This is a genomic window from Bradyrhizobium sp. 192, from assembly GCF_023100965.1.
In the GTDB taxonomy this organism is placed as follows: Bacteria; Pseudomonadota; Alphaproteobacteria; order Rhizobiales; family Xanthobacteraceae; genus Bradyrhizobium; species Bradyrhizobium symbiodeficiens.
In genome coordinates, this window is the sequence record NZ_CP064690.1 from 8,114,997 (window position 1) to 8,171,689 (window position 56,693).

The following is a 56,693-nucleotide window of genomic DNA, read 5'->3' on the forward strand; positions in this document are numbered from 1 at the left end:
CAATCTTTCTTCCAAGGAGTCTAAAATGGATCCGGCAGCAGCAAAACTTATCGGCGCGGGCATCGCATGCATCGGCATGGGCGGCGCAGGCGTCGGCGTGGGCGTGATCTTCGGCAACTACCTCGCCGCAGCCGTTCGCAACCCCTCGGCCGCTCAGGGCCAATTCGGCAATTTGATCTTCGGCTTCGCCGTGACCGAAGCGCTCGGCATTTTCTCGCTGCTGATCGCGCTGCTGCTGCTGTTCGTTCCGCTCTGAGGACGAAGTTTCGCGCCGCTTCAACCGAAGCGGCGCGCATGACGGCAACAGGAGTAATCCATGGCTGAAAGTCATGGCGGGGCGAAAAGTCCGGCGGCGGGCGCCCACACCGGGGCCGAAGGCGGTCACGGTGGTGGTTTTCCGCCGTTCGAGAGCAGCACCTACGCTTCACAGCTGGTGTGGCTCGCGATCTTCTTCGTCGCGCTTTATGTGATCGTGTCCAAGCTTGCTCTGCCGAAGGTCGGCGGTGCGATCGAGGCGCGCCAAAACAAGATCGAGGGTGACCTCGCCGAAGCGCAGAAGCTGAAGGACCAGTCCGACGCGGCGCTGAAGGCCTATGAAACCGAGCTCGCTTCGGCGCGCACACGGGCACAGGCGATCGGCAACGAATCCCGCGACAAGGCGAATGCGCAGGCGGAAGCCGAGCGCAAGACGCTGGAAGAACAATTGGCGGCCAAGCTCGCCGGGGCGGAGAAGACCATCGCCTCGACCCGCGCCACCGCCATGAGCAACGTCCGCGGCATCGCGGCCGATGCGGCAGGTCAGATCGTGCAGCAGCTTACTGGCGTCGTTCCCGACGCTGCGTCGGTCAATGCCGCGGTCGATGCGTCCCTGAAAGGTTAGTCGAGATGTTCTTCGATCCTGAAACCTGGGTCGCCATTGCCTTCGTGATCCTGATGGTCCTGTTCGGCTATCTCGGGGTCTTCAAGAAAGCGATGACTGCGCTCGACCATCGCGCCGAGCGCATCAAGGCCGAGCTCGACGACGCGACGCGCCTCAAGCAGGAAGCGGCCAAGGTGCTCGCCGACTACAAGGCCCGCACCGCTTCGGCCGAACGCGAGGCCGCCGAGATCATCGCGAACGCCAGAAGCGAAGCCGAGCGCATCGCGACTGAGGCCAAGGCGAAGATGGAAGACTTCGTCGCCCGCCGCACCAAGACCGCGGAGAGCAAGATCGCGCTCGCCGAGGCCCAGGCGGTCGCCGACGTCCGCGCCGCAGCCGCGGAAGCCGCCGTCCAGGCCGCCTCCACGATCCTGTCGCAGTCGGTCAAGGGTTCGGTCGCCGACGATCTGCTCGCCAAGGGCATCACCGAGGTCCGGCAAAAGCTGAACTGAGGGTTTGGCCTTCACCAATCAAAAAGCCGGCGCGATGAGCGCCGGCTTTTTTGTTAGTCCAAGTCGATCGTGGACGAACCGACCGTTTGGCTGTCTAATCGAGGGATCCGAGCCATGATCTTTTGAGATCGCATGAAGACAGTCCAATGCAGCACGCACGGTCCGCAGCCGATGACGTTCGTGTGCCAGCACGTCGTCCATGGCCTCACGAGACGTGAACGCGTTGGCTTCTTCTGGGCGTCGAATCCAGATAATCCAAGATCTGACGCATGGTGCAGCGAGTGCAACGACCGAGTTGCCGCGACCGGCGGTGAATGGATCGGCGATGCACTGGAGCAGCTCGATCCAAAGGTGCTTTGCCGAGCTTGCTATGATCTTGCAAAGCTCTTCCACATGGGCGGAAATCCCTGGTCCTAGCGGCGCCCTGAGGAGCTGACCCAGCCAAGGATACGGCCTACTTCTTCTTCCGTCCCTTCGGTTCGGGCGAGAGTGCCTGCGGGTCGAAGCCGACGTAGAAGACATAAGAATCGGCGACCGCGGCCGACGGCACCGGATAGCTCACATCCTCGACGATGAAGGAGAAGGGCACGCTGCCGCCATCCGTCATCTCGACCGTGCTCCGGTAAGCCTTGGAGGCGATCACTTTCTCGCCGACACCGCCCTGCACCACCGCGACACGCAAGGGGACCTCGACGGTGGCGGGTGCACCGGCGGGGCCTGCGATCACGCGGCCCTGGATTCCGATCCGGGCCGTGATACCGGCGCTGCTGCGGGCACATTCGCGCGCCATCTTGGTGATCGAGGCCTGGAAGCGGATCTCGTTGCCGACGGCCGGCTTGCCGGTAACCCCAACCGCGTAGGTCGATGCGCCAGCGCGCACCGTCACCTGCGGGCAGTCGACGTCGTCGTCCGCCGGCTGACCCGGCGCGGGGGCGGGCTTGGGCGGGGCCGGCTCGTCCGACTTGCCGCCGAACAGGTTCTTGAAGCGGTCGGTCAAGGACTGGGCGGCCACCGGCGACGCCGCCGCGAACGACATCGCCAAGACAAGCATGATCGCCGGCATCCGCCGCAGCACATTCTCCGATGACCGAAGCTGCTTCACCATCAAAGCCCGTACTCCATGACAAAATCCCGGCCGATCACCGGCCGGGACATGCGGTTATATCGCCAAAATCGGCGAACCCAAGGCAGCAAAAAGGGGGATTTGGCCACATGAATCGAGCGGCTCAGCCGCGGAAGTCCTCATGCAGCAGGCCGAACAACAAATGGTCCTGCCAGACCCCGTTGATACAGAGATAGCGGCGCGCCAGGCCCTCGCGGGAGAAGCCGCACTTCTCCAGCACCCGGATCGACGGCGCATTGGTCGGGATGCAGGCGGCCTCCACCCGGTGCAGATTGAGCTCGCCGAACAGCGTCGGCAGCAGCACCCGCAGCGCAGCCGTCATGTAGCCGCGATGGGCATGGGGTTGCCCAACCCAATAGCCGATGGTGCCGGCCTGCACGATGCCGCGCCGGACATTGGCCAGCGTGATGCCGCCGACCATGGCGCCATCGAGCTCTCGGAAGACCAGGAACGGATAGGAACGGTCCGCTGCGATGTCCTCGGAATAGCGGCGCAGGCGGCGGCGAAAGCCGGAGCGGGTCAGGTCGTCCGAGGGCCAGATCGGCTCCCAGGGCGTCAGGTAATCGCGGCTGGTTTCGCGCAAATGCGCCCATTGCAGGAAGTCCGACATCTGCGGCGCGCGCAGCAACAGCCCGTTGCCGCGCGGCGCGAGGGCGGCGGGTCCACTGGACGGCAGGCGAAAGAGGGCCATGGTGATGCTTCCCGGGGCAGCTCGGCCCGCGCGCGGCTCCTAATGCAGACGCGCCTTGGCACGTGCCCGCGTCAATCCTTCCGCAAAAGACACCGCCGTGTCCAGACCCCTGCCACTGCCTAATGCGACAACCGCAGGCCGGCTCCGCGACAGCAGCGCACGCGCGGCATCCCGGGTCGATTCGACGCTGACGGCATCGATCCGGCCCACCAGCTCCTCGACCGTCTGCGGCCGGCCATAGGCCAGGACGTGGCGCGCCAGCTGCTCGGCGCGGGACGAGCAGCTCTCCAGCGCCATCAAGAGGCCGGCCTTCATCTGCGCCTTGGCCCGTGCGATCTCGGCCTCGGTCAGCGTCTCCACCGAATCATTCATGATGTCGACCACCACCTCCATCATCTCCGGCGCATCGGCCGGGTCGGTGCCGGTGTAGAGGCCGAAGAAGCCGGTGTCGGTATAGGGCGCGTGGAACGAATAGATGGAGTAGCAGAGGCCGCGCTTCTCGCGGACCTCCTGGAACAGGCGCGACGACATTCCGCCGCCGAGGATGTTGGTGAAGACCTGGAGCGAGAACAGCGACAGATCGCTCTGCGGCACGCCTTCCAGCGCCAGCGTCAGATGCGCCTGCTCCAGCTCGCGATGCACCACCTTGGTACCGCCCTTGCCGAACATGGCCGCCTGCGGCTTGGGACCCGGCGTCCCCTCAAAATTTGCAAAGCGCTTCTCGACTTCGGCGACCACCTGCTTGTGATCGACCGCGCCGGCCGCGGCCACCACCATGTCGGGCCCGCGATAATGCGTCGAGAGGTAGTCGCGCAGCGAATCGCGATTAAAGGCGCGCAGCGTCTTGGCGGTGCCGAGCAGCGAACGGCCCATCGGCTGGTCGGGATAGCAGAGCTCGTTGAGATGCTCGAACACGACGTCGTCGGGCGTGTCCTGCGCAGCACCGATCTCCTGCACGATGACGTTCTTCTCACGTTCGAGCTCATCGGGCTCGAAGGCGGGATTGGCGAGGATGTCGGCGAGCACGTCGAGCGCCAGCGGCACGTCGGCCCTCAGCACCCGTGCGTAATAGGACGTTGTCTCGGTCGAGGTGCCGGCATTGAGGTCGCCGCCGACCGCCTCGATCTCCTCGACGATCTCGCGCGAGGAGCGCTTGGTCGTGCCCTTGAACGCCATGTGCTCGAGCAGGTGCGAGATGCCGTGCTCGTTGGGTTTTTCGTCGCGTCCGCCGACGCCGGCCCAGACGCCGAGCGCCGCGGTCTCGAGATGGGGCATCTTGTCGGTGACGACGGTCAGGCCGGACGCAAGCTTGGAAATCTCGACGCTCATCCGGCAACTCCTTGCTTTGCGGCGCGGCTGACCGACAGCACGAACCGCTCGACCTCGGCCTGGTCGTTCTTCATCACCTTCATGTGTTCGGATTTGGTCATCAATCCGTCGAGCCAGGCCGGCAGTTGCGGCCGCTGGCCGCAGGCCGCTTCGACGGCATCGGGGAATTTGGCCGGATGGGCGGTGGAGAGCACGATGCTCGGCACCCGCGTATCGGTGGTGTCGCGGTCGGCCACGGCGAGCGCCACCGCCGTATGGGGATCGACCAGCTCGCCTGCCTCGCGCCAGGCCGCGCGGATCGCAGCCGCGGTCTCGGTCTCGTCGGCGCGGCCTGCGTCGAACTCCTCGCGGATCGCGGCCAGCGTCGCATCGGGCAGCACGAAACGTCCGGACTGCTTCAGTTGCTCCATCAGGCGGCGCACGCCGGGCGCGTCGCGCTTGCCGGCTTCGAACAGCAGCCGCTCGAAATTCGACGAGATCTGGATGTCCATCGAGGGCGATGCCGTCGCGTGCACCTCGCGCACCTCATAGATCCCCGTCTTCAGCGTGCGCGCCAGGATGTCGTTGAAATTGGCGGCGATGCGCAAGGTCCGCACCGGCAACCCCATCCGCTTGGCCACGTAGCCGGCGAAGATGTCACCGAAATTGCCGGTCGGCACGACGAAATCCACCGCGCGCGCCGGCGCACCGACGGCGACGGCAGCGGTGAAATAATAGACCACTTGGGCGACGATGCGCGCCCAGTTGATGGAATTGACGCCGGAGAGCGAGGTCGCATCGCGGAAGCGATGGTTGTTGAACATCCCCTTCACGAGGGCCTGGCAGTCGTCGAAATTGCCTTCGATGGCGAGCGCGTGGACATTGACCGCGCCCGTCGTCGTCATCATCCGCTGCTGCACCTGGGAGATACGGCCGTGCGGAAACAGCACGATGAGGTCGACATTCTCCAGTCCCGCAAACGCATCGACCGCGGCACCGCCGGTGTCGCCTGAGGTCGCGACCACGATGGTGGTACGCTGGCCACGCTTGGCAAGCACATGGTCCATCAGCCGCGAGATCAGCTGCATCGCCACGTCCTTGAAGGCGAGCGTCGGACCGTGGAACAGCTCCAGCACGAACTGGTGCGGCGACATCTGGCGCAGCGGCACCACCGCCGGATGGCGAAAGGTTGCATAGGCCTCGTTCGCCATGCGGCCGAGTTCGGCATCCGAAATCTCGCCACCGACGAAGGGACGGATCACGTCGACCGCAACCTCCCAATAGGGGCGGCCGAAGAAGCCGGCGATGGCTTCGGTGGAGAGTTGCGGCCAGATGGTCGGCACGTACAGGCCGCCGTCGCGGGCAAGCCCTGTCAGCATCACGTCGCAGAAGCCGAGTTCGGGGGCCTCGCCCCGGGTCGAGATATAACGAGTCAAACTGCCCTCCAAAGGCCGACCGGGCCTGAGCCCACTCGTTAAGCCTTTGATTTTACGAAATTACTTGTCAACAGCCAGAGGCTTTGGGCCACCATAAAGTGTTTTGCGGCATCAGGAAACCGCTTCCCGCGTCGACCCGGCACACACGAAAAAGGGCTGCGGCGATGCCGCAGCCCTCCTCTTGGAAGGTCTGTCGTTGATGTGTGCAGACCGGTTTGCCTCGTCCGGGTCGCCGACCCGTCAAAAACTGCTCCCGCAACCTTGCGTCGCCCGTCACGGAACCGTCAAGGGCAAAAACCACGAGCGGGCGAGAATGTTCCAGGTTTTCCCGATCAGATCGCGTTAGAGCGAGCGCAGACCGAAGAGGAAAACGTGAAGGATTTGCCGCGATTTCCCGAATCCTCGACATGCCGCGGAACGCATCTCCGCGCTCCCCGTTGGGCCGGCGGCGGGTGTCGGCTATGTCCATGCATTGCCCGGCTGTGAGCCGACATCAATCCGCGCCGAACCGGTTGCATCCTGGAGCAGCCGGTTCGGTGCGCGGGCGTCACCTTGGGGCACGCGCAGGCGAGCAAATGCAGCTTCAGTTCATCCCGATTTCGACCGCGATCCTGATCAGGTCGGAATGGTTCTTCGCCCCCAGCTTCTGCTTGAGCAGGGACGTGGTGTTGGCGACGGTCTTGTAGGAGATGCCGAGTGCCTCGGCGACTTCGACGATCTTGTCGCCGCGTCCGAGCAGACGGAGAATTTCGAGCTCCCGCGGCGTCATTTGCGAGGCCGGGTTGGCCTTGATGGCCGCACCGGAGAACGTCACGGCTTCCGCGAGCTGAGGGGAGATGAAATTGTCGCCCGCCACCACCTTGCGCACCGCTTTCAGCAGGATCCGGGGATCGTCACCCTTGGAGACGTAGCCCTGCGCCCCGAGTTCGACCGCCCGCACCACGAAGGCCGGATCGTCGTTCATGCTGAACATGATGATCTTGGCGTCGGGATCGTCCTTGCGGATGCGTCGCATCAGCTCGAAGCCGGAGACGTCGGGCAGGCTGATGTCGATCACGGTGACGTCGGGCCGCTTGCTGACATAGGCGCGATGGCCGGATTTGGCGTCGGTCGCCTCATCGATGCGGATCGAATGGTCCGAAGCGAACAGGGTGCGGCAACCGGACAGCACCACGGGATGGTCGTCGACAATCAGGACCCGGGTCCCCGGTTTGGCAGTATCTTGCATCGCGCACTCTCTTGTCCTTCGACTCATAGACCGACGGGAACAAATGGAAAGAGCAAATCCGGCCGATGCGCGTTAGAATTGACCTAATGTGGCAACGACTCTCGTTCAGGACGCAACTGTTTCTTCCGCTCGGCCTGAGCTTTCTGGCGGCGCTGGTTCTGGGCGGCATATTGCTGCAAATATTTGCAGCCGGTCAGCTGTCCGAGGAAAACGAGCCGGCGCGGCGTTCGACCCGAACGATCGCGACCGCGCTCAACAACACGCTGCGCAACTCGGACAATCCGCAGAAGACGCTGGATGCTTTTGTCCAAATGCTGGACACCTCCTCTGACATCCAATTCCGTCGTGTCGAAGAAGGTCCTTCGCCTCTCCCAAAGGATGATCAACGCAACCTGAAGGTAGCTCCGCAATGGTTCATCAACCTGATAGCCATGCCGGACATGAATGCCGCCTCGCCCGTGGTCATTGATGGCAAGCACGTCGGCGACATCATGTTCCTGCCGGACCTGTCAGCCGACCTGTTCGAGAAGTGGATCGGCTTCCTCGCGCTCACCAGTCTCGTTGCCGTGCTGACAGTGCTCACCGCGATCATCGCCTACGTCTTCGCGGGATCGGCACTGCGTCCCCTGCAGCATCTCGGCGAAGGCCTCACGCGGATGCGGCGCGGCGACTACGCAAAGCCGATCCCGGTCGGAGGGCCGCCGGAGATTCGGCAGAGTTGCGAGGAAGCAAATGCGCTGGCTGCAACGCTTGCGCAATTGAGCGAGGACAATCGCGATCTGATGCACCGCCTGGTATCGCTCCAGGACGACGAGCGGCGCGATCTCGCCCGCGAATTGCACGACGAACTCGGACCGCTGCTGTTCAGCATTCGCGCCGGCACGATTGCGCTGATCGACGCCGCACCGCAGGCAGGAAATCTCGGCAATTCGGCCGAGGAGGTGCTGCAATCGGTCGAGGCCCTCCAGCAGACCAACCGCCGTATCCTCGACCGGCTGCGGCCGCTCTACATCGAGGAACTCGGCCTTTCAACCAGCGCGCAAACGCTGCTCCAGAACTTTCGCAAGCAGGCACCGCATATCGTCCTGACGGACACGATCGGTTCCGACCTCAATGGGGTCGACGGGCCGCTCGCGCAGACCGTCTATCGCGTGATCCAGGAGGCGCTGACCAACGTGCTGCGTCATGCCAAGGCCGGCAGCGCCGACGTCCAGGCGACCATCACCGGTGAAGCGCTCGTCGTCGATATCTCCGACGACGGCGGCGGCTTCCCCGAAGGCAACGTTTTCGGCCGCGGCCTGACCGGCATGCATGAGCGCGTGCGCGCGCTCAGCGGATCGCTGTCACTGCTGCGCGTGGACGGGCGAACCTATGTGCGCTGCAGGCTGCCGGTCCAGCCGGCACGCGAGGCGCGGGTCTCGCCGAGCGTGATCTTGTCGGAGAACCGCCCCGCGCAAATCGAGCGCTAGCAAGCGCGGCCAATTTGCGCAGTCTGTCGCGCCGGCTCGCACAGCATGCTTCGGATCTTGCCTTCCGGGCAAAATCGAAACGAGGCGCGAATACGAAGCGCGCCGGCAACCGAATATTCGAGATCAACCCCGTCCGAGGCGGGATGAATCTCCTCGAGCCTGAAGCCCGCCGACGAGAAAGCGCTAATTCGCGGGCTCCAATAGCCTTCGATCTCGCTCCTGCCGCGGTGGCGCCGCGATCCGCTGCAGATGCATTCAAGCTCGGCGTCGTCCGCATAGAGGTCGAGCAATGTCGTGAGGTCGCCCTTCCGGCAGGCGTCCACCCAATCGACGACAATTCCCATCTGGTCGAAATCGCTCACGCCGCAATCCTGTCTGCCGCGGAAAAATCGATCGCGGCTTAGGACCACATTCGTGAATGTGTGCTGAATGGTAAACCCCGGGCGATCCCGGGTTCCCTCGGGGAACTACGGACGAGCTCAGCTCTGCCGCCGGCCTCTTGCCCACACGGCGAAGGCGATCAGCACGGCGCCTGCGAGCATGAACCAGGTGACGGCGTATTGCAGGTGATCGTCCTTCAGATGCACGTCGAGCGGCCCCGGGCGCGGAATGCCGTTCTCGGGAACGGGTTGCTCGAGGTCGACATAGAACGGTGCGACCGTGCCCCAGCCGAGCGCGCTTGCGATCGCCGGATGATCGCGCACGAACCAGAGCCGCTTGTCGCGGTTCTCCGCCGGCGTCAGCCAGCCGGGCGGCTCGGGAAAGCGCAAATATCCGGTGAGCGCGACCGGCTGCCCGGTGACGAGCTTCTTCACCGCGCGATCCTCGACGGCGCGGTCCTGCATCGTGTTCTCGACGAAGCCCGCATCGATCACGACCGTCTCGCCGCCGGGAAGCCGCGCCGGCAGGAACGCCCAGGTGCCGGGACCGGAGGCGTCCTTGCGCACCGCGGAGCCCGAGGAATAGACCATCGCATCCGGCAGGGCCGCGTAGGTCGCGGTGAAGCTGACGCGGCGGAATTCATCGCGCGCGGGATTGAGTGCGGCCCATTGCGAAGGCGGCGGCAGCGCGATGGGCGCCTCTGCAAGGCGCTCGGTGAGCGCTGCGACCAGCGCGTGCTTGGCGGTCCGGCGCTGCAATTGCCAGAGGCCGAGCGCGACGAAGACGGCCGCGAGGGACAGCGTGAACAGCGCGAAGCCGGCCACGCGGGGCTTGCGCGCAGGCGAGTTCATTTCGCGCGGTCGACCAACCGGCCCGGCGCCGCCTTGTGGTGGAATTGCAGCGCGATCAGCAGCGACTTCATCGCACGCAGCGGCAACAGCGTGGTGACCAGGATCAGCGGCAACCACAGCGCCGCATGCAGCCAGTAAGGCGGCTGGTATTTGACCTCGACGATGAGTGCGGCCGCCACCACGATCCCGCCGGCCAGCATGATGATGAAGATCGCCGGCCCATCGCCGGTATCGATGAAGGCGTAGTCGAGACCGCAGCGGTCGCAGGCGGGCGCGAGCGTCAGGAAGCCTGCATAAAGCTTGCCTTGGCCGCAGCGCGGGCATCTGCAGGCAAGCCCGCGCAGCGCGCTTTGCAGGACGGTGGTTTCAGGCTCGGGCTTGGCGGCAGTGTCGTTCATGATGACAGACTCTATCATAGTTTTCGCCGAAACTTTCCGGCCCGAAAAGCGAAAGGGCGGCCCGGCGGCCGCCCTTTCTGATCCAAGCGTCGCGGCTCAGTGCGCGCCGTGGGCCATGGTCTCGGCGCCGTGTCCCCAGACATAGATGCAGAGGAACAGGAACAGCCAGACCACGTCGACGAAGTGCCAGTACCAGGCGGCGAACTCGAAGCCGAGATGCTGCGTCGGCGTGAAATGGCCGGCATAGGCGCGGAACAGGCACACCAGCAGGAAGATGGTGCCGACCAGCACGTGGAAACCGTGGAAGCCGGTCGCCATGAAGAAGGTCGCGCCATAGACGTTGCCGCCGAACGAGAACGCCGCATGGCTGTACTCATAGGCCTGCACGCAGGTGAAGAGCGCCCCCAGCACGACGGTGAGGATCAGGCCGTATTTCAGGCCCTGGCGGTCGTTCTCCAGCAGCGCATGGTGAGCCCAGGTCACCGTGGTGCCTGAGGTGAGCAGGATCAGCGTGTTCAGCAGCGGCAGATGCCAGGGATCGAAGGTCTCGATGCCATGCGGCGGCCAGGTGCCGGGGACGGCGCAGGCACCGGCCGCAGTACCGAGGCCGCAACCGAACACCGCATCGCGCGTGGCGTGGACCGCGTCCGCCGGGAACAGCGCCGCGTTGAAATAGGCCCAGAACCAGGCGACGAAGAACATCACCTCGGAGGCGATGAACAGGATCATGCCGTAGCGGTGGTGCAGCTGCACGACGCGGGTGTGGTCGCCCTTGTACTGGGCTTCCTTGATCACGTCGCCCCACCAGCTCGCCATGGTGTAGAGCACGCCCACCGTGCCGACGCCGAACACGATCGGCGCAGCCGAGAACATGTGATGCATCCAGGTGATCGCACCCACCGCCATGATGAAGGCCGAGACCGAACCGACGGCCGGCCAGGGCGACGGATCGACCAGGTGATAGTCGTGATGCTTGGTGTGCGCCGTTGCCATTTGCGGTCTCTCTCCTCAATCCCGTGCCTTTCGGGCACTTATCCCCTTGTTTCCAACCTTCCGGGCGTCAGCCCGGCGGTCAGAGATTTCCCTTGCGCCTGTCGCCTTCGCCCGATGCCAGCGGCTTCACCACGGGATCCTTCACCGGATAGAACGTGTAGGACAGCGTGATGGTGTTCAGGCCGTCGTTGTCGTGATCGTCGGCGATCGACGGATCGACGTAGAACACGACAGGCATTTCGCGCTTCTCGCCGGGCGCCATGGTCTGCTCGGTGAAGCAGAAGCAGTTGATCTTCTGGAAATAGGAGCCGACCGTCAGCGGCGCGACATTGTAGGCGGCCTGCGCGGACGTGGTGCGCGCGGCCTGGTTGGTCACGGTGTAGAAGACGGTCACGACCTGGCCGATATTGACCTCGATCTCGCTCTGCTCCGGCTCGAACTTCCAGGGCAGGCCGGGCGCGACGTTGGAATCGAAGCGCACCGAGATTTTCCGCGCGATCGGGCCGGTGGCCGGCGCGGAAGTCGCCACTTGCGTGGTGCCGTTGAAACCGGTGGCGCGGCAGAACCAATTGTAGAACGGCACCGCCGCGTAGGAGGCGCCGACCATCAGCGCGACCACACCGCCGCAGATCGAAGCAACGACCACGTCGCGGCCGAGCCCGCGGCGCCTAGCCGGCCCACGATTGGCCGGCTTGACGCCGACATCCTGCGATATGGTGGGCTCGTGATCCATTGTTTCCTACATCGGCCGCACGAGAACGGCCGGCCCTTTGACCATGGTGACGGCGAAGAACAGCACCACCAGCACGCCGAGCGCGAGCGCTATCGCGATCGAGCGCTGACGACGGCTCTTCTTCTGCGCCTCGGTGAGGACGATTCCATCTGGCTCGGGTTTGTCGGCCATCGCGGTGATCATACGCCCCAGACCATAGGAGCCAGCGCGCGGAATACGACCTCGAGCAAGAGGGTCGCAAACAGCACGAACAGATAGAGGATCGAGAAGGCGAACAGCTTGCGGGTGGCGCGCAGCGACGCTGCTCGCTCGCGGCGCATGTAGACGTTGATCGCGAGCACCAGCATGCCGGCGCCGAGGATCAGCGAGACGATGCCGTAGACGGCGTCGAAATAGCCGAGCGCCCAGGGCGCGGCGGCGACCGCGATCAGCACGATGGTGTAGAGCAGGATCTGGAGACGGGTCGCGTCGGGGCCGGCGACATTGGGCAGCATCGGAATGCCGGCGCGCGCGTAATCGTCGGAGCGGAACAGCGCCAGCGCCCAGAAGTGCGGCGGGGTCCAGAAGAAGATGATGGCGAACAGCAGCAGCGGCTCGACGTCGACGGTGCCCGTGACCGCGGCCCACGCCACCACCGGCGGCAGCGCGCCGGCGGCACCGCCGATCACGATGTTCTGCGCGGTCCAGCGCTTCAGGCCCATCGTGTAGATCACGACGTAGAAGAAGATGGTGAAAGCGAGCAGCGCGCCCGCGATCCAGTTGACGAGGATGCCGAGCGTCATCACCGAAAAGAAGGACAGCGTCAGGCCGAACGCCATGGCTTCAGGGCGGGTAATGCGGCCGCGCGGAATCGGCCGGTTCGCGGTGCGCGACATCTTGGCGTCGATATCGCCTTCCAGCGCCATGTTTAGCGCGCCGGAGGCGCCGGCGCCGACGGCGATGCAGAGCAGCGAGGTGATCGCGAGCACCCAGTGGAAACGCCCGGGCGCCATCGCCATTCCGACCAGCGCGGTGAAGATCACCAGCGACATCACCCGCGGCTTCAGGAGCGCGATGTAATCGCCAACCTCCGCTTCGGAGATGCGGGGATTGATGTCGATGGCGTTATGGTCGAGGACGGACACTTAATTCAACTCGCTTCGTTATAAAGCCGCGGCGCCCGTCACGGGCGCCGCGGGAGATCGATCACTGCACGCGGGGCAGCACTTCGAACTGGTGGAAGGGCGGCGGCGAGGGCAAGGTCCACTCCAGCGTGGTCGCACCCGCACCCCACGGATTGTCGCCGGCCGGTACCTTCTTCATGAAGGCATCGAGCACGCAGTAGAGGAAGATCAGCACGCCGAAGCCGGAGATGTAGGACCCGACCGACGAGACCAGGTTCCAGCCCGCGAACGCGTCGGGATAGTCGACGTAGCGGCGGGGCATGCCCGACAGGCCGAGGAAGTGCTGCGGGAAGAACACCAGATTGACGCCGATGAAGGTGACCCAGAAGTGCGCCTTCGCGAGCGTCTCGTTGTACATGTAGCCCGACATCTTCGGGAACCAGTAGTACCAGCCGGCGAAGATTCCGAACACCGCACCGAGCGACAGCACGTAGTGGAAGTGCGCGACGACGTAATAGGTCTCCTGCAGCACGCGGTCGACGCCGGCGTTTGCCAGCACAACGCCGGTGACGCCGCCGACGGTGAACAGGAAGATGAAGCCCACCGCCCAGATCATCGGTGCCCGGAATTCGATCGAGCCGCCCCACATCGTGGCGATCCAGGAGAAGATCTTCACGCCGGTCGGAACCGCGATGACCATGGTCGCCGCGACGAAATAGGCCTGCGTCGCCGAGGACATGCCGACCGTGTACATGTGGTGCGCCCACACCACGAAGCCGATGCCGCCGATCGCGACCATGGCGTAGGCCATGCCGAGATAGCCGAACACGGGCTTGCGCGAGAAGGTCGAGATGATCTGGCTGACCATGCCGAAAGCCGGCAGGATCAGGATGTACACTTCGGGGTGGCCGAAGAACCAGAACAGATGCTGGAACAGCACGGGGTCGCCGCCGCCTTCGGGGTTGAAGAAGGTCGTGTGGAAATTGCGGTCGGTGAGCAGCATGGTGATCGCACCGGCGAGCACCGGCAGCGACAACAGCAGCAGGAACACTGTCACCAGGATCGACCAAACGAACAGCGGCATCTTGTGCAGGGTCATGCCCGGCGCGCGCATGTTGAAGATCGTGGTGATGAAGTTGATGGCGCCGAGGATCGACGAGGCGCCCGCCAGATGCAGCGAGAGGATCGCGAAGTCGACGGCCGGGCCCGGATGGCCGGAACTCGACAGCGGCACGTACATGGTCCAGCCGGCGCCGACGCCGTTGGCGCCCGGCTCGCCCTCGACGAAGGTCGACATCAGCAGCAGCGCGAAGGAGGCCGGCAGCAGCCAGAACGAGACGTTGTTCATGCGCGGGAACGCCATGTCGGGCGCGCCGATCATCAGCGGCACGAACCAGTTGCCGAAGCCGCCGATCATCGCGGGCATGACCATGAAGAAGATCATGATCAGGCCGTGCGAGGTCACGAACACGTTATAGGTGTGCGTCTCGTGGAAGATCTGCACGCCCGGATACATCAGCTCGGCACGGATCGCGATCGACATCGCGGCGCCGATGACGCCGGCGATGACCGCGAAGATCAGGTACATCGTGCCGATGTCCTTGTGGTTGGTCGAATAGACGTAGCGCCGCCATCCGGTCGGATGGGCATGCTCGTCATGTCCGTGGTCCTGGGCGTGATCGCCGTGTGCCGCTGCGCTCGTTGCCATTTTCAAATCCTGCCTTGCGTCCCAATCGGACCCCTGGAGGTCCCGCCCTTATCTCGCTTTCAGTCCCTGAAAGCCGTCACCCGGCGCTTACTGCGTCGGGCCGGCCGCGGAGGCGTAGGTGCTGGTGCCGCCGCTCGCAAACTTCTTCTTCGCCGTCTCGACCCAGGAGGCGAATTCCTGGTCCTCCACGACGCGAATCGCGATCGGCATGAAGGCGTGGTCCTTGCCGCACAGCTCCGAGCACTGGCCGTAGAACATGCCGGTCTTGGTGGCCTTGAACCAGGTCTCGTTCAGCCGTCCCGGGATGGCGTCGATCTTGACGCCGAAAGCCGGCAGCGCAAAGGCGTGGATGACGTCCGCGCCGGTGACCTGGACGCGAATCACCTTGTTGACCGGCACCACCATCTCGTTGTCGACGCCGAGCAGCCGGGGCTGCTTGTCCTGCGCCATCAGCGAATCGAACTCGAACTTGCCGTTGTCGGGATAGGCATAGGACCAGTACCACTGCTTGCCGGTTGCCTTGATGGTGATATCCGCCTTCGGCACGTCGAGCTCGAGGAACAGAAGCCGGAACGACGGCACCGAGATGCCGACCAGGATCAGCACGGGAACGAGCGTCCAGGCCACCTCGATCAGCGTGTTGTGGGTGGTCCGCGACGGCACCGGATTGGCCCGGGCGTTGAACTTGACGACCACGACCACGAGCAGCGCCAGGACGAACAGCGTGATCAGCGTGATCAGCACGAACAGGAAATTGTGGAACCAGACGATGTTGTCCATCACCGGGGAGCCGGACTCCTGAAGCGTCCATTCCCAGGGTTTCGGCTGCCCGAGCTCGGCAAACGCCGCACCGCCCGTCGCCAGCGTCAGACCCGCCACGGCCAATCCTAGCAAGTGCCGGCCCACCGGGCCCATCGACATCCTCATGCCGTTCGCGCTCCCCTTACGAAATCACCCCGAGTGCGCTCCCCTGCTTGCGGGAAACGCTTATTCGATCCGCCCGCCTGACAACCGCCGCGCAAGAATACCTCTAAGAGGAATTGGGGCCAGATCGTGAGAACGCCGAAATCAAGCCTCTCAAACCATAATTTTTGATCTATCGCAATGCAGTCTTGAGCCTGCACTGCCAGCGATCACCCGCAAGATAATTCCTAGTAAGATCAAACAAAAATACCGTTTCCCCGGATGCTGCCGCTTGACAGCGGAATTGCCCGCGGTAGGCACAGGCAGACGGCCGCGCAGGAACCTGATTCGTGCGGGCGGCGGCGGCACGAGGCGGCGCAGGATTTGCTTGGGAATTGCCTTCAAGACGCCGTCATTCCCGTATCAGTCCGCCACATGCGAGCGACCCAGGCGAGCAGAGGGACCGACCCGATGGGGTTTTCGAAATCGATGGCAAGGCTGGCTCGAAGGCCGGGGACCCGCCTCCCGGCGCTATTCGGCCTGCTGGCTGCGATCATCCTTCTGGCATTTCCCGGCCTCGCCCATGCGCAGGGCGCAGTGCGCTCCGTCCATGGCGACTGGCAGATCCGCTGCGACACCCCGCCGGGCGCCCAGACCGAGCAATGCGCCCTGATCCAGAGCGTGGTAGCCGAAGACCGCTCCAACGCCGGCCTCACCGTCATCGTGCTCAAGACCGCCGACCAGAAGAGCCGCCTGATGCGCGTGGTGGCCCCCCTGGGGGTCCTCCTGCCCTCCGGCCTCGGCCTCAAGCTCGACAACCAGGACGTCGGCCGCGCCGGCTTCGTCCGCTGCCTGCCCAATGGCTGCGTCGCCGAGGTCGTCATGGACGACAAGCTGCTCGGTCAGCTCCGCACCGCCAAGACCGCGACCTTCATCATCTTCGAGACCCCGGAAGAAGGCATCGGCTTCCCGCTCAGCCTGAACGGGCTCGGCGAGGGATATGACAAGCTGCCGTAGGACGGTTGGGCGTCGGCGAGCGATCTTATTGTTTCCGTAATGTGAGGCTTGGCGCCCTCGCGGAACCGGTCCGAAACCATTATCTTGCCCTACATCTTCCGCTAATGGACGGACGCATGACCAACCCAGCCACGACCTCCCTGCTCGACCGCGCCAATCTCGACCGCGACCAGGTTCGCCACGAGGTCGCGCGCGGGCTTTCCGGTGCCGACGACGGTGAGTTGTTCCTGGAGTACAGCCAGACCGAAGCGCTGATGTTCGACAATGGGCGGCTGAAGCAAGCGACCTACGACACCTCGCAAGGCTTTGGCTTACGCGCGGTCAAGGATGATGCCGTGGGCTACGCCCATTCCTCCGACGTCTCGCTGCCGGCGCTGATTCGCGCCGCCGACGCGGTCGCGGCCGTGCGCGGCGGTTATTCCGGCAGCTTCGCCGCTCCGCCTCCGCACACCAATGTGCGGCTCTATGGCGATGACAACCCGCTCGATGCCCCGGGCTTCGAGACAAAAGTAAAATTGCTCGCCGAGATCGACGCTTACCTGCGCGACAAGGATCCGCGGGTGCGGCAGGTCAGCGTCAGCCTCGGCGCGACCTGGCAGGTCGTCGAGATCCTGCGGCCCGACGGCGAGAGCTATCGCGACATCCGTCCGCTCGTGCGCGTCAACGTCTCCGTGGTCGCCGGCCAGGGCGACCGCCAGGAGAGCGGCAGCAAGGGCTATGGCGGACGCGCCGGCTATGCCGAATTCATCGAAAGCAAGAACTGGCGCGATGCCGCCGACGGCGCATTGCGCGAGGCGCTGGTCAATCTGGAATCGATACCCGCCCCCGCCGGCGAAATGGACGTCGTGCTCGGGGCCGGCTGGCCCGGCGTGATGCTGCATGAGGCGGTCGGCCACGGCCTCGAAGGCGACTTCAACCGCAAGAAGACGTCGGCATTTGCCGGCCTGATGGGCCAGCAGGTCGCGGCCAAGGGCGTCACCGTGGTCGACGACGGCACCATGGCCTCGCGCCGCGGCTCGCTGTCGATCGACGACGAGGGCACGCCGACCAATCGCACCGTGCTGATCGAGGACGGCATCCTGGTCGGCTACATGCAGGACCGCCAGAACGCGCGGCTGATGAACATGAAGCCGACCGGCAACGGCCGCCGCCAGGGCTATGCCCATGTGCCGATGCCGCGCATGACCAACACCTACATGCTCGCGGGCGACCGCGATCCGGCCGAGATCCTGGCGTCGGTGAAGAACGGCGTCTTCGCTGCGAATTTCGGCGGTGGCCAGGTCGACATCACCTCCGGCAAGTACGTGTTCCAGTGCACCGAGGCCTACAAGATCGAGAACGGCAAGCTGGGCGCGCCGCTGAAGGGCGCCATGCTGATCGGCAACGGGCCGACCGATTTGCATCGCATCCGCATGATCGGCAACGACCTTGCGCTCGATACCGGCATCGGCACCTGCGGCAAGAACGGCCAGGGCGTGCCGGTCGGCGTCGGCCAGCCGTCGCTGCTGATGGAGCGCATCACCGTGGGTGGAACCGGCGCATGAGCATGGAAGAAAAGGTCACCGTCACCCCCAAGCGCAAGAGCAGCGGCTGGGCCGGGCAGATCGCACAGCTCGCCGGCATCGTCGCCGCCGTCTTCATCGCCAAGGGCGCGCTTGCCGAGCCGTTCTACGTGCCGTCGGGCTCGATGGAGCCGACGCTGCTGATCGGCGATGCGCTGCTCGCCTCGAAATTTCCCTACGGCTACGGCACCGCGTCGTTGCCGATCCAGATCAGCCTGCCCGAGAGCGGCCGCGTTTTCGCGGAGACGCCGAAGCAGGGCGACGTCGTCGTGTTCCGCTGGCCCGGCGATCGCTCGCAGGCCTGGGTCAAGCGCGTCGTCGGACTGCCCGGCGATCGGATCCAGATGCGGCAGGGCCAGCTCTTCATCAACGACCGCCCCGCCGAGCTCAAGCCGGACGGCGTCGGCGCTGCCGAGGACGACAATGGCGGCAGCGAGCCCGCCTATCGCTATGTCGAGACGCTGCCGAACGGCGTCTCGCATCTGATCTTCAAGATGCGCGACAACGGCCCGCTCGACAACACGCCGGAAGTGACGGTGCCGGCCGGCCATCTCTTCGTGCTCGGCGACAACCGCGACAATTCTGCCGACAGCCGTGTGTCGCTGCGGTCCGGCGGCGTCGGCCTATTGCCGATCGACAATCTGATCGGCCGTGCCGATGCGGTGCTCGGCTCCTGGGATCTCGGCATGCGCGGCCAGCCGGTGTACACTTGGCTCTCCGGCTTCCGGCTCGGCCGGTTCTTCACCGCCGTGCATTGAGCGCGTAGATCCTGCGGTGGGCAAAGCGGAAGCGCGCCCACCTCTCCTGTCGCAATCTGGAAAGCCCTGACCTGCGACTCCCCGATGATCCGCGACGCATTCCTCGCATTGGCGCTCCGCAATCCGGTCAACGTCGCGATCACCGACGCGCTCGTGCAGCTCGCGCTGCCGGATGCGTGGCTGGTTGCAGGTTGTCTGGTGCAAACGGCGTGGAATGAGCTCACAGGCCGCCCGATCGGTCACGGCATTGCCGACTACGACGTGTTCTATTTCGATCCCGATACCTCCTGGGAAGCCGAGGACGCGGTGATCCGCACGCTGCATGCGCGGCTCGGACATCTCGGCGCCAAGATCGAGATCCGCAACCAGGCGCGCGTCCATCTATGGTACCCTGCCAAGCATGGCCTGCCCTATCCGCCGTTGACGCGTTCGACTGACGGTATCGACCGCTTCCTCACGCAGAACACGCAATTCGGAGTGAGGCGCGCAGGCGGAGATTTCGACGTCTATGCGCCCCACGGGTTCGACGACGTCGCGGGGTTGATCGTGCGGCCCAATCGAGCGCTGAACTTCTCCGTCGCCAATTACGAGGCGAAAGCCGCGCGCTGGAGGGCGCTGTGGCCTGAACTCACGGTGATCGCGGCGGACGCATAAGCCTCACGTGTCCCGGACAAAACGCATCGTGAAGCGATGCGGCGCAGCGCTAAGGAGCGCCGCGCTGCGTCCGGGGCACGAGTACCAACATTACCGCACCACGCCCGACGTGAATCCCGCCTTCCGTCGCGGCGGCTTGATTTCCTTTTTCAGGAAACAGCGCGCCTCGCGTCCGGTGTAGCCGGGGCGGGCGTAGGTGAAGGCGCGGCATTTGTTGTCGGCGGTGCAAGCGGCCTTGCAGGCCTCTTCGCCCTCGCCGTTCTTGAGCTCGAAATTGCGCAGATCGCCACCGGGGCGGTCGATCGACGTCTCCACGCCCTCGACCCGCGGCTCGATCACGCCGGCGCCGCGCACACCCGAGATGCAGCAGCTACCGGGCACGCGCGCCGGCACTGTGTTCTTCAGCCAGCACACCGCCGAGCCGCCTTCGACGTCGGGATAGCTGAAGCTCCACGAGCGGCAGCGGCGGTCGCGCTCGCACAGCAGCGCGCAATCCTCAGGATCGCCCGACGCCACCGGTGTGCTGAAATAGTCGCCGCCGGGCCGGTCGAACGCAGTCTGGGCGCGCGCCGGCACGCTCGCGAAGGCGAGCGAAAGCAGCGTGACGCAAGCCACGGCGCAAGCCATGACCTTTGCCATGGAGGCCCGGGACAGGCGGCCCTTCCCCATCGGAACAGCTTTCGAGTTATTGACGACGCTCGGTTTTTTCGGCCGGTCATTTGATCGCCGCAAACCTGTATGGGCGATGAACGGCGGAAACCCTGGTCGTTGGCCTATGGTCTAGAACGCGTATTCCGCGTAGGCCGGTTCCACCGAGCCTTGCCAGGGCCAGTTGAACTTTTCGAGCATCTCCTCGGCCGGCGTGCGGCCGGAATCGATAATGCGGTCGAGCGGCTCCAGATGCCGCGTCTCGTCGCGGCCGAGCTGGTCGATCCGGCCGCGACGGCGCAGGCCGGCATGGGCCAGGACGAGGCATTCCTTGGCGATCTCGAACAGATAGCGGTCCTTGATCCGCGCCTTGAAGCCGAAGCGCGGCACGTCGTCGCGTAAGGCCTGGCGCTCGGGCGCGGTCCAGTGCTTCACCAGGTCCCAGGCGGCATCGAGCGACACGTCGTCGTAGAGCAGCCCGGCCCAGAATGCCGACAGCGCGGGCAGGCGCCCCCACGGGCCTCCGTCGGAACCGCGCATCTCGAGATAACGCTTGAGGCGCACCTCAGGGAAGATCGTCGAGAGATGGTTGGCCCAGTCCGACAACGTCGGACGCTCGCCGGGAAGATTGTTGTTGCGGCCCTCGAAGAAGGCGCGGAACGAGGAGCCCGATACGTCGATGTAGTCCTCGTCGCGCTTGACGAAATACATGGGCACGTCGAGCGCATAGTCGACATAGCGCTCGAAGCCCATGCCGTCCTCGAACGCCCACGGCATCATGCCGGCGCGCGCATTGTCGGTGTCGCGCCAGATCTCGGAGCGGAACGAGAGGAAGCCGTTCGGCTTGCCTTCGGTGAACGGCGAATTGGCGAACAAGGCCGTCGCGACCGGTTGCAGCGCGAGCGAGACGCGCAGCTTCTTGACCATGTCGGCTTCGGAGGAGAAGTCGAGATTGGTCTGCACCGTGCAGGTCCGGTACATCATGTCGAGGCCGTACTGGCCGACCTTCGGCATGTAATTGGTCATGATCTTGTAGCGGCCCTTGGGCATCACCGGGATGTCGGCGCGGGACCAGGACGGCGTCATGCCGAGACCGAGGAAGCCGATGCCGAGCGGCGTTGCGATCTCACGCACCTGCGCCAGATGCGCCATCAGCTCGCTCTGGGTCTGGTGCACGTTCTCGACCGGCGCGCCGGAGAGCTCGAACTGTCCGCCGGGCTCGAGCGAGATCGCGCCGCCGCCGGTGACGTCGTAGAGGCCGATGATGTTGCCCTTCTCCATGATCGGCTCCCAGCCGAGCAGGAGCTTCATGCCTTCGAGCAGCGCGCCGATGCCGCGTGGGCCCTCGTAGGGCACGGGGCGGTGGCCTTCGAGCGTGAACGGCGTCTTCTCGTGCTCGGTGCCCATTCGCCACTCGGACGGTGGCTTGCAGCCTGCCTCGAACCACGAAACGAGCTCGTCGCGCGATTGCAGCGGCGTCATATCGATCTGGTCTCGCGCCATATCAAACTCTAATCAAAAGGCGCTTCGATCGAACGCGCGCGGGTGGCGGGATGGTCCGCGAACCCATCGGGCGCACGGACGAGCTGGTGTGCCGCGCGATCATCGCGACGGCGAGGTTTCGTTGACGTTGGCGACTGGCGGCAGTTTCATCTCGCCACACGAGCAGCCCAGGCGGTCGAGCAGACCACTGAGCTTGACGGCATCGGCATCGGACAGTTTCGAACCGACATATTTCTCGATCGCGGCCGAATAGGCGCTCCACATCCGCTTCTGCAGCTCGCGGCCGGCTTCCGTGATCTCGACGAACTGACCGCGTTTGTCGATCTTGCATTCGCGCCGCGAAGCGAGGCCCTCGTCGACCAGGCGGTCGATCAGGCGCGAGGTGGAATATTGCGGGATCAGCATCTGCCGTTCGAGTTCCACCGGCCTCAACTCGCCCGACGGCGCCCGCGACAATTCGAGCAGCGCGTCATACCATGCCAGCGGCGGGAAGCCGGCCTTCTTCAGGTCCTGCTCGACGCAATCGAGCACGCGGCTCTGCACCCGCATCAGGCGGATCCAGGCGGAAGTCGCCTCGGTCGATGGTTTGCGTTTCATGGTCCCGCTCAAGCTCGTCGCCCGTCTCTTACCCCATTTGATGCAGCTGCATCAATCTTGACTATTACAAGCAGATGCATGTAGTCGTTCTTTCGGCCGAACCAAGCGCCAAGAGGAGGAAATTCCATGAAGCTGTACTATTCGCCCGGTGCCTGCTCGCTGTCCCCCCACATCGCGCTCCTGGAAGCCGGCTTGCCCTATGAGCTGGTCAAGGTCGATATCCGGGCCAAGAAGCTCGAAAATGGCGAGGATTATCTGAAGCTGAACCCCAAGGGCCAAGTCCCTGCGCTGGGCCTCGACAACGGTGAGATCGTGACCGAAGGCTCGGTGATTGTCCAGATGATCGCCGATCAGGCTGCCGCCAAGGCGCTGGCACCCGCCCATGGCAGTTCCGAGCGCTACAAGCTGCTGGAGTGGCTGAACTTCCTCACCTCCGAGGTGCACAAGAGCTTCGGGCCGATGTTCGCGCCGGCCCTGAACGACGAGGCCAAGGCCTTCTTCAGGGATCGCGTCATGGGCAAGCTCAAATATATCGACAGCCAACTCGCCGGCCGCGACTACCTCATGGGCAAGCAGTTCACGGTGGCCGACGGCTATCTCTTCACGATGCTGACCTGGGGCGACCGGATGAAGTTCGACCTCTCGTCGATGCCGAACCTTGCCGCCTACAAGGACCGCGTCGCGGCGCGGCTGCAGGTGCAGGAAGCACTGAAAAAAGAAGGCCTCGCGCAGGCGAAGTGAGACCGAACCACACCAGATCAAACGACGAAGAGCCGGATCGATGATCCGGCTCTTTCTCTTCGTGCCCATTGTGCCCACGCATGGAACTCGGGATCGAAACCCCCGGGCAAATTTTAGGAGCATTGTCAGAGTTAACAATAACCCCGCCTTGTCGCAGGAGGCCGTGCCACACTCCTTGTGAGAACAGTCCGGTTCGCGCAACCTGTGGACCGCGACGGGTCTGCAAAGTTGGAATACGAACGTGACGACGGCACTTGTTCTTCTATTCGCGAGCACGCTCGCAGGATTGGCGACGGGACTGTTCTTCCGGGTCTGGTCGCTACTGCTGGTCTCGCCGGCGATCGCAGTCCTCGCCGCAATCGTCCTCCAGACCTACGACTTCGGATTTTGGACCGGCATTCCAATCGTCATAGGCTGCCTGACGGCGTGCCAGCTGGCCTACCTGGTCAGCGCGTTCCAGCGACAAAATGGCGTCCTAGCGCAAGACGACAGCGACGGCGCTCCAGGCCACGATCGCCAACATGGCATTGGCGACGAGAACGAGTAACGCCAGACCCGTCCACGAGGGGATTTTTCTGCGCAGGCGCAGGATTCTGGAGCGTAACCGCAGCCGACCCGGCAGCACAGACGAGTATCCCACCGCGATACCGGCGACGTCATTTTGAAACAACAGGGAGGTCATTCCGGAACACCTTCAATGCCAATCATCGTTCTCTCGATTGGTCAGCAAGAGGGGTGCCAGTGCGGAGCTCCTGTGGTCCCGACGGGGAGCCGAGGTGGCAGTGGTGTGGCATCGGAACGCGTGGAAGATTTGCCGTCTGCAATAAGAAAGGCCGGATCGATGATCCGGCCTTCTTGTTCGAATGCGTGAAGCATTCCGAAGCAGGCTCAGGCCGCCGCCTTCTTCGGCGCGAAGCGGCCATAGAAGGTTTCGCCCTTCGCCGCCATCTCCTCGAGCAGTTTCGGTGGGGTGAAGCGCGAGCCGTACTTCGCTTCCAGCTTGTGGCAGAGCTCGACGAACTTCTTGGGTCCCATGAAGTCGATATAGGACAGCGTGCCGCCGGTGAACGGCGCGAAGCCGAAGCCGAGGATGGAGCCAACATCGGCCTCGCGCGGATCGGTGATGACGTGGTCCTCGACGGTGCGCGCGGCTTCCACCGCCTGCACCACCAGGAAGCGCTGCTTAAGTTCCTCGATATCGAGCGTGTCAGGGTCGAGCTGCTTCGGCTGCAAGGCCGAGAGGCCGGGCCAGAGGCTCTTCTGGCCTTTGCCCTTCTCGGGATAGTCGTAGAAGCCCTTGCTGTTCTTGCGCCCGAGCCGGCCCTGCTTCTCGACCATCTCCACCATCAGCTTCTTCTGATCGGGGTTGATGGCGTTGGGACCGAGATCGGCTTCGGTGGCCTTCATGATCTTGAGGCCGAGATCGAGCGCGACTTCATCGGAGAGCGAGAGCGGGCCGACCGGCATGCCGGCCATCTTGGCGCAGTTCTCTATCATCGCGGGCGGCACGCCCTCGAGGAACATCTCGTTGCCCTCGGCGACGTAGCGGCCGACGCAGCGGTTGGCGAAGAAGCCCCTGGAGTCGTTGACGACGATCGGCGTCTTGCCGATCTGGCGGACGTAATCCAGCGCGGTCGCGAGCGCGAGGTCGCCGGTGTTCTTGCCCTTGATGATCTCGACCAGCATCATCTTCTCGACCGGCGAGAAGAAGTGGATGCCGACGAACTTGCCCTGGTCCTTGAAACCCTCGGCCAGCGAGGTGATCGGCAGCGTCGAGGTGTTCGACGCGAAGATCACGTCCGGCTTCATGTGCTCCTGCGCCTTGGCGAAGGTGTCGGCCTTGACCTTGCGGTCCTCGAACACGGCTTCGATGACGAGGTCGACGTCCTTCAGCGCCGCATAGTCCGCGGTCGGCGTGATGCGCGCGAGCAGCGCTTCGGCATCCGCGGGCTTGGCACGGCCCTTCTTGATCTGCTCCTCGATCACCTTTTGCGCATGCGCCTTGCCCTTGTCGGCGCTCTCCTGGTCGCGGTCGATCAGGACGACGTCGAGGCCGGCCCGGGCCGAGACGTAGCCGACGCTCGCACCCATGAAGCCGGCGCCGATCACGGCGATCTTCTTCACCTTGGTGGCGGGCACGTCCTTCGGACGGCGGGCGCCCTTGTTGAGCTCCTGCATCGACAGGAACAGGCTGCGGATCATTGCTGCGGCTTCCTTCGAGCGCAGCACCGAGGTGAAGTAGCGCGACTCCACGCGCAGCGCGGCGTCGATCGGTAGCTGCAGGCCTTCATAGACGCAGCTCATGATGGCACGCGCGGCCGGATAATTGTCGTAGGTCTCGCGGCGATAGATCGCGTTGCCGGCGGGGAACATCATCATGCCGGCCTTGGAGAACACCGGACCGCCGGGCAGCTTGAAGCCCTTCTCGTCCCAGGGCGCGACCGCCTTGCCGCCGCCCTTGATCCAGTCCTTTGCGGCCTTGATGAGATCGGCGGCGGGGACGATGGCGTGAATGAGGTTGAGCTGCTTGGCCTTCTCGACAGTGACGGGGTCGCCCTTGAGCAGGATCGTCATGGCGTCCTGCGGCGGCACCAGGCGCGGCACCCGCTGCGTGCCGCCGGCACCAGGGAACAGGCCGACCTTGACCTCGGGCAGGCCAAGCCGGGTCTTGGGATTCTCCGCGGCGACGCGATAGTGGCAGCACAGCGTGATCTCGAAACCGCCGCCGAGCGCGAGCCCGTTGATCGCGGCCGCCCACGGCTTGCCTGAGGTTTCGATCGAGCGCAGCACCAGCGAGAAGCGCCGGCTCTGGTCGAACAGCATCTGGTTCGCGGCGGTCTCGCCCTGCTCCTTGAAGACTTTGGCGTAGGCCTGGTTCATGCCCTCGAGCATCGACAGGTCGGCGCCGGCGCAAAACGCGTCCTTCGCGGAGGTGATGACGACGCCCTTCACGGCGGCATCCGCCGTGGTCTGCTTGACGATCGCGTCGAGCTCGTTGGTCGAGGTCTCGTCGAGCACGTTCATCGAGCGGCCCGGGATGTCCCAGGTGACGAGTGCGATGCCGTCTGCGTCGGTCTCAACCCTGAAATTCTTGTACGACATGTTGGTTGCTCCTCGGTGCCAGCGGCCAGTGTTCGGCGCGGCGGTTGACTTGATATCTCGTAGGGTGGGCAAAGGCGCTCTTGCGCCGTGCCCACCATCATTCGCGAAAGACGGCAGTGGTGGGCACGCTTCGCTTTGCCCACCCTACGGCAGCTCGTTACACCCGCTCGATGATCGTGGCCGTGCCCATGCCGCCGCCGATGCACAGCGTCACCAGGGCGGTCGACTTGTTGGTGCGCTCGAGCTCGTCGAGCACGGTGCCGAGGATCATCGCGCCCGTCGCGCCGAGCGGATGGCCGAGCGCGATGGCGCCGCCATTGACGTTGATCTTGGCGTTGTCGATGTCGAAGGCCTGGATGTAGCGCAGCACGACCGAGGCGAAGGCCTCGTTGAGCTCGAACAGGTCGATGTCCGACTTCTTCATGCCCGAGCGCGCGAACAGTTTTTCGGTGACGTCGACCGGACCGGTCAGCATCATCGCCGGCTCCGAGCCGATGTTGGCGAACGCGCGGATTTTTGCGCGCGGCTTCAGGCCGAATTTGGCACCCGCGTCCTTGCTGCCGAGCAGCACGGCGCCGGCGCCGTCGACGATGCCCGACGAATTGCCGGCATGGTGCACGTAGTTGACCCGCTCGATCTCCGGATGCGACTGGATCGCGACGCCGTCGAAGCCGCCCATCTGCGCCATCATCGTGAACGCGGGCTGCAGCTGCGCCAGCGACTGCATCGTCGTCGAGGGACGCATGTGCTCGTCCTTGGCGAGGATGGTGAGTCCGTTGATATCCTTCACCGGGACGATCGACTTGTCGAAGCGGCCTTCCTCCCAGGACTTCGCGGCGCGCTGCTGGCTCCGCACCGCATAGGCATCCACATCGTCGCGCGAGAAACCGTATTTGGTGGCGATCAGATCGGCCGACACGCCCTGCGGCATGAAGTAAGCGGGGACTGCCATCGAGGGATCCATCGGCCAGGCGCCGCCGGAGGCGCCGATGCCGACGCGGCTCATGGACTCGGCGCCGCCGCCGATCACGAGTTCATGCTGGCCGCTCATCACCTGGGCTGCGGCGAAGTTCACGGCATCGAGGCCGGAGGCGCAGAAGCGGCTGATCTGCACGCCGGGCACGGCTTCGCCGAGACCTGCTTTCAGCGCCGCGAAGCGCGCGATGTCGGAGCCGGCTTCACCGACCGGATCGACCACGCCGAGGATGACGTCGTCGACGGAATCCTCGGGCAGATTGTTGCGGTCCTTCAGCGCCTTCAGCGGCACCGTCGCGAGCGCGAGCGCGGTGACTTCGTGCAGCGAACCGTCCGCCTTGCCGCGGCCACGGGGGGTGCGAACGTGGTCGTAGATGAATGCCTCAGGCATGACGCCCTCCTGATATGATGTTCGATACGATTGGGAGCAGGCAGCGGAAGCAGGCTCAGAACGCTTCGGCCGGCAATTCCATGATGGTGGCGCAGCCGGCCTGGATGCGCGCGAGATTGGCGGCGGTCTCCGGCAGCATCCGCTCCATGAAGAAACGGCCGGTGACGAGCTTGGTGGAGAGATAGGGCGTCGCCCCGCTCTCGGCAATCTTGGCATTCGTCACCTTGGCCATCTTGGCCCACATGTAGCCGAGCGCGACGAAGCCGAAGAGATGCAGGTAATCGGTTGCGGCAGCGCCGGCATTGTCGGGCTTCGCCATCGCGTTCTGCATCAGCCAGGTGGTCGCCTGCTGGAGATGGCCGAGCGAGGTCGAGAGCGGGGTGATGAACGGCTTCAGTGCCTCGTCGCCGCCGTTCTCCTTGGCGAAGGCCATGACTTCGCCGAAGAAGGCCATGATGGCGCGGCCGCCGTCGCGCGGCAGCTTGCGGCCGACGAGGTCGAGCGCCTGGATGCCGTTGGCGCCTTCATAGATCATGGCGATGCGCGCATCGCGCACGAATTGCTCCATGCCGTGCTCGGCGATGTAGCCGTGGCCGCCATACATCTGCTGCGCCTGCACCGCGTTGGCGAAGCCGTAATCGGTGAGGAAGCCCTTCAGCACCGGGGTCATCAGGCCCATGTGATCGTCGGCGGCCTGGCGGTCCTTCGGGTCCTCGGAGCGATGGGCGACGTCGCTCTTCAGCGCGGTCCACATCACGAAGGCGCGCGCGGCTTCGTTGAAGGCGCGGATCGAGAGCAGCGTGCGGCGCACGTCGGGGTGCACGATGATCGGGTCGGCCTGCTTGTCCGGCGCCTTCACGCCGGTGAGCGAGCGGCCCTGGATGCGCTCGCGGGCATAGGCGACCGCGTTCTGATAGGCGACCTCGGACTGCGCGAGACCCTGCACGGCGACGCCGAGCCTCGCCTCGTTCATCATCACGAACATGCCCTGCATGCCCTTGTTCTCTTCGCCGATCAGCCAGCCGGTGGCGCCGTCGTAGTTCATCACGCAGGTCGAATTGCCGTGGATGCCCATCTTGTGCTCGATCGAGCCGCAGACGACGCCGTTGCGGGCACCGACTGTGCCATCCGGATTCACAAGGAACTTGGGCACCACGAACAGCGACACGCCCTTGATGCCGGCGGGTGCGCCCTCGATGCGCGCGAGCACGAGGTGGATGATATTGGGGGCGAGGTCATGCTCGCCGGCGGAGATGAAGATCTTGGTGCCCGTGATCTTGAAGCTGCCGTCGGCCTGCCGCACCGCCTTGGTGCGGAGCATGCCGAGATCGGTGCCGCAATGCGGCTCGGTCAGGTTCATGGTGCCGGTCCATTCGCCGGCGACCATCTTCGGCACGTAGGTCTGCTTCTGCTCGGGCGTGCCATGAACGATCAGCGCCGCGGTCGCGCCCATGGTGAGACCGCCATACATCGAGAACGCCATGTTGGCGGAGATCTGGAATTCGTTGACCGCCTGCGAGAGCGTCACCGGCAGGCCCTGGCCACCGAACTCGGTCGGCGCCGACAGACCGAGCCAGCCGCCCTCCGCGACCTGCTTGAACGCTTCCTTGAAACCCTTCGGCGTGGTGACGCTGCCGTCATCGGCGCGCTTGCAGCCTTCGAGATCGCCCACGCGATTGAGCGGCTGCAGCACCTCTTCGGCGAGCTTGGCAGCTTCGCCCAGAATGGCTTCGCGCACGTCGCTCGACGCGTCGGAGAAGCCGGCCAGATTGTCGTAGCGGTCGATCTGGAAGACGTCGTTGAGCAGGAAATTCACGTCTTCGACGGGGGCTTTGTAGATCGGCATTGCGGTCTCCCGGCATGGGCTTGAAGTGGTGGAATTCTCTGAACGATCCCTGCGGCGCAGCTTCATCCGCGAGCTTAGCGGGTTCTACAACCTCGGGGCAGGGTCATGATTGGGCGGCCAGCTGCTCCGCCATCAGACGGTGCAGCATGTTGATCGCCTTGAGCGGACGCACCATCACCTTGAAATGCGTGATGTGTCCCTCGGCATCGAAGCTGATGATGTCGACGCCATTGATCTCGATACCGTCGATCATGGTCTTGAATTCGAGCACGGCGCCGCGCTCGCTGGTCCACTCACCGACATAGGTGAATCCGGGACCGCCGAGCACCTTCTCGGCGCTGGAGAGGTATTTGAAGGTGATGTCGCGCCCGCGCTGCGGCGAATGCACGACGGGACTTTCGAAGACGGCGTCGGGATGCAGGAGGTCCCAGAGCGCGGCGCGATCATGAGACTTCATGTAGCCGTACCAGGAGTCGAGACCGGTCATTCTCGGGTGCCTCCCTCAAGGCCTTATAAAAAATGCGAAAACAACCCCATGCACAGTAGCGAGCTGATTGATTTCGTTGAGCTTTCACAGGCCGGATTTTGAGGCCGCCCCGCATACTCCATATGCGCATTGACGCATATGCGCCAATGCGCATAAAGTCAAGCGAGTTGGTCGAGGTCGAAGAAGGAGGGCCGGTCATGGCACTGGGCGACGCAATCCTCGCATGCCTGACGGAACGCCCGATGACGGGCTACGAACTCGCCAAGACATTCGACTCCTCGATCGGCTTCTTCTGGAAGGCCGACCACCAGCAGATCTACCGGGAACTCTCCAAGCTACGCGACCGCGGCCACATCCAGGGACGCGAGGTCGTGCAAACCGGCAAGCCCAACAAGCTCGTTTATACGCTTACTCCGGAGGGCAGAACAGCGCTGCGGCACTGGGCCGCGCGGCCAAGCACGCCGGCCTCGACCAAGGACGACCTCCTGGTCCGCCTCCATGCGCTCGACAGCATCGACATCGAGCCGCTGCGCACCGATTTGATGGCCCGCCTGGAACACCACCGCGACCGCCACGCCAATTACGAGCGCATCCTGAAGAAGCGCTTCCCGGAGGGAACGGCGGAGGGCCGGCTTGATCTCGGAAACCTGCTCCTGCTCCGCTTGGGCGCCCGGCATGAGCAGATGGTGGCCGACTTCTGCGAAGAGACGCTCGATGCGCTGTCGGCGATGAGCGGCAAGGCCACGGTGGTGCCGCTGGAAGACGGCAAGCGCGAGGGGAAGGGCTGAGTTCGGCCCGCGGCGGCCATCTGCCCGTGCCCTTGAAAGTCTGGGCGCCACCTGTCATCTTATAAACGACAAGTGGCGAGATTGCTTATGAACGAACTTGCTCAATCCCCCGACGTTGCCAGGTTGGCAGCGGTCGCCCGACTTCTTGGAGGGACCTCCACCTTTCGAAAGATGCCCCGGAGCCCGCTGGAGGCTCACGAACTTCTCTTGAATGGTCTTCCGTCCAAGGCGCTGGTGTATCTGGTCGCAAATTTCGCGTTTCTCCGCTGGGACGATTCGTTCGCGCGAGCGATCGGAATGAGCCATCGAACTTACCAGCGCCATACGGCCGAAGACATTCGGCAGCTCAGCCCCGAGCAGAGCGGCCGCGCATGGAAGCTTGCAGAGATATTGGCGAAGGCGACTTCGATTTTCGGATCAAAGGAGGAGGCCGAGCAGTGGCTGGAGCGTCCGGCCATAGGCCTCGATCAACGCAAACCGATCGACCTGCTGGCGACGCCAGCCGGCGTTGAACTGGTCGAAGACTTTTTGGCACGGCTCGAATACGGCGTTTACGCGTGACACCGCTTCCCGCCGCGCTCGGGGGCTCCGAGCTGGTGGCCTGGCGTCTTGATCAATCCAAATTCTCAGCGACCTGGGACAGTGGCGAAGGCGCCTTTCTCGTCGGCGGTCGCTGGAACAGCAGAGGCGTTCGTGCGGTATATTGCTCGATCGATCCTGCAACAGCGATTCTGGAGGTCGCCGTCCACAAGGGATTTCGGGCTCTGGACATAGTGCCTCACGTGATCACGGCGGCAACCATCGATCCGGCCGGTGTCTTCGTGGTCGAGCCCAGCACCGTTCCAAATCCCAATTGGCTAAGGCCGGGGATACCGAGTGCCGGTCAGCAGGCATTCGGGGATGACGTGCTGGCGACACACAGGTTCGTTGTGATTCCGAGCGTGGTTTCGACGGCGAGCTGGAACCTGATCTTCATCGCGTCCAACGCTGCCGGCTCCTACAGCATGAGATCGCAGGAGCCGTTTGCCCTGGACACCCGCTTGCATCCGCCGGGGCGCTAGGTGCGCTGTCGGCAATGAGGGGGCAAGGTGTCGGCGCGGAGGAGATAGCGCACCTGTCCGGTGGTTCCCCCGCCCAACTTTAAGACACCGGCGACGCGTTCCTTAACCCGTTATTTACCGTAACGGACAAAAGTCGGTTTTCGAGGCAGACGACCCGCGCCAAATCCGATTGTCTTGCAACCGGCACGCGTGGGGAGACTGGAGGCGCCGGGTGGGGCGCCGGAGTCGGAACCGGACAGAGTCATGAATTCGCGCGTATCGTGGAGTGTTGACGGCATCGATCCATCCGTCAGGGAGCGGGCCGAAGCTGCTGCGCGTCGTGCCGGCATGTCACTCAACGATTGGCTGAACTCCACCCTCGGCGAGACTGCTCCCCCGAACTTTCGCGAACCTTACGACCAGCGTCCGCAAGCTCCGCCCGCTCCGAGCCAGGAGAGCCGCGAAGTCGCCGACATCCACCAGCGGCTCGACGCGATCACCCAGCAGATCGAACGGATCTCCAAGCCCGCGCAGCGCAGGGATACTTCACGACAAGATTCGTCGCGGCAGGACCCTTCGCGGCCAGACGTCGCGCGCGAGCAGGGCGTTGCGCGCCAGCTCAATGATGCGATCTCGCGGCTCGATGCACGGCTGTCGCAAATCTCGAGGCCGCAGCAGCCTCAACCGCAGCAACCTCCGGCTCCGCGCCCCGCGCCGGCCGACACGCGCCAGCGCCAGGCCGATGCGGTCGAGCGTGCGGCAGCGCAGGTCTATCGCAACGCCCCGCCCCTGAGCCCCGCTTCGTTCGACGTCGCCGTCGCCGAGATCACCGCGCGACAGAGCGAGCTCGACGGCTTCACGCCGCGGCAAATGCCGCCGCGTGCCGCGCCCTCGATTGCGCCCAATGCAACTCCCTGGGCTGCTCCTTTCGCACCTCCGATGGCGCCGCCCGCGCCTGCCTATGCTCCGCCGCCACCGCAGCCGGGGCCGGATTTTTCTGCACTCGAGCGCCATCTGCTCAAGATCACGAGCCAGATCGAGTCGTTGCAACGTCCCGACAATACCGAGCAGGCGATCAATGCATTCCGCAGCGAGCTTGCCGAGATCCGCAATGCCATCACCGAGGCGATGCCGCGGCGCGCGATCGAGTCGATCGAGAACGAGATCCGCTCGCTGCACCGGCGGATCGACGAGACGCGTTCCAACGGCACCGACGGCCAGGTGCTGTCGGGCATCGAGCACGCGCTGTCCGACATCAAGCAGGTGCTGCGCACGCTGACGCCGGCCGAGCAGCTCACCGGTTACGACGAGGCGATCCGCAATCTCGGCGCCAAGCTCGACCTGATCCTGCGCGCCAATGACGATCCCTCGACGGTGCATCAGCTCGAAAGCGCGATCGCAGCGCTGCGGGGCATCGTCTCCAACGTCGCCTCCAACGAAGCGCTGGCACGCCTGTCCGAAGACGTGCAGCTGCTGTCGTCCAAGGTCGACCAGGTCACCCGCGCCTCCGGCCAGGGCGACAGCTTTGCGGTGCTGGAGCAGCGCATTGCGGCGCTCACCGCGGCGCTGGAAACGCGCGAGCGGCCGCAAGCCACCGAGAGCACCGAGCACCTGGAATCCGCCATCCGCGCGCTGTCGGACCGTTTCGACCGCATGCAGGTCGGCAACGATTCGGCCTCGACCTTTGCCCATCTCGAACAGCGCGTCTCGTATCTGCTGGAGCGGATCGAAGCCGCCGCCGATCCGCGCAACGGCAATTTGAGCCGCGTCGAGGACGGGCTGCACGACATCCTCAGGCACCTCGAGCGACAGCAGGCGACCTATTCCGCGCTGGCCGAGAGCCGCAGCTCCGCGGCCCCGGACGATTCCGGAATGGTCGATCTGGTCAGGCGTGAGCTGTCGGACATCCGCTTCAGCCAGACCGAGACCAACCGCAGCACCCAGGATTCGCTCGACGCCGTCCACAGCGCGCTCGGCCATGTCGTCGACCGCCTCTCGATGATCGAGGGCGATCTGCGCGCGGTGCGCACCGCGCCGCCGGCCCCTGCGCCGCAGCCGATGGCCGCGCCCATGGAGCCCGCGCCGCCGATGGCGCGTGAGCCGCGGCCGCAAGCCCAGCAGCCGAAATACGATCCCAAGCCCGAGCTGCCGAACCCCGCCGCGCAGCAACAGGCCCAAAGCGCATTCGCCCAAGCCGCCTTTTCCGCCGCGCCGCGTGAATTCCATGCCGCTGCCCCCGCCGCGCCGCCGCCGGTGCCATCGGCACCACCGGTGCCGCCGCGCGCGATCAGCGAGATCCTGGAGCCGCACACGGTGCCCGCGCGCGCCGCGCTCGCGCCGGAATTGCCGCCGGATCATCCGCTCGAGCCGGGCACACGGCCGGGTGGGCGCGTTGCCACGCCGTCGGAACGCATCGCCGCCTCCGAAAGCGCGATCAGCGACATTCCCGCTGCTGCGAAAGAGCCGGTGTCGTCGTCGAGCTTCATCGCGGCCGCCCGCCGCGCCGCTCAAGCCGCCGCCGCACAGCCGGAAGCGCCGGCGCGCGGTGCCAAGGGTGGTACCAAGGGTGGTGCCAAGGCCGGCGCCGATCGCGCCAAGGACAAGGACGGCAGCTCGACCATCACCTCGAAGATCCGCTCGCTGCTGGTCGGCGCGAGCGTGGTCGTCATCGTGCTCGGCACCTTCAAGATGGCGATGAACCTGCTCGAGGGCAGCCCGCCGCCGACGCCGCAGGCCATGGACAATACGTTGAGCGAGCCGGCGCCGCAGGCTCCGCCGCCGCCGGTGATCGAGAACAAGCCCGCCACGCCCGAGCAGGTCACGCCATCGATGACCTCGCCGACGCCGATCGGACGGCAATCCCAGAACAACGCCGCGCCGGCTGCTCCTGCCGCCAGCTCAGCTTCGGTTGAGATTCCATCGGCGCCCGCCGCGGCCGTGCCGCCGCCTGCCGCGAGCAGCGACGTCACCGGCGCGCTGTCGGGCACGAGCCGCGCCAAGCTCGGCATGATCCAGGTGCCGCCGAGCGAAAAACTGCCTGACGGCATCGGCGGCCCGCTGCTGCGCACCGCCGCGATGAAGGGCGATGCGACCGCGGCCTACGAAATCGGCCTGCGCTTTGCCGAAGGCAAGGGTGTTGCCACGAATTACGACGAAGCTGCGAAATGGTATGACCGCGCGGCGCAGGCCGGCGTGATCCCCGCGACCTTCCGCCTCGGCACGCTCTACGAGAAGGGCCTCGGCGTGAAGAAGGACGCCGACATCGCCCGCCGCTACTACACCCAGGCTGCCGAGCGCGGCAACGCCAAGGCGATGCACAATCTCGCGGTACTCGACGCCGACGGCGGTGGACGCGGCGCCAACTACAAGAGCGCGGCGCAGTGGTTCCGCAAGGCCGCCGATCGCGGCGTCGCCGACAGCCAGTTCAACCTCGGCATCCTCTATGCCCGCGGCATCGGCGTCGAACAGAATCTCGCCGAATCCTACAAATGGTTCAGCCTCGCCGCCGCGCAGGGAGACACTGACGCATCCGGCAAGCGCGACGACGTCGCCAAGCGCCTCGACCCGCAATCGCTCGCGGCCGCCAAGCTCGCGATCCAGACCTTCATCGCCGAGCCGCAGCCCGACGATGCCGTCAACGTCACGGCGCCCGCCGGCGGCTGGGACAGCGCACCGCAGGCAAGCGCAAAACCGGCACCGAAGGCGGTCGCGGCCAAGCGCTCGGCCTCGGCGGCGCATTAGGTTTTAGATCGAACGAACAGAGCCGCGCGCCCGGTGCACCTCTCCCGCTTGCGGGGGAGGTCGACGCGCGAAGCGCGGCGGGTGGGGGTTCTCTCCTCTTGGGTGTCCCAATGCTGAGATACCCTTTCCCCAGCCCTCCCCGCAGGCGGGGAGGGAGCGCACCGCCGGTGTCGCAAAGATCGAGTCTCCTTTTCCTCTCCGCTTAACGCATTCACCACGCCCGAAATTCCGGGTCCCTCCCCGCTCCAAATTCCGCTATTGAGAGGCGCGGCAAACGTCCCGACCGTCCGGCGGGCATTTTGCGCCAGTTGATCAGTCTCGCCGGAGCGTGGTCCTTCGATGCAGCTCTATCTTCCGATCGCCGATCTTCCCGTCAATGTCTTCCTGGTGCTGGCGATGGGCGCCGCGGTCGGCTTCGTCTCGGGCATGTTCGGGATCGGCGGCGGCTTCCTGATGACGCCGCTTCTGATCTTCATCGGCATCACGCCGGCGGTGGCGGTCGCCTCGGTCGCGAGCCATATCGCGGCTTCCTCGTTTTCCGGCGCGCTGTCTTATTGGCGGCGGCGCGCGATCGATCCGGCGCTGGCGGGCGTGTTGCTCTGCGGCGGCGTCACCGGCACGGCGCTCGGGGTGTGGACCTTCACGCAGCTGCGCGCGCTCGGCCAGCTCGACCTGATGATCGCACTCTCCTACGTGGTGCTGCTCACCACGGTCGGCAGCCTGATGTTCTCGGAAGGCCTGCGCGCCCTGATGCGAACCCGGCGCGGCGCGCTGCCGCCGCGCCGCACGCACAACTGGATCCACGGCCTGCCGCTGAAGATGCGGTTCAAGCGCTCGAAGATCTATCTGTCGGTCATCCCCGTGGTGGTCGTCGGCATCATGATCGGCTTCATCGGCGCCATCATGGGCATCGGCGGCGGCTTCATTCTGGTGCCGATCATGATCTATCTCTTGCGAGTGCCGACCTCGACCGTGATCGGGACCTCGATGGTGCTGACGCTGGTCACGATGCTGTTCGCGACCATGCTGCATGCGGTGACCAATCACCTCGTCGACGCCGTGCTGGCGCTGATCCTGATGGTCGGCGGCGTCACCGGCGCGCAGTTCGGCGTCCGCGCCGGGCAGAAGATCCGCGGCGAACAGCTGCGGCTGCTGCTCGGCCTTCTGATCCTCTCGGTCGGAATCCGCTTCGCGGTCGAGCTGGTGATCCAGCCCGCGGACCTCTTCACCATCCGCGAGGTAGGGGGCAGCAGCTGATGCGCACGCTCTTCGCAGCGCTTCTCATCCTCATGCTCGGCTCGGTGGCGCGGGCCGAGCGGCTGATCGTGTCGGTTTCCAACCACCGCGTCACGGTGACCCCGAACTATTCCGGCGAGGAGCTGGTGCTGTTCGGCTCGGTCGAGAAGGACAGCACGACGCCCGCCGATCGCACGGCCTACGATCTCGTCGTCACCGTGATGGGCCCGCGCGCCGACATGGTGACGCGGCGGAAGGAACGCACATTCGGCATCTGGATCAACACCGATTATCGCCAATTCCTGCAGGTGCCGAGCTATCTGGCGCTGTTCGCCAACCGCTCCTTCGACGCGATCACCTCGCCCGAGATCGCGCGGCGCCAGCAGATCGGGCTGAACAACGTGCTGCTGACGCAGCGGGTCAGCGGCGACTTTGCCGACGTGGTGCCGAACGACGCATTCCGCTCGGCCTTCATCCGCCTGCGCACCCAGCGCGGGCTCTATCGCGAGGATCCGAGTGCGGTCACGTTCCTGACGCCGACCCTGTTCCGCACCGGCATCCCGCTGCCGGCGGAGGTGCCGATCGGCACCTACGAAGTCGAGATCAGACTGTTTGCGAACGGCGCGTTCATCGGCAAGACCGAGACCGCGTTCGAGATCGTCAAGGTCGGCTTCGAGCAGTTCGTCGCCACCACCGCCAGGCAGAACGGGCTGATCTACGGCCTCGTCACCGCCGCGATGGCGCTGATGACGGGATGGATGGCGTCGATCGTTTTCCGGAAGGATTGAGAGACGCGTACTGCCTCCCCACCGTCATGCCCGGGCTTGTCCCGGGCATCCACGTTCTTGCGCGCGGCAACGAAGACGTGGATGGCCGGGTCAAGCCCGGCCATGACGAACAGAAAACTTACGCCACCGCCTTCGCCGGCCGCGTCACCAGGTAGATGCCGAGCGCAACCGGGATGATGCCGAGGAGGTCACGGGCCTCGACGTGCTCACCAAGGACCAAGTACGCGAACAGCATGCCGAGCGGCGGCATCAGGAAATGATAAGCGCTGGCGGCGGTCGCGCCGCACACTTTCAGGAGATGGAACCAAAGCCAGTAGGCGAGGATCGAGCCGCCGAGCACGAGGAACGCGAAGGCACCGATCAGGCCCGGCGTGACGTCGATTGCGTGGATGTCGGCAAAGGTGAACGCGACCGGCGTCAGGACGATGCCGGCAGCCAAGTTCTGCACGCCATTGCCGATCCACAGGGAGCCTCTCGGCGCCAGCAGCTTGAACAGGATGGTGCCGGCGACGAGCGAGGCCAGCGAGGCCAGCGTGAAGACGATGCCGTGCAGGGAATCCGTGCCGACCGACAGGCGATGCCAGACGATCAGCGTCACGCCGATGACGCCGAGCAGCAGGCCGCTCGCCTTGCGCCAGGTCATGCCCTCGCCGAGCAGCAGCGCGGCGAGCGCTGCGGTGAAGACCGGATTGGCCGAGACGATCAGGCCGCCGAGGCCGGCCGAGACCGATTGCAGGCCGGTGTAGCCGAGGCCGAGATAGAGCGCGTTGTTGGCAATCCCAAGCACCGCGAAGATCGCCGCATCGCGCCACGACAACGACCAGCCGCCGCGGATCAGCGTGGCGCCCAGGATCAAGATGCCGGCGAGCGAGAAGCGCGCCGCGAGCAGGATCAGCGGCGGGCAATGGGTGACGCCGATCTTGCCGGCGACGAAGGCGTAGCTCCAGAGCAGGCAGAACAGGCCGATAGCGAGCGGCAACGTGCTGAAGCGGCTGTGGGGAACTGAAATCGAGGGGGCGAGCGACATGGGCATTCTCCTGAGCCTCGATCTAGGGACACCGCTTGCCATTTGGAAATTAAATGATTAACTCATCATCAGTTGATTTTCGAATGGAGGCCGCCATGCTCGATCTTGAGCTGCTGCGCAGCTTCGTCTCGGTGGTCGAGGCCGGCGGCTTCACCCGCGCCGGCGAGCGCGTCCACCGCACGCAGTCGACCGTCAGCCAGCAGATCAAGCGGCTGGAGGACGATATCGGCCAGGTGCTGCTGCATCGCGACGGCAAGAATGTGCGCCCGACCGAGGCCGGCGAGCGGCTGCTCTCCTATGCGCGGCGTCTGCTCTCGCTGGCCGAGGAGGCGCGCGACGTGCTGCGCCAGCCGGATGGCGAAGGCGCGATCCGGCTCGGCATCCCCGAGGATTTCGCGGCGTACCGGCTGACCAAATTACTGGGCGCGTTCTCGCGCTCGCATCCGGGCCTGCGGCTCGACGTGCGCGCCGACCAGAGCAAGCATCTGGCGCGCGATCTCGAACGCGGCGAGCTCGACCTTGCGCTGTTCAAGCGTGCGGCCGGCGAGAAGGGCGCGATCGCGGTGTGGCCGGAGCGGGTCCACTGGGTCACCAGCAAGAGCCATCCGGTCGACGTCCACGCCGCGTCCGTGCCGCTGATCGGCTTCCCGGCCGGCTGCCTCTACCGGGCCGGCGCCATCCACGCGCTGGAAAGCGTCGGCCGCGCCTGGCACATGGCCTATTCCTCGTCGAGCCTGTCAGGCATCCAGGCCGCCGTCGCCGCCGGCATGGGGCTGAGCATCCTGTCGGAGATGTCGATCCAGTCCGACCACCGCGTGCTGACCGCGAAGGACGGTTTTGCGCCGATCAACAAGACCGAGGTCGCGCTGATGGCCTCGCCGGATGCGAGCCCGGCAACGTTGCGGCTTGCGGATCGTCTCGCCGAATTTTGCGATGCGGTGCAGGCCAAGGCAGCGTGAAGCCGCTCAGCAGTTTCACAGACCATTCCTCCACACTGATGGCTGAATTAATCGGCAACCTAGCGCCGAATCCAGGTTTCTCCGTGCTCGCCCGGGTTCCCAAATCGGCCCGTTCCTTGCATAAATTTACGCCAGCGCAGTGCAAGGCCGCATCGGCGACAGTTCCGGTGCAGGGGCAAGACGCGTAAAGTTTAGTGGTGTGTTCGACCAGGAAGTGACGGCTTTGCAAGATCAATCGTTCCAGCCCAGTTTTCCCGCCCCCGGCCAGCCGATCGATGAACTCGCGCTGGCCGAGATCAAGGGCACGATCCTGGCGAAGCTGCGCCTTGCCATCGGCAAGGATGCGGGCATGGCGACCAAGCACGACTGGTACCAGGCCGCGGCACTGGCGCTGCGCGACCGTGTCGTGCATCGCTGGCTCACGGCCGAGAAGCACAGCTACGACGCGGGCCGCAAGCGCGTCTATTATCTCTCGCTCGAATTCCTGATCGGCCGTCTCTTCACCGACGCGCTCAACAACATGGGGCTGCTCAAGATCTTCGAGGTCGCGCTCGGCGATCTCGGCGTCTCGCTGCCGGAGCTGCGCAAATGCGAGCCGGATGCGGCGCTCGGCAATGGCGGCCTTGGGCGGCTTGCCGCCTGCTTCATGGAAAGCATGGCGACGCTGTCGATCCCAGCGATCGGCTATGGCATCCGCTATGATTACGGCCTGTTCCGTCAGATCATCAATCAGGGCTGGCAGCAGGAATATCCGGACGAATGGCTGAGCTTCGGCAATCCCTGGGAATTGCAGCGGCCCGAGGTGATCTACGACATCAATTTCGGCGGCGGCGTCGAGCATGTCGACGAAAAGGGCCGCGACCGCGCGATCTGGCATCCAGCCGAGACGGTGCAGGCGATCGCCTATGACACGCCGATCGTCGGCTGGCGCGGCCAGCACGTCAACGCGCTCCGCCTGTGGTCGGCGCGTTCGCCCGATCCGTTGAAGCTCGATGCCTTCAACAAGGGCGACTATGTCAGCGCCACCGCCGAGCAGTCGCGCGCGGAAGCGATCTGCAAATTCCTCTATCCGAATGACGAGAGCCCGGCGGGCCGCGAGCTGCGCCTGCGCCAGGAATATTTCTTCGTCTCGGCCTCGCTGCAGGATCTGATCAAGCGGCACCTTGCCTCCGACGGCCAGCTGCGCAGCCTGTCGAGCAAGGTCGCAGTGCAGCTCAACGACACCCATCCGAGCCTTGCCGTCACCGAGCTGATGCGCATCCTCGTCGATTTGCACAATTTCCGCTGGGACGAGGCCTGGAAGGTCACGGTCGCCACGCTCTCCTACACCAACCACACGCTGCTGCCCGAGGCGCTGGAGACCTGGCCGGTCGAGCTGTTCGAGCGGCTGCTGCCGCGGCACCTGGAGATCATCTACCGCATCAACGTGCAGCATCTCGCGCTCGCCGAAGCGCGCGCCCCCGGCGATATCGACTTCCGCGCCTCGGTCTCGCTGATCGACGAGAAGAGCGGGCGTCGCGTGCGCATGGGCCAGCTCGCCTTCGTCGGCTCGCACCGCATCAACGGCGTCTCGGCGATGCATTCGGACCTGATGCGCGAGACCGTGTTCCACGACCTCAACCATCTCTATCCCGGCCGCATCACCAACAAGACCAACGGCATCACCTTCCGCCGCTGGCTGATGCTGGCGAACCCGAAGCTGACCGATCTGTTGCGCGAGACCTGCGGCGAGGCCGTGCTCGACGATCCCACCCAGCTCAGCCTGATCGAGGCGCGCGCCAGCGACGTCGATTTCCAGAAGAGGTTCCGCAGCGTCAAGCTTCACAACAAGACCGCGCTGGCGCGCCTGATCGGCGAGCGGCTCGGCATCAAGGTCGACCCGACCGCGCTGTTCGACGTGCAGATCAAGCGCATCCACGAATACAAGCGCCAGCTTCTCAACATCATCGAGACCGTCGCGCTGTACCAGGCGATCAAGGACGATCCAAACGGCAATTGGGTGCCGCGGGTGAAGATCTTCGCGGGCAAGGCGGCGGCGAGCTATCGCTATGCCAAGCTGATCATCAAGCTGATCAACGACGTCGCGGAGGTCGTCAACAACGATCCCGCGATCGGCGGCAAGCTCAAGGTCGTATTCCTGCCGGACTACAATGTCAGCCTCGCCGAAGTGATCATTCCCGCGGCCGACCTGTCCGAGCAGATCTCGACCGCCGGCATGGAGGCGTCCGGCACCGGCAACATGAAGCTGTCACTGAACGGCGCCCTCACCATCGGCACGCTCGACGGCGCCAATATCGAGATCCGCGACCATGTCGGCGCGGAGAACATCGCGATCTTCGGCTTGGAAGCCGGCGACGTGATGATCCGGCGCAAGCAGGGGCTCGACGCCTCCGACCTGATCCGCAATTCGCCGAAACTGCAGCGCGCCATCAACGCGATCGGCGCCGGCGAGTTCTCGCCCGACGATCCCGGACGTTTCGAGTCGATCGCGCATGCGCTGCGCTATCTCGACCATTACATGGTCAGCGCCGATTTCGATTCCTATTACGAGGCGCAGCGCAGCGTCGATGCGCGCTGGCAGGTGGCGCCGGCCTGGACGCGTGCCTCCATCCTCAACGTCGCGCGCATGGCCTGGTTCTCCTCCGACCGCACCATCCGCGAATATGCCGAGGAGATATGGAACGTGCCGGTGAATCCGACCACGCCGCTGCTGCCCAACCTGCGCGACGCCGCAGGCTGATCTTTCCGCGGCGTGGAAGCGGCTACGCCCGAGGTAATTGCACGCACCGGGGTCGGACGTGATATGACGTCCGTCATTGAAAGCCGGATCAGACAATGCACGCCAAGCTTCCTCACCCCTTCGACGACGCCACCCGCGTCACCGCCGGCGACTCCAGCTGGCAGGGGCACACCAGCGACGATTACTGGGCCTTTGTCGGCCCGTTCGGCGGCGTCACCGCCGCGACCATCTTGCGCGCGCTGATCGAGCATCCGCAAGCCGCCGGCGACCCACTCGCGCTCACCGTCAATTATTGCGCGCCGATCGCCAAAGGGCCGTTCGATCTCGACGTGCGGCTGGTGAAGGCCAACCGCTCCAGCCAGCACTGGAGCGTCGAGCTCAGCCAGGGCGGCGGCGAGGTCGCAACGCTCGCCACCGCGGTGTTCGCCGAGCGCCGGCCGTCCTGGGAGCACCGGGTGGCGCAATATCCGGATGCCAAACCGTTTGAGGAGACGCTGCCGTTTCCGAACATCAAGGCGTCCTGGGCCAACCAGTACGAATTCCGCTTCGTCGAGGGCGAGATGCGGATCGGCCCGCCGCAGGCCGAACTCGCCAGCACCTATTCGAAAATCTGGATCAGCGATCGCGAACCACGCAAGCTCGACATGCCGTCGCTAATGTCGATGTCCGACGCCTTCTTCGGCCGCATCTTCCACGCGCGGCGCGAACTGGTGCCGTTCGGCACGGTGTCGCTGACGACCTATTTCCACACCGACAGCAAAGAGCTCGCGGCTGAGGACATCACGCGCGTGCTGGCGACGGCGGATTCCAAGATCATGCACAAGAGCTACGCCGACCAGAACGCCGAGCTGTGGTCGCCGAACGGCCGGCTGCTCGCGACCACGACACAGATCGCGTATTTCAAGGCGTGAGATTTCGTGTGGCTTGCGTCCATGCCCACAAGCAACACCAACAAAAAGGGCGGCCTCGCGGCCGCCCTTTTGCAATTCAAACCAGGCGAAGATTACTCCGCCGCGAGCTTCACCTCCGGGGCGGCAGCGCGCACTTCGGCGTCGACCTGGGCCTCGAACTTGGCGAAATTCTTCTGGAACATGCCGACCAGCGCCCGGGCGGTCTTGTCGAACTCGTCCTTGTCCTTCCAGGTGTTGACCGGGTTGAGGATCTCAGACGGCACGCCGGGCAGCGCGGTCGGGACCGCGAAGCCGAAATATTTGTCGGTGCGGAATTCGACGTTGCGAAGCGAGCCGTCGAGCGCGGCGGTGAGCAGCGCGCGCGTCACCTTGATCGGCATGCGGCTGCCGACGCCGTACTTGCCGCCGGTCCAGCCGGTGTTGACCAGCCAGCAATCAACATTGTGCTGGGCAATGAGGTCGCGCAGCATGTTGCCGTAAACGGACGGGTCGAGCGGCAGGAAGGGCGAACCGAAGCAGGTCGAGAATTCCGGCTGCGGCTCGTTGCCCAAGCCGCGCTCGGTGCCGGCGACCTTGGCGGTGTAGCCGGACAGGAAGTGATACATCGCCTGCGCCGGCGACAGCTTCGCGATCGGCGGCAGCACGCCGAAGGCATCGGCGGCGAGCATCACCACGTTCTTCGGCTGCGGCGCGCGGCCGGTGCGCGAGGCGTTCGGGATGAAGTCAAGCGGATAGGCCGAACGCGTGTTCTCGGTCTTGGAGCCGTCGTCGAAATCCACCACGCGGGTGTCCTCGTCGAGCACGCAATTCTCGAGCACCGCGCCGAAGCGCGTCGACGCTGCGTAGATCTCGGGCTCAGCTTCCTTCGACAGCTTGATGCACTTGGCGTAGCAGCCGCCTTCGAAGTTGAAGACGCCGTTCGGGCCCCAGCCGTGCTCGTCGTCGCCGATCAGCGTGCGGTTGGGATCGGCCGACAGCGTGGTCTTGCCGGTGCCGGAGAGGCCGAAGAAGATCGCCGCGTCGCCCTTGGCGCCGACATTGGCCGAGCAATGCATCGGCATCACGCCGCGCTCGGGCAGATAATAGTTGAGCGTGGTGAAGACCGACTTCTTCATTTCGCCGGCGTAATAGGAACCACCGATCAGGACGATCTTGCGGGCGAAGTCGATCGCGACGACGTTCTCCGACTTGCAGCCGTGGCGCTTCGGATCGGCGCGGAAGCTCGGCATGTCGATGATGGTGAGCTCCGGGACGAAGGTCGACAGCTCGATCGCCTCGGGGCGGATCAGGAGCGTGCGGATGAACAGCGAGTGCCAGGCGAGTTCGGTGAAGACGCGCGTCTTGATCCGGTAGGCCGGGTCGGCGCCGCCGTAGAGATCCTGCGCGAACAGCTTCTTGCCTTCGGCGTGCTTGAGGAAGTCCTGATAGAGCGTCTCGAACTGCTCTGCGGTGATGGACTGGTTGCCGGCCCACCACATCTTCTTGTCGGTGGAGGCGTCGCGCACCGTGAACTTGTCCTTCGGGCTGCGCCCGGTGAACTCGCCGGTGTCGGCGCAGAGCGCGCCGTCAGCGGACAGCACCGTCTCACCCGCAGCGAGCGAGTATTGATAGAGTTGCGGCGCACCGAGGTTCCAGTGAACCTGCTTGAGATTCTTTAAGCCGAATTTGTCGGCGCCGAAGGCACCGTTGCGCACGCCCGTCTCTTGCACGAAAAATCCTCCTAGAACCCGCGACATTCAGCGCGACCAAAACTTCGGCACCATCGCGGTCACCGTGATTTATAGGCCAACCGGCCTCGGTTGGACGACCTAATACTGATGAACGCTGGTGTTGCCAAGCCGATCCCGCAGGATTTGGTTTATTCAAGGACCGCGCCAAACGTCGCGCATGTCAGCTTTGAGCACCTGCACCAGAAAATCACGGATGATCGCGCAACCAAACACGAAATTCGGCGTTGATCAGGGTTTTTGCGACGCACAATTCCGGCTGCCGGCTTATCGTACCTCGCCTTCGCCAATCAGCGCGAACGGCCCCCACATCGCGGGATAGGCGTTGCGCGGTGACGAGGTGTCGTCGACAAACGTTAACATCGCGCGGCGCAAGGCTTCGGCACGACCGATTTTCGGTTCGTTCTTGAGCAACTCGAAAGTCGTTGTGGTGAGGCGGGTGGCGGCTTCCGAATCCACGGCCCAATGCGAGACCAGCAGCGCGCGGGCTCCTGCGTAGAAGAACGAGCGCGCCAATCCCGACAGCGCTTCGGCGCCGGGCTTGTCGCCGGCGATGGTGTTGCAGGCCGACAGCACCACCCAATCGGCGTTGAGCTTGAGCTGGGCCACCTCGCTTGCGGTCAGAAGACCGTCGTCGAGCTCCGACGGCCGATCGGGAATCGACAGCGCAAGCGAGGGTTCGCCCAGTCCCTTGACGTCGCCGGCAACGAGGCCATGGGTGGCAAAGTAGATGATGCCGTATTGAGCAAGCGCTGCACGCTTCAGCGTCGTTTCGCTGGCGTCGCGTCCGAGATGGATGTCGGCATCGGCAGCACCGACGTCTCTTGCCACCGCATTCAGCTCGTCGGCGGTGTCAGGCAGTTGCGGCAGCGCCTGCGCAAGCCGCGCGCGATCGACCCCGGCGCCGCGCCAGAAATCGGTATAGGCAATCGTCGCAATGCTGCGCGCCGCGACCTTGCCGCCAGCGGCGCGACGGTCGGCGGGTCCCTCGGCCGCGGGGTTGAAGACGGGATCGCCGAAGCCGGTCATCGGCTTCACGCCATGATCCCTGCGGGCGAAGGCGCGCAGGGATTTCAGGCTGATCACCGAGGGCAGCACCGAGACGGCCTGACGCCGGAGCAGCCAGGCGGCGTCGCGATAACCTTCGAGCCGGTCCGGGATCGCAGCCTGCGGCTTCTCCGTCACCAGCAGATGAAACGGCAGGGCGGTCAGCGCCGCCGACGGCACCACGAGCAGATTGCGCTTGTCCTTCGTCAAGGCCTCGACCGGGCCAAGCAGCGCGACGTAGAGCTCGTTGGCGAGCGCGAGATCGAACAGCCCCGATTTGCCGGAGGCATCGCGCGCCTTGCCGACATCCAGCCCCCTGCGGAACGCCGACACCTTCCGCGCCATCGCGTCGGCGCCGAGCGGAATCTCCTTCCAGTCGGCGCCGTCGCGCGTGATCGCGATGACGTAGCTCTGCTTGTCGACGACGGAATAGATCACCATCGCCTCGTCGGCCGACAACAGCGGCTGGATGTCCTTCACCGCCAGCGGCAGCGGATTGGAGAGCGAGGCGTAGTCGAGAAACTCCAGCGCGAGCGTCTTCTGCAGGCCCGCGCGCTCGTTCACAATCGTTGCAATCCGCGCGCGGCTGCGCTGTTCGGCCGCGACGTCGCGCTGCGCCGACGGCTTCGACACCGCGGTGATGATCGCCTTATCGAGCGCCTCGGCCTCGGCCGCGAGATCCTGATCCCGGCGCACCAGCTCGGCGAGCCGGTCGCTGCCGGCTGCCAATCGCACCGCAAGCTTGTTCACGGCAGAGGCGGCGGACGACTGCGTGCCGCGCTGGATCGCACCGAGCGCGTCGTCGAGCGCCTTGTCGTTCGCCAGCAGCGTTTGCTGCCGCGCGGCGAACAGAATCGGCAGCATGGTGCGCAGCTGCGCGCGGTTGGTGGCAAGCGTCTTCTGCGCGAACGGCAAGGCCTCGGCGGTGCGGCCCGACACCTGAAGGAAATATGCGAGATTGTTCGTCGAGGTCGCCACATCAGGGTGGTCGGGTCCGAGCGCGCGTTCACGGATCGACAGGGCGCGGCGATAGAGCGGCTCGGCCTCGGCATAGCGCTGCTGGTGCTCGTAGAGCCCGGCGAGATTGTTGAGCGAGCGCGCCACGTCGGGATGATCCGCCCCCAGCACCTTTTCGCGGATCGCGAGCGAGCGCTTGATCGGCGCCTCGGCATCCGCATCGCGGTTGAGGTCGCGATCGACCTGGCCGATGTTGTTGAGAACGGTGGCAACCGCGGGATGCTCGGGCCCGGCGGCCTTCTGGTAGATCGCGAGCGCACGCTGAAACAGCGGCTCGGCCTCGGCAAAATGCTCCTGCTTCACGTAAAGCGTGGCGAGATTGTTGAGCGCCTGGCCGACATCCGGATGCTCGCGCGACAGCGCCTTTTCGCGAATGGCCAGCGCGCGCCTGAACAGCGGTTCGGCTTCGGAGAAGCGGCTCTGCCGCTGATACAGCGCGGCGAGATTGTTCAGCTCCGGCGCGATCAGGACGGTGTCGAGGCCGAGCGACTTCTCCATCAGCGCGATGGCCCGTCTGTAGATCGGCTCAGCCAGATCGTCGCGGCCCTGGCCGGCATGGACCTGGCCGAGATTGTTGAGCGCCGCGGAGAGTTCACGGCCGTCGCTGCCCTTCTCCAGGCTCGCCACCATGGCCTGCGCCAGCGGCAGCGCTTCCGCATATTTGCCGGCCTGGTTGAGCGCGTTGACCCGCGCGCCTTGCGCGGCGAGATCGCCCTTCTGGGCGAGAGCCGGCGTGGTCAGCAAAGTGGTGATCGCGAGGGCCAGACCCGCAGCCAATGCCAAACGACGACGCGTCATGACCCCTCGCTGCAAGCCTTAAGGTCTACCGTCTTGGGTCGCAACGACGGGTCGCGACGTTCAAAACGTTGCGTTCTAGGGGGCACGCATAATCCGGCGCTTGGTTTGGGCGCTCTCGGGCGTCCGCTCCAACCTCAACAGCGGTACAAAACCGGCCATCGCCTGACGTCGCTGATGGACCAATTCCGGACCAGACTGGGCTTACCGATCCAGGCCACTTTCTGGCGCATCGAATACCATGGGTATTCTCACCGCTAGGCTATCCGCCCGCATGGTGGTTGCCACCGTGCGCGGCGATGAACATGGCGACGGCCGACCGGCAATAGGATTCGATTTCGTTGTCGTCCTCTGCTCTCGCCTGATCGAAGCGTGCGATCATCAGGAGATCGGATCCTTTGAAAAGCGCGGCAAACAAGCGGGCGGACCGGAGAGGATCGGGCACGTTCAGGACCGCCTTCGCGTGCAGCTGACACAACAGGGCCTCGATTTGGGCGATGACATGGGCGGGGCCGGCTTCGAAATGGAGCTTGCTTAACGAGTTTTGACTCGTCTTGTCGGCCATGACCATGGCTTCGACACTGCGGACGTCTGATCTCAACAACGTGCGAAGCAGTAATGATCCCACCGCCATGAGCTGGTCTTCGACCGAACCGTCGACGCCCTTAAGAAGGGCTTGTGGTGCAAACAACTGATGGCAGCCGGCCGCCATGGCCGCGCTGAACAGCGACTCCTTGTTCTCGAAGTGCCGATAGATGCTGAGCTTGGATATCTTCGCCCGCTGGGCGACCTTGTCCAAGGTCGTCGCTTGAAAACCCAACTCCACAAAGAGTTCGCGCGCGGCGTCGACGATCGTTTGGCCAAGCGCCTCGTTGGCGGGCCGGCCGCGCCGGCCCTGGCTGTTTTCGGTCACGACAATTCCAGTACTTGACAGTATTCTAATTCTTTAATTACGATACCATTTAGTATCTGAAATATGCAAGCCAATGGGTAGGTTTCACCTGTCCTCCAACGGAGCCCATCACCATGGATGACGTCATCATCATCGGTGGCAGCTTTGCCGGTCTCGCCGGCGCCCTGCAGCTCGGCCGTGCCCGCCGCAAGGTCACCGTTCTCGATACCGGCCTGCCGCGCAACCGCTTTGCCGTCCACTCGCATGGCCTGCTCGGCCACGATCACAAGCCGCCGCTGGACATCCTGGCCGAGGCGCGGCAGCAGCTGGCGCGTTATCCCACGATCAAGCTGGTCAGTGCCCGGGCCGAAAGTGTCTCCGGCGCCATCGACGATTTCTCCGTCCTCACTTCCGACGGCGAAAGCCTTGGGGCGCGTCGTCTGATCCTGAGCTATGGCGTCGCCGACCAAATGCCAGATGTTCCGGGCTTTGCCGAAGGCTGGGGCACGTCCATCGTGCCCTGCCCCTATTGCGACGGCTTTGAAGTCGCCGGCCAGCATTGGGGCCTCGTCTGGTCCGGCCCGCAGTCGCACAATCAGGTCAGGCTGTTCCACGATTGGACCGACAGGTTGACGCTCTTCGCCGATGGTCACGACATTCCGCCCGATATCCGGGCCGATCTGGCGCGCCGCAGCATACCTGTCGTCGAGGGCCGGATCACCGGGATCGCCCATCACGGGGGCCATAGCGCCACCGTCAAGCTCGATACCGGCCCCGATGTCGCGGTCGACATCCTCTTCGCGCATCCGCGCAACAAGCCGTCCGCAAGCCTGCATGAATCGCTGGGTCTCGCCACGGTGGATACGCCCGGCGGCATCGCGCTCAAGGTCGACGAGCGCCGCCAAACCAGCATGCCTGGCATCTACGCCGCCGGCGACCTCGCCAACCCCCTCATGCCCTCGGTCACCACGGCATCATGGCAAGGCGCGATGGCGGGTATCTTCGCCCAGCAGTCGATGCTGGTTTGAGAGCACCGATTGAGATGAGCATGGCCGTCGAACCGGACAGCGCGGGTGTGCGCTTCCCTCCGCCCTTCGTCTATCTGGGAGCGCTGCTGTTGGGGCTGGCAGCGGAGCGGTTCGTCACCCAGCGCTCTTTCGGCATCGACTGGCGGTTGCTGGTCGCGACGGGCGCGCTGCTGTTCATTGCCGGCGCGGCGATGATGCTTGCGGCGGCGGGGCTGTTCCGGCGGCTGGGCACCAACGTTCCGCCGTCACAGCCAACGACCCTCATCGCAACGACCGGTCCTTATCGGTGGACCCGCAATCCCATGTATCTCGGCATGGCGCTTATCTATGCCGGCCTTGCGATCGGCTTCGACGGGCCGATCGCCTTCGCCTTGCTCCCGTTGGTGCTGATCGCGATCCAGACGCAGGTGATCGCCCGCGAGGAGCGCTATCTCGAAGCGAAGTTCGGCGACGACTACCGCCGCTACAAGGCCGAGGTTCGCCGCTGGCTCTGACTATTCCGCCGCTGCCGCATGGCGAAGACACCGAAACCGGCTTGCGCGACCAAGTCCGATTTATCCAAAAAGCTCTTGGCAAGTCGGCCGCACGGTCCGACTAACGTCCGCTCAGGGTCAACAGCGCCGGTTTCGGCCGTGGGCAATCAGGGCCGCCCTACCCTCAACTTCGGACATGGGCACCGCAAGGGCGGTTGCGATGGGCCAAACACGGCAATGCGCCCTGGGCCGCCTCTACTCGCGCGGGCGCCGATTCTAATTGCATCGTGCGACACCCCAAATGCAGGAACCAAGCGCCCGATTGGCGGTTTTCCGATTTGGAGGCAAAGCCCATGCAGGACACCCGAAACCGTGTACCCGCCAATACCGACGCCGTTATCAACCGGAAAATCCGCGACGAAACAGATGCGCGAGTCCGATATTATCAACAGCATAAAGGCAGCATCCGCTCTCGGCTCCGCCAGCTTGATGAAGAGTGGGACATTGAGAGGGCCATCGAGTGCAATGCCTCCGCGCTCGCCTTCACAGGCGTCGTCCTGGGAGCCACAGGCGATAAAAGGTGGCTCCTTCTGCCAGCGACGGTGGCGGCATTTCTATTTCAACACGCTATTCAAGGATGGTGCCCGCCGGTGCCTATCCTTCGGCGTATGGGCTTCCGAACGGCCTCTGAGATAGAGCAAGAGCGGCAAGCACTTAAAGCTCTCCGTGGAGATTTTGCTGGTATTTCCAACGATAATGCCGACGCAATCCTCAGTGCCGTGCGGGCATGACGCGAAACCTTCACACAGATATCGAGGGCAGACAGCGGGTGGTATTTGGCAGTACTTTGCACCTCGCGTCTATCTTGTAGGAAGGTCGAAAAAGCGCCAGTATTCACGCGAGTTTGGGTGCTACCCTAGGAAAATCCCGGTCAAGAAGGCCGATCTTGCGCGAGCCCTTACAATTCCCGCCATCCGACTCGGGTGATTTTGCGCGAGCCGAACACGAACGGCTGGTCGCTGCACTGAAGGCTTCCCGAGCGGGCACTTGGCGTTGGAACATAGCCACCAACATCGTCGAATGGGACGACGCCCTGTGCGATGTGTACGGCATCAAGCGAGGAGATGCCCCCACGAACTCCGAAGAGTTTCTTGCTCTCGTGCACCCCGAGGATCGCGCAGCAGTTTGGGCGGCAATCAGCGCTTGCATCGAGAAGGGCACGGACGCCGACTACCAGTTTCGTGCCGTAGTCGGCGATTCCGTGTGCTGGATTTACGACCGCAGCGCTCTCATTCGAGATGCAGAGGGGAATCCTGCCTACATGCTTGGCGCTTGCCTTGACATCACCGATCGTCGTCGCATCGAGGAGGAGCGCGACAAGCTGCTTGAGAAACAGACTTTGCTTCTCAGGGAATTGAGCCATCGGACGAAAAACCATCTAAGCATGATCATTTCGCTGCTGAGGCTGAAGGGAGCGCGACAGAAAGACCCAAGTGCCAAGCAGGATTTTGAGCGTGCCATCGAGCGCGTACACACCATCGCGTTCCTGCATGAGCACTTGTACCGCAAGGATGTGTTTGATCGGATCAACATAGAATCCTACCTCGAAGATATCTGCGCCAGTCTTGAACTGTCCCTCCTTGCTGAAAGAAAAATCTCCATAGTCCGTGAGCTGCAGGCAGCCGAGTTGCATATCGACCTGGCAGTCCCGCTCGGCCTCATCGTCAATGAGGTTGTGACGAACGCAGCCAAGTACGCATTTTTGCCAAGTGGAGCCGGGCAGATTGTGATCCGATTCCGCAGGCGTGGCGACCAAGGGATACTTACCATTTCAGATAATGGTCGAGGCCTCGCAGAACCCATTAAATCGCAAGGGATCGGGACCGCACTTATTAGGTCGCTGGCCAAACAAATCGGGGCCCGAGTTCGCGTGGTCACCCGCAACGGGCTCACATATTCATTTGCGTTCCGAACGCTGGAGTAGATGTGGCTCAAGTATCATATTGTTGTGGCTCACTGAAACACCGCACAGCATCGCTGTTGAACAGTTCTCGTCTGAGTGGTGTGGGACCTGGTGGCAAAGCTTGTCGAGAATTGGCCGGTGTCAGTTCAGGGTCATCAGCAGTCATGCTCTAACCGATCAGAAAACTTTCATTCGGCGTTCAGAGCCGACCTCGATTTCAGGAGTACAATTCCTAGTCGCCCACCTTGCTGCGCGCTTCGCCGGCGAGGCGCACCAGCATCTTGCGCAGCGACGTGCCGTCGGTCACCCGCTCCGGGAAGTCCAGCCGCAGCACAGCCTGGCCGTCCTGCATGTCGAGGCCTTCCGGATCGCAGCCGGTGCAGCGCCAGTCACCCGCGGCAGCGCCAAGGAGCTTTGTCGCATAGAGGCCCATGGCGTCGCGATGATCGGCATTCATATGCGCGACAGCCCCCTCCTCCGCCGCCAGCAGATCCTCGGCGCCGGTGAGGTCGGTGAGGAACTGCGCGGGCTCGAGGTCGACGATCCGGCCGAAGCCGGCGACCAGATGGGTTCCCGTCGGGCGGATCCGGAAAAAGGAGAAATCCTTAAAAGAAACAAAGCCTTTCGCCAACGGATGCGCATTGAGATACCGCCGCTGGAGCAAATCCTTGTCGGCATCAGCCCGCTCCGCCCGGCCGGACAGCATGATCCGGGCGCCCTCCAGCGGATCGCCCGCCGCCCGCTCGTCCAGCATCAGCGAGACCCTGCTATCGGCCAGGATGTTCCTCGTGTGCACGGCGAGGCCCGAGATCAGCAGGATGGGCGAGCCGTCGGGATGGCTGGCCAGATTGACCAGGGAACAATAAGGGTCGCCGCTGCCGGCCATGAGGGTTGCCAGCGCCCCCTGCCGCGATCGCCTCAGCAGGGATTTGGCGAGCGTTGCGGGGTCGAAATCAGGAGTCGGTTGCATCGGCTTTCTCGGATCAGGTGGTTGCAAGGGAGGCCTTTTTTCGGGTAAACGGGGGCTTGGTTATGGGTCGACATGCGGCGAATCTGCCGTGTTTCGTGGAACTTGGTCACACTTCAGCCCAGCTTGCATTGCTCGGTGACAAGGTTCGAACGCCAATTCGGCACCCATGTATGCGGCGCATCAGTGGATTGCTCGCCGTTTTAAGCCACGACCCAAACGGACAGCAGAAAGCAGAGGCTCATGCCCACAATCGCTTTGGTCGACGACGACCGCAACATTCTCACATCCGTCTCGATCGCGCTGGAAGCCGAAGGCTACCGCATCATGACCTACACCGACGGCGCCTCCGCGCTCGACGGTTTTCGCACCACCCAGCCCGATCTCGCCATCCTCGACATCAAGATGCCGCGCATGGACGGCATGGAGACGCTGCGCCGCCTCAGGCAGAAGTCCGACCTGCCGGTGATCTTCCTGACCTCCAAGGACGAGGAGATCGACGAGCTGTTCGGCCTCAAGATGGGCGCCGACGATTTCATCCGCAAACCGTTCTCGCAGCGCCTCCTGGTCGAGCGCGTCAAGGCGGTGCTGCGCCGCTCGGCGCCGAAGGATCCGACCGTCGCGCCCAAGGAGAACGACGCCAAGGCGCTCGACCGCGGCCTGCTCCGCATGGATCCGGAACGACATACCTGCACCTGGAAGAACGAGCCGGTGACGCTGACCGTCACCGAATTCCTGATCCTGCAGGCGCTGGCGACCCGGCCCGGCGTGGTGAAGAGCCGCAACGCCCTGATGGACGCCGCCTATGACGACCAGGTCTATGTCGACGACCGCACCATCGACAGCCACATCAAGCGGCTGCGCAAGAAGTTCAAGGTGGTCGACAACGAGTTCGAGATGATCGAGACGCTCTACGGCGTCGGCTACCGCTTCAAGGAAGCCTGAGGGCGCGAGGCGCCTTCACGAACGATTGAGAGCATCGCCGGTTCTGATTCCATCACGACCGGGATGGCTCTAGGATGCGGGGACCATTGCCACGAGCTGTCCTAACGCGGGCGTAAGCATTGCTGGACCGAACGCAGCCTGATGAGAACCAGAGCGCCGGGGATATCGCATCCGACGGCGTTTCTGATCACGTCGTCGAAGACAAGCCGCACGGCTTCCGACCGCTGAACTGGCTCAAGCGCGCCGGGCAATTCTTCTTCGCGCTGTCCTTCTCCAGCCTGACCCGCCGCATCGTCTCGCTCAACCTCGCCGGCCTCGTCGCGCTGGTGGCGAGCATCCTGTATCTGTCGCAATTCCGCGCCGGCCTGATCGACGCGCGGGCGCAGAGCCTTTTGGTGCAGGCCGAGATCATCGCCGGCGCGATCGCGGCCTCCGCCACGGTGCAGACCAACGCCATCACCATCGATCCCGACCGGCTGCTCGACCTCAAGCCGGGCGAGACCTATGGCGGCCCGGACGAATATTCGCCGCTGGACTTCCCGATCAATCCGGAGCGCGTGGCGCCGGTGCTGCGCACGCTGATCTCGCCGACCAAGACGCGCGCCCGCATCTACGATCCGAACGGCAGCCTGCTGCTCGACAGCCGCAACCTCGAAAACGTGCTGCGCCTCGACCTGCCGCCGCCGGCCGAGAAGCCCGGCTTCGTCGAGCGCGGCATGGTCGCGGTGCGCACCTGGCTGAACCGCGGCGACCTGCCGCTCTATCGCGAGCTCGGCCCCGAGAACGGCAACGGCTATGCTGAAGTTAGCGATGCGCTCCAGGGCCAGAAGCGCTCGATGGTGCGGGTCAATGCACGCGGCGAGGTGATCGTCTCGGTCGCGGTCCCCGTGCTGCGCTCGCGCGCGATCCACGGCGCGCTGATGCTGTCGACCCAGGGCGACGACATCGACCAGATGGTCACTGCCGAACGCCTCGCCATCCTGAAGGTCGGCGGCGTCGCGGCCGCCGTCATGATCATGCTGTCGCTGCTGCTCGCGAGCACGATCGCAGGTCCCGTGCGCCGGCTCGCCGACAGCGCCGAGAGCGTCCGCCGCCGCATCAAGGCCCGCATCGAGATTCCCGATTTCACCCGCCGCCGCGACGAGATCGGCCATCTCTCCGGCGCCCTGCGCGACATGACCAGCGCGCTCTACAGCCGGATCGAGGCGATCGAGATGTTCGCCGCCGACGTCGCCCACGAATTGAAGAACCCGTTGACCTCACTGCGCTCGGCGGTCGAGACGCTGCCGCTGGCGCGCAACGAGAACAGCCGGGCGCGTCTGCTCGAGGTGATCGAGCACGACGTCAAGCGGCTCGACCGCCTGATCTCCGACATCTCCGATGCCAGCCGCCTCGATGCCGAATTGCAGCGCCAGGATGCGATCCCGGTCGATTTGCGCCGCCTGCTGACGACGCTGGTGTCCGTCGCCAACGAAACCAAGCTCGGCCACGACGTCGCGGTCGAGATCCGCTTCGAGGGCCGCAGCCCGACCGACGCCTTCGCCGTGACCGGCCACGATTCACGGCTCGGGCAAGTGGTCTCCAACCTGCTCTCCAACGCGCAGTCGTTCTCGGAAGCCGGCAGCAAGGTGCGCCTCACCTGCCGCCGCGCGCGCGGCGAGATCGAGATCGTGGTCGACGACGACGGCCCCGGCATTCGCGACGACGCGCTGGAGCGCATCTTCGAGCGCTTCTACACCGATCGTCCGCATCAGGGTTTTGGCCAGAACTCCGGCCTCGGCCTGTCGATCTCCAAGCAGATCGTCGACGCCCATGGCGGCCGCATCTGGGCCGAGAACCGCGCAGGCCCGCCGGATGACGAGGGCACGCCGACGGTCGCAGGCGCGCGCTTCGTGGTGCGGCTGCCGGCGCTATGAGCGACGGAGCGCCCAGCGTTCACGCCTCCGCAGTCAAGGTCGGAGGTCTGGCGGTGCTGATCCGCGGTCCCTCAGGCTCCGGCAAGTCGCGCCTTGCCTTTGATTTGATCATGGCGGGACGCTCGGGCGTGATCGAAACGGCCGTTCTGGTCGGGGACGACCGTGTCCATCTGGCGACAGTCGGCGATGAAATTGAGGTCCGCCCCGCGCCGGTCTTGGCCGGCCTGATCGAGATCCGGGGACTCGGGATCCGCCGCTGCGACTTTGTGGAGCATGCGACCGTCGGTCTCGTGGTCGATCTGGATGCCGCCGACGCGGAGCGCCTGCCGTCGGCCAAATCCCTGAAAATCAGCATTTCCGGTGTCGAATTACCGCGAATCCCGGTTGGCCGCGACTATTCGCCCCTCCCGCTGGTTGTCGCGGCGTTGACCACTACCAAGAGTTAACCTTCGACTAACCCTTGAGGCGATTGTTTGAAGGGAAATGGTAACCATATGAGCCCCACTATCGCGACCGATTAGACCGGCGCAGCTCCCCTCATCCATCCGTCTAGATTCAGGGAGATACGCAACATCCCCCCTTGCGCGGGGGCTCTGGATGGTCAAAGTGGCGCGTTCGTGCGGTGCACCAAAAGCGCCCGCGAGGAGTTTTCCGATGATTGGTCTAGTACTTGTGACCCACGGGCGCCTTGCCGACGAATTCAAGGCAGCGCTTGA

At 64.6% G+C, this 56,693-nt stretch carries 53 protein-coding genes (1 of these 53 only partly in view); 27 read left to right on the plus strand and 26 right to left on the minus strand.

The annotated features are described in order from the left end of the window. Positions 1-25: 25 nt before the first annotated feature. From IVB24_RS38165 to IVB24_RS38175, 3 genes are read left to right on the plus strand one after another with little or no spacing between them, the layout of a single operon-like run. Positions 26-256 carry a F0F1 ATP synthase subunit C gene (locus tag IVB24_RS38165; RefSeq protein WP_007599451.1) on the plus strand — a complete coding sequence of 77 codons (231 nt, stop codon included), beginning with the start codon at positions 26-28 and terminating at the stop codon, positions 254-256. Between the two features lie 60 nt (positions 257-316). Next, positions 317-880 carry a F0F1 ATP synthase subunit B gene (locus IVB24_RS38170; RefSeq protein ID WP_094973331.1) on the plus strand — a complete coding sequence of 188 codons (564 nt, stop codon included), beginning with the start codon at positions 317-319 and terminating at the stop codon, positions 878-880. Between the two features lie 5 nt (positions 881-885). Continuing rightward, positions 886-1,371 carry an ATP F0F1 synthase subunit B gene (locus tag IVB24_RS38175; protein WP_247771621.1) on the plus strand — a complete coding sequence of 162 codons (486 nt, stop codon included), beginning with the start codon at positions 886-888 and terminating at the stop codon, positions 1,369-1,371. Positions 1,372-1,825: 454 nt separating this feature from the next. Here IVB24_RS38175 and IVB24_RS38180 read toward each other — a convergent pair whose 3' ends face one another. From IVB24_RS38180 to IVB24_RS38200, 5 genes are all read right to left on the minus strand, one after another. Next, the gene (locus IVB24_RS38180; RefSeq protein ID WP_247771622.1) at positions 1,826-2,476 is read right to left on the minus strand and encodes a hypothetical protein; all 651 of its coding nucleotides are present in this window, start codon (positions 2,474-2,476) and stop codon (positions 1,826-1,828) included. A gap of 121 nt (positions 2,477-2,597) precedes the next feature. Next, entirely contained in the window at positions 2,598-3,185 is a 588-nt protein-coding gene (locus IVB24_RS38185; protein ID WP_094973334.1) for a GNAT family protein, read from the minus strand. Between the two features lie 39 nt (positions 3,186-3,224). Then, entirely contained in the window at positions 3,225-4,514 is a 1,290-nt protein-coding gene (locus IVB24_RS38190) for a pitrilysin family protein (protein ID WP_247771623.1), read from the minus strand. Further along, positions 4,511-5,929, minus strand: a complete 1,419-nt coding sequence (gene thrC / locus IVB24_RS38195) for a threonine synthase (RefSeq protein WP_247771624.1) — start codon at positions 5,927-5,929, stop codon at positions 4,511-4,513. The genes IVB24_RS38190 and thrC overlap by 4 nt, the downstream gene beginning before the upstream one ends. A 583-nt stretch (positions 5,930-6,512) precedes the next feature. After that, a complete protein-coding gene (locus IVB24_RS38200; protein ID WP_094890791.1) occupies positions 6,513-7,157 on the minus strand; it encodes a response regulator transcription factor in 645 nt (214 codons plus the stop codon). Between the two features lie 86 nt (positions 7,158-7,243). Here IVB24_RS38200 and IVB24_RS38205 point away from each other — a divergent pair, with 86 nt between their 5' ends. Then, positions 7,244-8,626 carry a histidine kinase gene (locus IVB24_RS38205; protein ID WP_247771625.1) on the plus strand — a complete coding sequence of 461 codons (1,383 nt, stop codon included), beginning with the start codon at positions 7,244-7,246 and terminating at the stop codon, positions 8,624-8,626. Here IVB24_RS38205 and IVB24_RS38210 read toward each other — a convergent pair. The 9 genes from IVB24_RS38210 to coxB form a co-directional block, all read right to left on the minus strand. Beyond that, positions 8,623-8,988 (minus strand): nuclear transport factor 2 family protein, encoded by a 366-nt coding sequence (locus IVB24_RS38210; RefSeq protein WP_140482387.1) that lies wholly within the window; start codon positions 8,986-8,988, stop codon positions 8,623-8,625. The genes IVB24_RS38205 and IVB24_RS38210 overlap by 4 nt on opposite strands. Before the next feature lie 117 nt (positions 8,989-9,105). After that, positions 9,106-9,858, minus strand: a complete 753-nt coding sequence (locus IVB24_RS38215; RefSeq protein ID WP_247771626.1) for an SURF1 family protein — start codon at positions 9,856-9,858, stop codon at positions 9,106-9,108. After that, positions 9,855-10,256, minus strand: a complete 402-nt coding sequence (locus IVB24_RS38220) for a DUF983 domain-containing protein (protein ID WP_094890795.1) — start codon at positions 10,254-10,256, stop codon at positions 9,855-9,857. The genes IVB24_RS38215 and IVB24_RS38220 overlap by 4 nt, the downstream gene beginning before the upstream one ends. A 96-nt stretch (positions 10,257-10,352) precedes the next feature. Further along, positions 10,353-11,249 carry a cytochrome c oxidase subunit 3 gene (locus IVB24_RS38225; protein WP_094890796.1) on the minus strand — a complete coding sequence of 299 codons (897 nt, stop codon included), beginning with the start codon at positions 11,247-11,249 and terminating at the stop codon, positions 10,353-10,355. Positions 11,250-11,328: 79 nt separating this feature from the next. Continuing rightward, complete coding sequence (locus IVB24_RS38230) at positions 11,329-11,982, minus strand: cytochrome c oxidase assembly protein (RefSeq protein ID WP_247771627.1); 654 nt, start codon at positions 11,980-11,982, stop codon at positions 11,329-11,331. A gap of 6 nt (positions 11,983-11,988) precedes the next feature. Further along, the gene (locus tag IVB24_RS38235) at positions 11,989-12,165 is read right to left on the minus strand and encodes a hypothetical protein (protein WP_035700697.1); all 177 of its coding nucleotides are present in this window, start codon (positions 12,163-12,165) and stop codon (positions 11,989-11,991) included. After that, a complete protein-coding gene (locus IVB24_RS38240) occupies positions 12,162-13,106 on the minus strand; it encodes a heme o synthase (RefSeq protein WP_094973341.1) in 945 nt (314 codons plus the stop codon). Before IVB24_RS38240 ends, IVB24_RS38235 begins: the two co-directional genes overlap by 4 nt. A 61-nt stretch (positions 13,107-13,167) precedes the next feature. Beyond that, a complete protein-coding gene (gene ctaD, locus IVB24_RS38245) occupies positions 13,168-14,793 on the minus strand; it encodes a cytochrome c oxidase subunit I (protein WP_247771628.1) in 1,626 nt (541 codons plus the stop codon). A gap of 87 nt (positions 14,794-14,880) precedes the next feature. Beyond that, a complete protein-coding gene (coxB, locus tag IVB24_RS38250; RefSeq protein WP_094973342.1) occupies positions 14,881-15,720 on the minus strand; it encodes a cytochrome c oxidase subunit II in 840 nt (279 codons plus the stop codon). 447 nt (positions 15,721-16,167) lie between these two features. On the opposite strand from coxB, the gene IVB24_RS38255 reads away from it, so the two are divergent. The 4 genes from IVB24_RS38255 to IVB24_RS38270 all read left to right on the plus strand — a co-directional run bounded on the left by IVB24_RS38255 (position 16,168) and on the right by IVB24_RS38270 (position 19,687). Further along, entirely contained in the window at positions 16,168-16,713 is a 546-nt protein-coding gene (locus IVB24_RS38255; protein ID WP_162308331.1) for an invasion associated locus B family protein, read from the plus strand. 116 nt (positions 16,714-16,829) lie between these two features. Beyond that, positions 16,830-18,257: a metalloprotease TldD gene (gene tldD, locus IVB24_RS38260; protein WP_094973522.1), complete on the plus strand. Its 1,428-nt coding sequence runs from the start codon at positions 16,830-16,832 to the stop codon at positions 18,255-18,257. Then, positions 18,254-19,033: a signal peptidase I gene (gene lepB, locus IVB24_RS38265; RefSeq protein ID WP_094973344.1), complete on the plus strand. Its 780-nt coding sequence runs from the start codon at positions 18,254-18,256 to the stop codon at positions 19,031-19,033. Before tldD ends, lepB begins: the two co-directional genes overlap by 4 nt. 84 nt (positions 19,034-19,117) lie before the next feature. Further along, on the plus strand, positions 19,118-19,687 hold the full coding sequence (locus IVB24_RS38270) for a nucleotidyltransferase family protein (protein WP_247771629.1): 570 nt from the start codon (positions 19,118-19,120) through the stop codon (positions 19,685-19,687). 90 nt (positions 19,688-19,777) lie between these two features. Here IVB24_RS38270 and IVB24_RS38275 read toward each other — a convergent pair whose 3' ends face one another. From IVB24_RS38275 to IVB24_RS38285, 3 genes are all read right to left on the minus strand, one after another. Further along, a complete protein-coding gene (locus IVB24_RS38275) occupies positions 19,778-20,356 on the minus strand; it encodes a PAN domain-containing protein (protein WP_094973346.1) in 579 nt (192 codons plus the stop codon). Between the two features lie 111 nt (positions 20,357-20,467). Continuing rightward, positions 20,468-21,838 (minus strand): glutamate--cysteine ligase, encoded by a 1,371-nt coding sequence (locus tag IVB24_RS38280; protein ID WP_247771630.1) that lies wholly within the window; start codon positions 21,836-21,838, stop codon positions 20,468-20,470. A 99-nt stretch (positions 21,839-21,937) separates the two neighbouring features. After that, positions 21,938-22,435: a MarR family winged helix-turn-helix transcriptional regulator gene (locus tag IVB24_RS38285; RefSeq protein ID WP_018316363.1), complete on the minus strand. Its 498-nt coding sequence runs from the start codon at positions 22,433-22,435 to the stop codon at positions 21,938-21,940. A gap of 126 nt (positions 22,436-22,561) precedes the next feature. Here IVB24_RS38285 and gstA point away from each other — a divergent pair, with 126 nt between their 5' ends. Both gstA and IVB24_RS38295 read left to right on the plus strand, forming a co-directional pair. Next, positions 22,562-23,176 (plus strand): glutathione transferase GstA, encoded by a 615-nt coding sequence (gene gstA / locus IVB24_RS38290; protein WP_247771631.1) that lies wholly within the window; start codon positions 22,562-22,564, stop codon positions 23,174-23,176. Between the two features lie 241 nt (positions 23,177-23,417). Further along, positions 23,418-23,723 carry a hypothetical protein gene (locus IVB24_RS38295; protein ID WP_247771632.1) on the plus strand — a complete coding sequence of 102 codons (306 nt, stop codon included), beginning with the start codon at positions 23,418-23,420 and terminating at the stop codon, positions 23,721-23,723. Positions 23,724-24,064: 341 nt separating this feature from the next. On the opposite strand, the gene IVB24_RS38300 is transcribed toward IVB24_RS38295, so the two are convergent. From IVB24_RS38300 to IVB24_RS38315, 4 genes are all read right to left on the minus strand, one after another. Next, entirely contained in the window at positions 24,065-26,278 is a 2,214-nt protein-coding gene (locus tag IVB24_RS38300; RefSeq protein WP_247771633.1) for an FAD-dependent oxidoreductase, read from the minus strand. Positions 26,279-26,435: 157 nt separating this feature from the next. Then, on the minus strand, positions 26,436-27,644 hold the full coding sequence (locus IVB24_RS38305; RefSeq protein ID WP_247771634.1) for an acetyl-CoA C-acetyltransferase: 1,209 nt from the start codon (positions 27,642-27,644) through the stop codon (positions 26,436-26,438). A 55-nt stretch (positions 27,645-27,699) separates the two neighbouring features. Then, positions 27,700-29,490, minus strand: a complete 1,791-nt coding sequence (locus tag IVB24_RS38310; protein ID WP_247771635.1) for an acyl-CoA dehydrogenase C-terminal domain-containing protein — start codon at positions 29,488-29,490, stop codon at positions 27,700-27,702. Between the two features lie 103 nt (positions 29,491-29,593). Further along, positions 29,594-29,977 carry a nuclear transport factor 2 family protein gene (locus IVB24_RS38315; protein ID WP_140482366.1) on the minus strand — a complete coding sequence of 128 codons (384 nt, stop codon included), beginning with the start codon at positions 29,975-29,977 and terminating at the stop codon, positions 29,594-29,596. 197 nt (positions 29,978-30,174) lie between these two features. Here IVB24_RS38315 and IVB24_RS38320 point away from each other — a divergent pair, with 197 nt between their 5' ends. From IVB24_RS38320 to IVB24_RS38345, 6 genes are all read left to right on the plus strand, one after another. Then, the gene (locus IVB24_RS38320; protein WP_094973523.1) at positions 30,175-30,765 is read left to right on the plus strand and encodes a PadR family transcriptional regulator; all 591 of its coding nucleotides are present in this window, start codon (positions 30,175-30,177) and stop codon (positions 30,763-30,765) included. Between the two features lie 87 nt (positions 30,766-30,852). Continuing rightward, positions 30,853-31,326, plus strand: coding sequence for an antitoxin Xre/MbcA/ParS toxin-binding domain-containing protein (locus tag IVB24_RS38325; protein ID WP_094973354.1), 474 nt, complete (start codon positions 30,853-30,855; stop codon positions 31,324-31,326). Then, the gene (locus IVB24_RS38330) at positions 31,323-31,826 is read left to right on the plus strand and encodes an RES domain-containing protein (protein WP_247771636.1); all 504 of its coding nucleotides are present in this window, start codon (positions 31,323-31,325) and stop codon (positions 31,824-31,826) included. The genes IVB24_RS38325 and IVB24_RS38330 overlap by 4 nt, the downstream gene beginning before the upstream one ends. Positions 31,827-32,069: 243 nt before the next feature. Then, entirely contained in the window at positions 32,070-35,546 is a 3,477-nt protein-coding gene (locus IVB24_RS38335; protein WP_247771637.1) for a tetratricopeptide repeat protein, read from the plus strand. A gap of 339 nt (positions 35,547-35,885) precedes the next feature. Continuing rightward, the gene (locus tag IVB24_RS38340) at positions 35,886-36,803 is read left to right on the plus strand and encodes a sulfite exporter TauE/SafE family protein (RefSeq protein ID WP_106949426.1); all 918 of its coding nucleotides are present in this window, start codon (positions 35,886-35,888) and stop codon (positions 36,801-36,803) included. After that, entirely contained in the window at positions 36,800-37,570 is a 771-nt protein-coding gene (locus IVB24_RS38345) for a TIGR02186 family protein (RefSeq protein WP_094973524.1), read from the plus strand. Before IVB24_RS38340 ends, IVB24_RS38345 begins: the two co-directional genes overlap by 4 nt. Positions 37,571-37,688: 118 nt before the next feature. Here IVB24_RS38345 and IVB24_RS38350 read toward each other — a convergent pair whose 3' ends face one another. Then, the gene (locus IVB24_RS38350; protein ID WP_247771638.1) at positions 37,689-38,597 is read right to left on the minus strand and encodes a DMT family transporter; all 909 of its coding nucleotides are present in this window, start codon (positions 38,595-38,597) and stop codon (positions 37,689-37,691) included. Positions 38,598-38,692: 95 nt separating this feature from the next. On the opposite strand from IVB24_RS38350, the gene IVB24_RS38355 reads away from it, so the two are divergent. The 3 genes from IVB24_RS38355 (at position 38,693) to IVB24_RS38365 (ending at position 43,207) form a co-directional block, all read left to right on the plus strand. Then, on the plus strand, positions 38,693-39,556 hold the full coding sequence (locus tag IVB24_RS38355; protein ID WP_162307341.1) for a LysR family transcriptional regulator: 864 nt from the start codon (positions 38,693-38,695) through the stop codon (positions 39,554-39,556). Positions 39,557-39,779: 223 nt separating this feature from the next. After that, positions 39,780-42,296 carry a glycogen/starch/alpha-glucan phosphorylase gene (locus IVB24_RS38360; RefSeq protein WP_247771639.1) on the plus strand — a complete coding sequence of 839 codons (2,517 nt, stop codon included), beginning with the start codon at positions 39,780-39,782 and terminating at the stop codon, positions 42,294-42,296. Between the two features lie 95 nt (positions 42,297-42,391). Next, positions 42,392-43,207, plus strand: coding sequence for a thioesterase family protein (locus tag IVB24_RS38365; protein WP_247771640.1), 816 nt, complete (start codon positions 42,392-42,394; stop codon positions 43,205-43,207). Between the two features lie 92 nt (positions 43,208-43,299). On the opposite strand, the gene IVB24_RS38370 is transcribed toward IVB24_RS38365, so the two are convergent. The 3 genes from IVB24_RS38370 to IVB24_RS38380 form a co-directional block, all read right to left on the minus strand. Next, positions 43,300-44,916: a phosphoenolpyruvate carboxykinase gene (locus tag IVB24_RS38370; protein WP_247771641.1), complete on the minus strand. Its 1,617-nt coding sequence runs from the start codon at positions 44,914-44,916 to the stop codon at positions 43,300-43,302. A 285-nt stretch (positions 44,917-45,201) separates the two neighbouring features. Then, positions 45,202-47,796 (minus strand): CHAT domain-containing tetratricopeptide repeat protein, encoded by a 2,595-nt coding sequence (locus tag IVB24_RS38375; protein ID WP_247771642.1) that lies wholly within the window; start codon positions 47,794-47,796, stop codon positions 45,202-45,204. 259 nt (positions 47,797-48,055) lie between these two features. Then, positions 48,056-48,706, minus strand: coding sequence for a TetR/AcrR family transcriptional regulator (locus tag IVB24_RS38380; protein WP_247771643.1), 651 nt, complete (start codon positions 48,704-48,706; stop codon positions 48,056-48,058). A 113-nt stretch (positions 48,707-48,819) separates the two neighbouring features. On the opposite strand from IVB24_RS38380, the gene IVB24_RS38385 reads away from it, so the two are divergent. The 4 genes from IVB24_RS38385 (at position 48,820) to IVB24_RS38400 (ending at position 52,170) form a co-directional block, all read left to right on the plus strand. Continuing rightward, positions 48,820-49,713 (plus strand): NAD(P)/FAD-dependent oxidoreductase, encoded by an 894-nt coding sequence (locus IVB24_RS38385; protein ID WP_247771644.1) that lies wholly within the window; start codon positions 48,820-48,822, stop codon positions 49,711-49,713. A gap of 20 nt (positions 49,714-49,733) precedes the next feature. Continuing rightward, positions 49,734-50,207, plus strand: coding sequence for an isoprenylcysteine carboxylmethyltransferase family protein (locus tag IVB24_RS38390; protein WP_247771645.1), 474 nt, complete (start codon positions 49,734-49,736; stop codon positions 50,205-50,207). A 332-nt stretch (positions 50,208-50,539) separates the two neighbouring features. Next, positions 50,540-50,977 carry a hypothetical protein gene (locus tag IVB24_RS38395; RefSeq protein WP_247771646.1) on the plus strand — a complete coding sequence of 146 codons (438 nt, stop codon included), beginning with the start codon at positions 50,540-50,542 and terminating at the stop codon, positions 50,975-50,977. A gap of 155 nt (positions 50,978-51,132) precedes the next feature. Further along, the gene (locus IVB24_RS38400; protein ID WP_247771647.1) at positions 51,133-52,170 is read left to right on the plus strand and encodes a sensor histidine kinase; all 1,038 of its coding nucleotides are present in this window, start codon (positions 51,133-51,135) and stop codon (positions 52,168-52,170) included. Between the two features lie 211 nt (positions 52,171-52,381). On the opposite strand, the gene IVB24_RS38405 is transcribed toward IVB24_RS38400, so the two are convergent. After that, positions 52,382-53,119 carry a DUF2470 domain-containing protein gene (locus tag IVB24_RS38405; protein WP_247771648.1) on the minus strand — a complete coding sequence of 246 codons (738 nt, stop codon included), beginning with the start codon at positions 53,117-53,119 and terminating at the stop codon, positions 52,382-52,384. Between the two features lie 240 nt (positions 53,120-53,359). Here IVB24_RS38405 and IVB24_RS38410 point away from each other — a divergent pair, with 240 nt between their 5' ends. The 4 genes from IVB24_RS38410 to IVB24_RS38425 form a co-directional block, all read left to right on the plus strand. After that, positions 53,360-54,061: a response regulator transcription factor gene (locus IVB24_RS38410; protein ID WP_008542552.1), complete on the plus strand. Its 702-nt coding sequence runs from the start codon at positions 53,360-53,362 to the stop codon at positions 54,059-54,061. 119 nt (positions 54,062-54,180) lie between these two features. Further along, positions 54,181-55,977: a sensor histidine kinase gene (locus tag IVB24_RS38415; RefSeq protein WP_276578217.1), complete on the plus strand. Its 1,797-nt coding sequence runs from the start codon at positions 54,181-54,183 to the stop codon at positions 55,975-55,977. Continuing rightward, positions 55,974-56,423: an HPr kinase/phosphatase C-terminal domain-containing protein gene (locus IVB24_RS38420; RefSeq protein ID WP_166476882.1), complete on the plus strand. Its 450-nt coding sequence runs from the start codon at positions 55,974-55,976 to the stop codon at positions 56,421-56,423. Before IVB24_RS38415 ends, IVB24_RS38420 begins: the two co-directional genes overlap by 4 nt. A gap of 208 nt (positions 56,424-56,631) precedes the next feature. Next, positions 56,632-56,693, plus strand: partial view of a PTS sugar transporter subunit IIA gene (locus IVB24_RS38425; protein WP_007597752.1) — the 5' end (the start) only. Its footprint extends 340 nt past the window's final position; only the first 62 of its 402 coding nucleotides appear in the window; it begins with the start codon at positions 56,632-56,634; its stop codon lies off the right edge, out of view.

What these genes read in the sequence shown, in the direction of transcription:
- IVB24_RS38165 (WP_007599451.1), top strand. Translation starts at nt 26, where the DNA reads ATGGATCCGGCAGCAGCAAAACTTATCGGCGCGGGCATCGCATGCATC.
- IVB24_RS38170 (WP_094973331.1), top strand. Translation starts at nt 317, where the DNA reads ATGGCTGAAAGTCATGGCGGGGCGAAAAGTCCGGCGGCGGGCGCCCAC.
- IVB24_RS38175 (WP_247771621.1), top strand. Translation starts at nt 886, where the DNA reads ATGTTCTTCGATCCTGAAACCTGGGTCGCCATTGCCTTCGTGATCCTG.
- IVB24_RS38180 (WP_247771622.1), bottom strand. Translation starts at nt 2,476, where the DNA reads ATGGTGAAGCAGCTTCGGTCATCGGAGAATGTGCTGCGGCGGATGCCG.
- IVB24_RS38185 (WP_094973334.1), bottom strand. Translation starts at nt 3,185, where the DNA reads ATGGCCCTCTTTCGCCTGCCGTCCAGTGGACCCGCCGCCCTCGCGCCG.
- IVB24_RS38190 (WP_247771623.1), bottom strand. Translation starts at nt 4,514, where the DNA reads ATGAGCGTCGAGATTTCCAAGCTTGCGTCCGGCCTGACCGTCGTCACC.
- IVB24_RS38200 (WP_094890791.1), bottom strand. Translation starts at nt 7,157, where the DNA reads ATGCAAGATACTGCCAAACCGGGGACCCGGGTCCTGATTGTCGACGAC.
- IVB24_RS38205 (WP_247771625.1), top strand. Translation starts at nt 7,244, where the DNA reads ATGTGGCAACGACTCTCGTTCAGGACGCAACTGTTTCTTCCGCTCGGC.
- IVB24_RS38215 (WP_247771626.1), bottom strand. Translation starts at nt 9,858, where the DNA reads ATGAACTCGCCTGCGCGCAAGCCCCGCGTGGCCGGCTTCGCGCTGTTC.
- IVB24_RS38220 (WP_094890795.1), bottom strand. Translation starts at nt 10,256, where the DNA reads ATGAACGACACTGCCGCCAAGCCCGAGCCTGAAACCACCGTCCTGCAA.
- IVB24_RS38225 (WP_094890796.1), bottom strand. Translation starts at nt 11,249, where the DNA reads ATGGCAACGGCGCACACCAAGCATCACGACTATCACCTGGTCGATCCG.
- IVB24_RS38230 (WP_247771627.1), bottom strand. Translation starts at nt 11,982, where the DNA reads ATGGATCACGAGCCCACCATATCGCAGGATGTCGGCGTCAAGCCGGCC.
- IVB24_RS38235 (WP_035700697.1), bottom strand. Translation starts at nt 12,165, where the DNA reads ATGATCACCGCGATGGCCGACAAACCCGAGCCAGATGGAATCGTCCTC.
- ctaD (WP_247771628.1), bottom strand. Translation starts at nt 14,793, where the DNA reads ATGGCAACGAGCGCAGCGGCACACGGCGATCACGCCCAGGACCACGGA.
- coxB (WP_094973342.1), bottom strand. Translation starts at nt 15,720, where the DNA reads ATGAGGATGTCGATGGGCCCGGTGGGCCGGCACTTGCTAGGATTGGCC.
- IVB24_RS38255 (WP_162308331.1), top strand. Translation starts at nt 16,168, where the DNA reads ATGGGGTTTTCGAAATCGATGGCAAGGCTGGCTCGAAGGCCGGGGACC.
- tldD (WP_094973522.1), top strand. Translation starts at nt 16,830, where the DNA reads ATGACCAACCCAGCCACGACCTCCCTGCTCGACCGCGCCAATCTCGAC.
- lepB (WP_094973344.1), top strand. Translation starts at nt 18,254, where the DNA reads ATGAGCATGGAAGAAAAGGTCACCGTCACCCCCAAGCGCAAGAGCAGC.
- IVB24_RS38270 (WP_247771629.1), top strand. Translation starts at nt 19,118, where the DNA reads ATGATCCGCGACGCATTCCTCGCATTGGCGCTCCGCAATCCGGTCAAC.
- IVB24_RS38275 (WP_094973346.1), bottom strand. Translation starts at nt 20,356, where the DNA reads ATGGGGAAGGGCCGCCTGTCCCGGGCCTCCATGGCAAAGGTCATGGCT.
- IVB24_RS38280 (WP_247771630.1), bottom strand. Translation starts at nt 21,838, where the DNA reads ATGGCGCGAGACCAGATCGATATGACGCCGCTGCAATCGCGCGACGAG.
- IVB24_RS38285 (WP_018316363.1), bottom strand. Translation starts at nt 22,435, where the DNA reads ATGAAACGCAAACCATCGACCGAGGCGACTTCCGCCTGGATCCGCCTG.
- gstA (WP_247771631.1), top strand. Translation starts at nt 22,562, where the DNA reads ATGAAGCTGTACTATTCGCCCGGTGCCTGCTCGCTGTCCCCCCACATC.
- IVB24_RS38300 (WP_247771633.1), bottom strand. Translation starts at nt 26,278, where the DNA reads ATGTCGTACAAGAATTTCAGGGTTGAGACCGACGCAGACGGCATCGCA.
- IVB24_RS38305 (WP_247771634.1), bottom strand. Translation starts at nt 27,644, where the DNA reads ATGCCTGAGGCATTCATCTACGACCACGTTCGCACCCCCCGTGGCCGC.
- IVB24_RS38310 (WP_247771635.1), bottom strand. Translation starts at nt 29,490, where the DNA reads ATGCCGATCTACAAAGCCCCCGTCGAAGACGTGAATTTCCTGCTCAAC.
- IVB24_RS38315 (WP_140482366.1), bottom strand. Translation starts at nt 29,977, where the DNA reads ATGACCGGTCTCGACTCCTGGTACGGCTACATGAAGTCTCATGATCGC.
- IVB24_RS38320 (WP_094973523.1), top strand. Translation starts at nt 30,175, where the DNA reads ATGGCACTGGGCGACGCAATCCTCGCATGCCTGACGGAACGCCCGATG.
- IVB24_RS38325 (WP_094973354.1), top strand. Translation starts at nt 30,853, where the DNA reads ATGAACGAACTTGCTCAATCCCCCGACGTTGCCAGGTTGGCAGCGGTC.
- IVB24_RS38335 (WP_247771637.1), top strand. Translation starts at nt 32,070, where the DNA reads ATGAATTCGCGCGTATCGTGGAGTGTTGACGGCATCGATCCATCCGTC.
- IVB24_RS38340 (WP_106949426.1), top strand. Translation starts at nt 35,886, where the DNA reads ATGCAGCTCTATCTTCCGATCGCCGATCTTCCCGTCAATGTCTTCCTG.
- IVB24_RS38350 (WP_247771638.1), bottom strand. Translation starts at nt 38,597, where the DNA reads ATGTCGCTCGCCCCCTCGATTTCAGTTCCCCACAGCCGCTTCAGCACG.
- IVB24_RS38355 (WP_162307341.1), top strand. Translation starts at nt 38,693, where the DNA reads ATGCTCGATCTTGAGCTGCTGCGCAGCTTCGTCTCGGTGGTCGAGGCC.
- IVB24_RS38365 (WP_247771640.1), top strand. Translation starts at nt 42,392, where the DNA reads ATGCACGCCAAGCTTCCTCACCCCTTCGACGACGCCACCCGCGTCACC.
- IVB24_RS38375 (WP_247771642.1), bottom strand. Translation starts at nt 47,796, where the DNA reads ATGACGCGTCGTCGTTTGGCATTGGCTGCGGGTCTGGCCCTCGCGATC.
- IVB24_RS38385 (WP_247771644.1), top strand. Translation starts at nt 48,820, where the DNA reads ATGGATGACGTCATCATCATCGGTGGCAGCTTTGCCGGTCTCGCCGGC.
- IVB24_RS38390 (WP_247771645.1), top strand. Translation starts at nt 49,734, where the DNA reads ATGGCCGTCGAACCGGACAGCGCGGGTGTGCGCTTCCCTCCGCCCTTC.
- IVB24_RS38395 (WP_247771646.1), top strand. Translation starts at nt 50,540, where the DNA reads ATGCAGGACACCCGAAACCGTGTACCCGCCAATACCGACGCCGTTATC.
- IVB24_RS38405 (WP_247771648.1), bottom strand. Translation starts at nt 53,119, where the DNA reads ATGCAACCGACTCCTGATTTCGACCCCGCAACGCTCGCCAAATCCCTG.
- IVB24_RS38410 (WP_008542552.1), top strand. Translation starts at nt 53,360, where the DNA reads ATGCCCACAATCGCTTTGGTCGACGACGACCGCAACATTCTCACATCC.
- IVB24_RS38420 (WP_166476882.1), top strand. Translation starts at nt 55,974, where the DNA reads ATGAGCGACGGAGCGCCCAGCGTTCACGCCTCCGCAGTCAAGGTCGGA.